41 protein-coding genes and 3 pseudogenes (1 of these 44 running past the window's edge) are annotated in these 57,671 nt (G+C 70.7%); 26 read left to right on the forward strand and 18 right to left on the reverse strand.

Annotation, left to right across the window (positions count from 1 at the left end):
• Positions 1 to 389: 389 nt before the first annotated feature.
• From CRV15_RS28140 to CRV15_RS28155, 4 genes are all read left to right on the forward strand, one after another.
• The gene (locus CRV15_RS28140; RefSeq protein ID WP_029183214.1) at positions 390 to 2,861 is read left to right on the forward strand and encodes a DEAD/DEAH box helicase; all 2,472 of its coding nucleotides are present in this window, start codon (positions 390 to 392) and stop codon (positions 2,859 to 2,861) included.
• A gap of 407 nt (positions 2,862 to 3,268) precedes the next feature.
• The gene (locus tag CRV15_RS28145; RefSeq protein ID WP_003956002.1) at positions 3,269 to 4,342 is read left to right on the forward strand and encodes a hypothetical protein; all 1,074 of its coding nucleotides are present in this window, start codon (positions 3,269 to 3,271) and stop codon (positions 4,340 to 4,342) included.
• 1,475 nt (positions 4,343 to 5,817) lie between these two features.
• Positions 5,818 to 6,708, forward strand: coding sequence for a phosphotransferase (locus tag CRV15_RS28150; protein WP_003955998.1), 891 nt, complete (start codon positions 5,818 to 5,820; stop codon positions 6,706 to 6,708).
• A 351-nt stretch (positions 6,709 to 7,059) separates the two neighbouring features.
• On the forward strand, positions 7,060 to 7,572 hold the full coding sequence (locus tag CRV15_RS28155; protein ID WP_003955997.1) for a CPCC family cysteine-rich protein: 513 nt from the start codon (positions 7,060 to 7,062) through the stop codon (positions 7,570 to 7,572).
• 338 nt (positions 7,573 to 7,910) lie between these two features.
• On the opposite strand, the gene CRV15_RS28165 is transcribed toward CRV15_RS28155, so the two are convergent.
• The 3 genes from CRV15_RS28165 to CRV15_RS28175 all read right to left on the reverse strand — a co-directional run bounded on the left by CRV15_RS28165 (position 7,911) and on the right by CRV15_RS28175 (position 11,160).
• Entirely contained in the window at positions 7,911 to 8,600 is a 690-nt protein-coding gene (locus tag CRV15_RS28165; RefSeq protein ID WP_003955994.1) for a type 1 glutamine amidotransferase domain-containing protein, read from the reverse strand.
• A 494-nt stretch (positions 8,601 to 9,094) separates the two neighbouring features.
• On the reverse strand, positions 9,095 to 9,952 hold the full coding sequence (locus CRV15_RS28170; RefSeq protein WP_003955993.1) for a class I SAM-dependent methyltransferase: 858 nt from the start codon (positions 9,950 to 9,952) through the stop codon (positions 9,095 to 9,097).
• The gene (locus tag CRV15_RS28175; protein WP_003955992.1) at positions 9,949 to 11,160 is read right to left on the reverse strand and encodes an alpha-hydroxy-acid oxidizing protein; all 1,212 of its coding nucleotides are present in this window, start codon (positions 11,158 to 11,160) and stop codon (positions 9,949 to 9,951) included. Before CRV15_RS28175 ends, CRV15_RS28170 begins: the two co-directional genes overlap by 4 nt.
• 1,010 nt (positions 11,161 to 12,170) lie before the next feature.
• Here CRV15_RS28175 and CRV15_RS28185 point away from each other — a divergent pair.
• Entirely contained in the window at positions 12,171 to 12,548 is a 378-nt protein-coding gene (locus CRV15_RS28185) for a hypothetical protein (protein WP_003955990.1), read from the forward strand.
• Positions 12,549 to 14,098: 1,550 nt separating this feature from the next.
• Complete coding sequence (locus CRV15_RS37495; protein WP_003962885.1) at positions 14,099 to 15,523, forward strand: YVTN family beta-propeller repeat protein; 1,425 nt, start codon at positions 14,099 to 14,101, stop codon at positions 15,521 to 15,523.
• Positions 15,524 to 15,786: 263 nt separating this feature from the next.
• On the opposite strand, the gene CRV15_RS36070 is transcribed toward CRV15_RS37495, so the two are convergent.
• Positions 15,787 to 16,014, reverse strand: a complete 228-nt coding sequence (locus CRV15_RS36070; protein ID WP_009998830.1) for a hypothetical protein — start codon at positions 16,012 to 16,014, stop codon at positions 15,787 to 15,789.
• A 1,115-nt stretch (positions 16,015 to 17,129) separates the two neighbouring features.
• Here CRV15_RS36070 and CRV15_RS37745 point away from each other — a divergent pair.
• Genes CRV15_RS37745 through CRV15_RS37755 form a run of 3 tightly spaced genes read left to right on the forward strand, consistent with a single transcriptional unit; the run spans position 17,130 to position 18,239 of the window.
• Positions 17,130 to 17,465 (forward strand): THUMP domain-containing protein, encoded by a 336-nt coding sequence (locus tag CRV15_RS37745; protein ID WP_029183215.1) that lies wholly within the window; start codon positions 17,130 to 17,132, stop codon positions 17,463 to 17,465.
• A gap of 41 nt (positions 17,466 to 17,506) precedes the next feature.
• A complete protein-coding gene (locus tag CRV15_RS37750; RefSeq protein ID WP_307827997.1) occupies positions 17,507 to 17,800 on the forward strand; it encodes a hypothetical protein in 294 nt (97 codons plus the stop codon).
• Positions 17,736 to 18,239: a hypothetical protein gene (locus CRV15_RS37755; RefSeq protein WP_003962888.1), complete on the forward strand. Its 504-nt coding sequence runs from the start codon at positions 17,736 to 17,738 to the stop codon at positions 18,237 to 18,239. Before CRV15_RS37750 ends, CRV15_RS37755 begins: the two co-directional genes overlap by 65 nt.
• Here the strand turns inward: CRV15_RS37755 and CRV15_RS28210 are convergent.
• The 3 genes from CRV15_RS28210 to CRV15_RS28220 are packed head-to-tail and all read right to left on the reverse strand — an operon-like array spanning position 18,142 to position 21,720.
• A complete protein-coding gene (locus CRV15_RS28210) occupies positions 18,142 to 19,287 on the reverse strand; it encodes a bifunctional 2-methylcitrate synthase/citrate synthase (protein WP_003955980.1) in 1,146 nt (381 codons plus the stop codon). The two genes, CRV15_RS37755 and CRV15_RS28210, sit on opposite strands and share 98 nt — an antisense overlap.
• A 19-nt stretch (positions 19,288 to 19,306) precedes the next feature.
• Positions 19,307 to 20,212 carry a methylisocitrate lyase gene (gene prpB, locus CRV15_RS28215; protein ID WP_003962889.1) on the reverse strand — a complete coding sequence of 302 codons (906 nt, stop codon included), beginning with the start codon at positions 20,210 to 20,212 and terminating at the stop codon, positions 19,307 to 19,309.
• Entirely contained in the window at positions 20,212 to 21,720 is a 1,509-nt protein-coding gene (locus CRV15_RS28220) for an MmgE/PrpD family protein (protein WP_003955978.1), read from the reverse strand. The genes prpB and CRV15_RS28220 overlap by 1 nt, the downstream gene beginning before the upstream one ends.
• Positions 21,721 to 21,922: 202 nt before the next feature.
• Between CRV15_RS28220 and CRV15_RS28225 the strand changes: the two genes are divergently transcribed.
• The 6 genes from CRV15_RS28225 to CRV15_RS28250 all read left to right on the forward strand — a co-directional run bounded on the left by CRV15_RS28225 (position 21,923) and on the right by CRV15_RS28250 (position 29,191).
• Positions 21,923 to 23,365 carry a short-chain fatty acyl-CoA regulator family protein gene (locus tag CRV15_RS28225; protein WP_003955976.1) on the forward strand — a complete coding sequence of 481 codons (1,443 nt, stop codon included), beginning with the start codon at positions 21,923 to 21,925 and terminating at the stop codon, positions 23,363 to 23,365.
• Positions 23,366 to 24,035: 670 nt separating this feature from the next.
• On the forward strand, positions 24,036 to 24,554 hold the full coding sequence (locus CRV15_RS28230) for a helix-turn-helix domain-containing protein (protein WP_003962890.1): 519 nt from the start codon (positions 24,036 to 24,038) through the stop codon (positions 24,552 to 24,554).
• Between the two features lie 325 nt (positions 24,555 to 24,879).
• Positions 24,880 to 25,086 carry an RICIN domain-containing protein gene (locus CRV15_RS36960; protein ID WP_078504804.1) on the forward strand — a complete coding sequence of 69 codons (207 nt, stop codon included), beginning with the start codon at positions 24,880 to 24,882 and terminating at the stop codon, positions 25,084 to 25,086.
• A gap of 475 nt (positions 25,087 to 25,561) precedes the next feature.
• Entirely contained in the window at positions 25,562 to 26,944 is a 1,383-nt protein-coding gene (locus CRV15_RS28240) for a family 2B encapsulin nanocompartment shell protein (RefSeq protein ID WP_009998833.1), read from the forward strand.
• On the forward strand, positions 26,931 to 28,364 hold the full coding sequence (locus CRV15_RS28245) for a cysteine desulfurase (RefSeq protein WP_003955970.1): 1,434 nt from the start codon (positions 26,931 to 26,933) through the stop codon (positions 28,362 to 28,364). The genes CRV15_RS28240 and CRV15_RS28245 overlap by 14 nt, the downstream gene beginning before the upstream one ends.
• Positions 28,361 to 29,191 carry a class I SAM-dependent methyltransferase gene (locus CRV15_RS28250; protein ID WP_003955969.1) on the forward strand — a complete coding sequence of 277 codons (831 nt, stop codon included), beginning with the start codon at positions 28,361 to 28,363 and terminating at the stop codon, positions 29,189 to 29,191. Before CRV15_RS28245 ends, CRV15_RS28250 begins: the two co-directional genes overlap by 4 nt.
• A gap of 629 nt (positions 29,192 to 29,820) precedes the next feature.
• Here the strand turns inward: CRV15_RS28250 and CRV15_RS28255 are convergent.
• Positions 29,821 to 30,438 carry a GNAT family N-acetyltransferase gene (locus CRV15_RS28255; RefSeq protein ID WP_003955966.1) on the reverse strand — a complete coding sequence of 206 codons (618 nt, stop codon included), beginning with the start codon at positions 30,436 to 30,438 and terminating at the stop codon, positions 29,821 to 29,823.
• A gap of 94 nt (positions 30,439 to 30,532) precedes the next feature.
• Between CRV15_RS28255 and CRV15_RS28260 the strand changes: the two genes are divergently transcribed.
• On the forward strand, positions 30,533 to 30,724 hold the full coding sequence (locus tag CRV15_RS28260) for a hypothetical protein (RefSeq protein WP_009998835.1): 192 nt from the start codon (positions 30,533 to 30,535) through the stop codon (positions 30,722 to 30,724).
• A 495-nt stretch (positions 30,725 to 31,219) separates the two neighbouring features.
• On the opposite strand, the gene CRV15_RS28265 is transcribed toward CRV15_RS28260, so the two are convergent.
• The 3 genes from CRV15_RS28265 to CRV15_RS28275 form a co-directional block, all read right to left on the reverse strand.
• Positions 31,220 to 34,648, reverse strand: a complete 3,429-nt coding sequence (locus CRV15_RS28265) for a S8 family peptidase (RefSeq protein ID WP_009998838.1) — start codon at positions 34,646 to 34,648, stop codon at positions 31,220 to 31,222.
• A gap of 573 nt (positions 34,649 to 35,221) precedes the next feature.
• Positions 35,222 to 36,364: a serine hydrolase domain-containing protein gene (locus tag CRV15_RS28270; protein ID WP_003962898.1), complete on the reverse strand. Its 1,143-nt coding sequence runs from the start codon at positions 36,362 to 36,364 to the stop codon at positions 35,222 to 35,224.
• A 65-nt stretch (positions 36,365 to 36,429) separates the two neighbouring features.
• Positions 36,430 to 38,685 (reverse strand): MMPL family transporter, encoded by a 2,256-nt coding sequence (locus tag CRV15_RS28275; RefSeq protein ID WP_003955963.1) that lies wholly within the window; start codon positions 38,683 to 38,685, stop codon positions 36,430 to 36,432.
• Positions 38,686 to 38,926: 241 nt separating this feature from the next.
• On the opposite strand from CRV15_RS28275, the gene CRV15_RS28280 reads away from it, so the two are divergent.
• Both CRV15_RS28280 and CRV15_RS28285 read left to right on the forward strand, forming a co-directional pair.
• Positions 38,927 to 40,117, forward strand: a complete 1,191-nt coding sequence (locus CRV15_RS28280) for a sensor histidine kinase (RefSeq protein WP_003962899.1) — start codon at positions 38,927 to 38,929, stop codon at positions 40,115 to 40,117.
• A 98-nt stretch (positions 40,118 to 40,215) separates the two neighbouring features.
• Positions 40,216 to 40,950, forward strand: a complete 735-nt coding sequence (locus tag CRV15_RS28285; RefSeq protein ID WP_009998840.1) for a response regulator — start codon at positions 40,216 to 40,218, stop codon at positions 40,948 to 40,950.
• Positions 40,951 to 40,980: 30 nt separating this feature from the next.
• On the opposite strand, the gene CRV15_RS28290 is transcribed toward CRV15_RS28285, so the two are convergent.
• Positions 40,981 to 41,253 (reverse strand): amidase family protein, encoded by a 273-nt coding sequence (locus CRV15_RS28290; protein ID WP_003955959.1) that lies wholly within the window; start codon positions 41,251 to 41,253, stop codon positions 40,981 to 40,983.
• Between the two features lie 203 nt (positions 41,254 to 41,456).
• Between CRV15_RS28290 and CRV15_RS28295 the strand changes: the two genes are divergently transcribed.
• The 4 genes and pseudogenes from CRV15_RS28295 to CRV15_RS36965 all read left to right on the forward strand — a co-directional run bounded on the left by CRV15_RS28295 (position 41,457) and on the right by CRV15_RS36965 (position 43,391).
• Positions 41,457 to 41,879, forward strand: coding sequence for a peptidase inhibitor family I36 protein (locus CRV15_RS28295; RefSeq protein ID WP_009998841.1), 423 nt, complete (start codon positions 41,457 to 41,459; stop codon positions 41,877 to 41,879).
• 33 nt (positions 41,880 to 41,912) lie between these two features.
• Positions 41,913 to 42,221, forward strand: a complete 309-nt coding sequence (locus tag CRV15_RS28300) for a trypsin-like serine protease (RefSeq protein ID WP_003955957.1) — start codon at positions 41,913 to 41,915, stop codon at positions 42,219 to 42,221.
• A gap of 380 nt (positions 42,222 to 42,601) precedes the next feature.
• A pseudogene (locus CRV15_RS37940) lies at positions 42,602 to 42,766 on the forward strand (hypothetical protein); the annotation flags it as partial.
• A gap of 223 nt (positions 42,767 to 42,989) precedes the next feature.
• Positions 42,990 to 43,391 (forward strand): EF-Tu C-terminal domain-related protein, encoded by a 402-nt coding sequence (locus CRV15_RS36965; RefSeq protein ID WP_230864355.1) that lies wholly within the window; start codon positions 42,990 to 42,992, stop codon positions 43,389 to 43,391.
• A 210-nt stretch (positions 43,392 to 43,601) separates the two neighbouring features.
• Here CRV15_RS36965 and CRV15_RS28315 read toward each other — a convergent pair whose 3' ends face one another.
• The gene (locus tag CRV15_RS28315; RefSeq protein ID WP_009998843.1) at positions 43,602 to 44,138 is read right to left on the reverse strand and encodes a hypothetical protein; all 537 of its coding nucleotides are present in this window, start codon (positions 44,136 to 44,138) and stop codon (positions 43,602 to 43,604) included.
• Positions 44,139 to 44,328: 190 nt separating this feature from the next.
• Here CRV15_RS28315 and CRV15_RS28320 point away from each other — a divergent pair.
• Positions 44,329 to 44,761, forward strand: a pseudogene (locus tag CRV15_RS28320) (ArsR/SmtB family transcription factor).
• A gap of 896 nt (positions 44,762 to 45,657) precedes the next feature.
• Here CRV15_RS28320 and CRV15_RS28330 read toward each other — a convergent pair.
• The 4 genes and pseudogenes from CRV15_RS28330 to CRV15_RS37950 form a co-directional block, all read right to left on the reverse strand.
• Entirely contained in the window at positions 45,658 to 46,641 is a 984-nt protein-coding gene (locus CRV15_RS28330; protein ID WP_003955948.1) for a DUF1214 domain-containing protein, read from the reverse strand.
• 58 nt (positions 46,642 to 46,699) lie between these two features.
• Positions 46,700 to 47,449 (reverse strand): annotated as a pseudogene (locus CRV15_RS37945) (DUF1254 domain-containing protein); the annotation flags it as partial.
• Between the two features lie 798 nt (positions 47,450 to 48,247).
• Positions 48,248 to 48,952 (reverse strand): methyltransferase, encoded by a 705-nt coding sequence (locus CRV15_RS28345; RefSeq protein ID WP_003962905.1) that lies wholly within the window; start codon positions 48,950 to 48,952, stop codon positions 48,248 to 48,250.
• Positions 48,953 to 49,626: 674 nt separating this feature from the next.
• Positions 49,627 to 50,094 (reverse strand): bacteriocin fulvocin C-related protein, encoded by a 468-nt coding sequence (locus CRV15_RS37950; protein ID WP_003955944.1) that lies wholly within the window; start codon positions 50,092 to 50,094, stop codon positions 49,627 to 49,629.
• Between the two features lie 719 nt (positions 50,095 to 50,813).
• On the opposite strand from CRV15_RS37950, the gene CRV15_RS28355 reads away from it, so the two are divergent.
• The 3 genes from CRV15_RS28355 to CRV15_RS28365 all read left to right on the forward strand — a co-directional run bounded on the left by CRV15_RS28355 (position 50,814) and on the right by CRV15_RS28365 (position 52,729).
• Positions 50,814 to 51,728 (forward strand): phosphatidylinositol-specific phospholipase C, encoded by a 915-nt coding sequence (locus tag CRV15_RS28355; protein ID WP_009998847.1) that lies wholly within the window; start codon positions 50,814 to 50,816, stop codon positions 51,726 to 51,728.
• 402 nt (positions 51,729 to 52,130) lie between these two features.
• Complete coding sequence (locus CRV15_RS28360) at positions 52,131 to 52,478, forward strand: hypothetical protein (RefSeq protein ID WP_003955940.1); 348 nt, start codon at positions 52,131 to 52,133, stop codon at positions 52,476 to 52,478.
• Complete coding sequence (locus tag CRV15_RS28365) at positions 52,475 to 52,729, forward strand: type II toxin-antitoxin system RelE family toxin (protein WP_003955939.1); 255 nt, start codon at positions 52,475 to 52,477, stop codon at positions 52,727 to 52,729. Before CRV15_RS28360 ends, CRV15_RS28365 begins: the two co-directional genes overlap by 4 nt.
• A 252-nt stretch (positions 52,730 to 52,981) precedes the next feature.
• On the opposite strand, the gene CRV15_RS28370 is transcribed toward CRV15_RS28365, so the two are convergent.
• Positions 52,982 to 57,671: the 3' portion of a WXG100-like domain-containing protein gene (locus CRV15_RS28370; protein WP_003955938.1), read on the reverse strand. It continues 2,300 nt past the right edge of the window; the window shows 4,690 of its 6,990 coding nt (coding positions 2,301-6,990); its start codon lies beyond the right edge, outside the window; its stop codon occupies positions 52,982 to 52,984.

Genomic DNA, 57,671 nt, shown 5'->3' on the forward strand with positions numbered 1-57,671 from the left:
CCTCGCACTCTGTACGGCGCCTAGGTATTCCCGCAAGCGGGAATACTGTGCGCTCCGCGCACGCAGTAACAAGTTTGACGTGGGTGGGGAAGCGAGGGTCATGGCTCGGTCAACCCAGGGTGATGCAGTGTGCAAGATCAGCCTCCGGCGGCCTTCTGTACATCGGATGTGTCACGAACCTCGGCCCCGGCCATCGGTGACAGGCACTCGGTGCGGCCCTACTGACAGGCTGTCATCCATTACGTACGGCCCTCTTCTGGCCTGCATCACCCGGGTGATGCAGGGTGTAAAGTCAGTATCCTGTCCCGCACCCCCAGTTTCCGGGTAAATCCTGTCGGAGCCTTTTTCTGAGTGCGCCTCATATTGCCGTCTCAAGGAGTACGGAAAGAATGGGTATTGATCTGCGTGACCATCAGGTTGAAGCCGTGGATGCGATTATCCGCGGTCTTGATATTCCGCCGGGGAAGAGGGTTCCCCGTACTGGCATTCGCGGTCAGGTGCGCTCGGCCTGTGGTACGGGTAAGACGGTGATGGCGGCGGCCGCTGCTCGGCGGATGCTGCCGCACGGGCGGGTGCTGGTGGTGGTGCCGACGCTGGAGTTGCTCACCCAGACGGTCCGGGAGTGGCGGAAGGTGGGCCATGAAGGGCCGGCGGTCGCGGTGTGCTCGCTCCAGGACGATGCGGAGCTGTGGTCGATGGAGGTGCGCTGTACCACCAGCCCGGTCCGTCTCGCGCTGTGGCACGGCACCGGGCCGGTGACCGTCTACGCCACCTACGCCAGCCTCGGAGTCCTCGTGGAAGCCTTCGAGGGGGTATACGGACAGCAGCTGGCCCCGATGGACCTGGTGGTGGTCGACGAGGCGCACCGCACAAGTGGTTCACTGGGGAAGGCGTGGGCGGACGTCCACGACCATACGGTCATCCCGTCGGCGCGGCGGCTCTACATGACCGCGACGCCGCGGATCTGGCAGGAACGCCCGCCGCACCAGGAGGTGCGGGAAGGCCGGCGGGACGCCCTGCCGGAGGAGATGGCCGCCTCCATGGACGACACCGGCATCTTCGGGCCGGTGCTGTACGAGCTCACGTTGGCTCAGGCGGTGACACGGGGTCTCTTGGCCCGGTATCAGATCATCGTCGTCGAACTCGCCGACCCCGTCGTCACCCCGGAACGGCTGGGGAGCGAGGAGCGGCACGAGGAGGAGATCCGCGGGGAACGGCTCGCAGCCCTCCAGGCCGCGATGCTCCGTACCGCCGTCGACCATGACCTGAAAACCATGATCACCTTCCACCACCGCACCATCGAGGCGGAGGCATACGCCACCGGGCTGCCCGCCGTGGCGAAGCGGCTGCATACTGCCGACCCCGGCCGGTACCCGAAGACCGTGTGGGCAGGCTGGCTCCAGGGCGAACACCCCGCCGAGCACCGCCGCCAGATCCTCGAAGAGTTCGCCGCCCGGACCGGACTCGCCATGCTGTCCAACTGCAAGGTGCTCGGGGAGGGTGTCGATATCAGGGCCGTGGACTCCGTGGCCCTCCTCGACCCGAAAGACGCCCCGCACGACATCGTCCAAGCCATCGGCCGCGCCCTGCGACAGAAACCCGACGAAGGGAAACTCGCATCGCTGGTCGTACCGGTCTTCCTCGGGCCGGAAGAACAGCCCGAGGACATGTTCACAAGCGGGTCGTACAAGCCTTTGGTGAATGTGTTGCAGGGTTTGCGGGCGCATGACGAGTCGGCGGTGGAGCTTTTGGCGATTCCGCAGGAACCGCAGAAGCAGTCGGTCGAACCCTCCCTGCATATCGGCCCCGCACCCGGCGAGGGCGAGGCCGAGTCGCGGCTCCTGCTCCGGTTCTCGGTGCCCCGCGACCCCGTCATGATCGCGGAGTGGGTGTCGTTCAACGTGATCGACACCGAACGCCAGGACTGGGCCCGCGGCTACGCCGCCCTCAAGCGCTACGTGCTGCGCGAGGGGCATGCCCTGGTCCCGTACGGGCACCGCGAGCAGCCCGGCCCGTACCCGCTCGGGTACTGGGTCAGCCAGCAGCGCAAGACATACCGGGCCGGAACCCTGACCGGGAAGCGCGCGGAACGGCTGAAGCAGTTGGGGATGGTGTGGGAGGCCGAAGACGCCGCGTTCCAGGAGAACCTCGCCGCCGCACGCGCCTGGGCCGAACAGCACTGGGGCCTGTGCGCACCGCGGGCGGCCGTCGCGCTGGGGAAGCCAGTGGGCCAGTGGCTGTCGAATTTGCGTCGTCCTGGTGTTCTTGACGGGTATCCGGAACGGGCCGCCGCGCTCGCCGCCATCGACCCCGACTGGAACCCCGACTGGCCGGTGGAGTGGCAGCGGACCTACGCGTATGTCCGCGAGCTGCTCGCCGACGAGGGAACCAGCACCACGACCGGGAGCGGGACCGGAATCGCTGTCCTGCAACCCGGCGTCACCGTCCACGGCACCGACGTCGGACGCTGGCTCCACCGGCAACGCCAGCACACGGTATGGCGGGGGCTGATGGACGGGCAGCGCGAACGCCTGGCCCGCCTCGGCATCACACCCCTGCCCGCCCCTGCGAAGACGCGGGGGAAGGCCGGGAAGGGCGTGGGGGCCTTCGAGAGAGGCGTTGCGGCACTTGCCCAGTACAAGACCCGCACCGGGACGGTGGTGGTCCCCCGCGGGCACACAGAGGTACTGGAGGACGGCTGGGGCCCCGACGGAGACGGCGAGAAGACCGAAGTCCGCCTCGGCGTATGGATGTCCAACACCAAAACCCGCCGCACCGGACTCACCGACGACAAACTCGCGATCCTCGCCGCACTCGGACTCCACTGGACAGGGACGGAGGCGGGGGCGGGGGCGGCATGAAGGGACCGGTGGGAGGTCGAGAACGAGGCCGATGCCCAGGCACGGGCCGGGGTACGGCGCCGTGCGGCGGAGAAGAGTCTGACCGAGCGGAGGCGTAGCTCGCTGAGACGGTCCGAGGACAGCACAGTGACCGTGAAACCCTGCACACCCGCTCCGGGCTGACCGCCCCGCCGGATCCCCGGGCCGACGTGCCCGCCCGGTCCCGGGGCGGCTCACCCTTTGGGGTGCACTTCCCGGGTTCCGCCCCCGTACCGACCCGTACCCGTGTGAAGTGCCGTGGGACAGACCACCGCTCCGGTGGTCCCGTCGATCCATCCACTCACCCCCCACCGGGCCCTTCCCCCTGCCCAGGGACTCCTGGCGGCTCGGGCCCGGGAAACCCCAGGAACCCAGGAACGGAGTGACTCATGCGCATCCGCAGGACGTTACTGATTCCCGTCATCACGACCGCCACCGCCGGTCTCCTCGGCCTCGCCCCGGCGGGCACCGCCGTTCCTCCCCCGGCGGCGGAGGCCGCCGAGCCGCCCAGGGCCGTCGCCTCGGACTGGTCGGCCGGGGGCGAGGTGGCCACCGCGACCTGCCCGGCGGGCACCGGGCTGGTGGGCGGCGGCGCCGGGGCGCGCTACGCCCTGAACGGGGCGCACCAGGTGATCGACGACATCGAGGCGAACGCCCCCGATCCCGTCATGGCGAACAGCTGGAAGGTCCAGGTGAAGTTCGGCCAGGGGCGGGCCGTCGCCCTGTGCGACCCGGACGCGCCGACGCCGACGGTGGTCGCCTCGGAGTGGTCGGCGGACAAGGAGGTGGCCACCGCCACGTGTCCGGCGGGCACCAACCTCGTCGGCGGCGGACAGGACGCCCGGCTGCGGGTCAACGGCTACGACAACGTCATCGACGGCGTCGAGGCGAACGCGCCGTCTCCTGACACCCCGAACAGCTGGAAGGTACAGCTGCATCTGGGGCAGGCGCGGGCCTTCGCGATGTGCACGGCCGAAGCGCCCATGCCGACGGTGGTCGCCTCGGAGTGGTCGGCGGACAAGGAGGTGGCCACCGCGACCTGCCCGGCGGGCACCAACCTCGTCGGCGGCGGACAGGACGCCCGGCTGACCCAGAACCACTACGGCCAGGTCCTGGACGGCGTCGAGGCGAACGCGCCCTCCCCCGACCTGGCGAACAGCTGGAAGGTGCAGCTCAACGACGGCAAAGCGCGGGCCTTCGCGATGTGTACCGCCGAGGCGCCCCTCCCCGTGGTCGTCGCCTCTGAGTGGTCGGCCGACGGACAGCCCGCCGTCGCGACCTGCCCGGCGGGGACCCGGCTGACGGGCGGCGGGCAGGACGCCCGGCTGCGCCTCAACAACGCCGGGGATCCGATCGACGGTGTGACGGCCGATCTGCCCGACCCGGACCAGCCGAACAGCTGGAGGGTCCAGCTCCACTTCGGGCAGGCGCGGGCCTTCGCGATGTGCGCTCCCACTGCCTGACTCCGCCCCGGCGGGCCCGCGCCCGGACAGGGCCGGTGGACACGGCCCTTCAGACGCGGTCCCCCCTGGACGCGGTCTCCCCCGGTGGGAGGCCGCGTCCGACCTCGTACCCGCTTCCGTGCCTGTGCCTGTGCCGTTCGTGGCGAGACGGGTACGCGGCACGGCGGTGGGCGGACCGGGTCAGGTCCGGGGGCGGGCGCCGCTGCGCGCGTACTGCCCGGGGGCGACCCCCATCAGCCGCTTCAACGGGGCTCTGACGGACCACGGACAGGCGCTTCCCGCGCACACGGCCGTTTGCCAGGAACCTCACCTGATCGCTGAGACTGCGGGCAGCGGGCCAACTGCGGTCGCCTCGGAGAGAATGACGCCTCTGACCGGCCCTTGTCTCACACGGGTGAGAGCGTTTCCAGGCATTTTGTCCACAGCACCGGGCAGCAGGACGGGAAGACAGGTGTTCAGCGCCCGGCTGCACGTGAAGCCAGGCGGGCACACCAAGGGCCTGCAACCGAGCTTGCTGTCGCAGCGCTGGCAGGTGGGGCAACTGTCTCTTGTACACCGCGGGCGGTCTGCGGCGCGGCCGACGGGGGTGGTGCAGTCGGCAGGTACCACCGCCCGGGTTCTGTCCGGGCTGCCGGGCTGCGGCGGTGTGCCGGCCTGGACCGGGTGCGCACCGCTCAGCAGTGCGGCGAGCATGAGCATCACGGCACCGGCCACCAGGCGGCTCCGCGGTGTTCCGCAGGTCATCCTCATGAGCCTTTCATCCCTTCGCCCGGAGGCCGCGGACCGGGTGCCCGCACCCACCCAGGCTCAGTGCAGCACGCACCATCTCCGACAGCAACACACAAAGCAATAGTGCGACTACCTTCCGTAAGGATAGGCTGTTTGGGGGACTGCCCGGACATGAACAGGCACGCTCATAACAGCCACCCATCCTGGGTGGTTGGCCCCGGACAGCACAGCTTGGTCATTCCATGACAGCCGTGATCAACGCCGCCCTGCACGCAAGCAGGCGGAACCTCCATCCTGGCCTGGCTGACGCCCACCCGGTGCTACCGCCGCACACATTCACAGCTGGGGCTCGACTGGGCAGGGGTGGGGCAGCGTGAGGAGCTGGTGGGAGGTCGAGGACGAGGCCGCCGAGGAGGTCCGTACTCCCCCGGTCGCCCCGAGGTCGCCGTATCTCCGTGCCCGATCCTGAGACCGAGCTGGACCGCTGTGAAGTCTGGGTCTTCGAATGGCGCCGTGTACGGGCGATCCGCGCCCGTTACGGACCACCCCCGAACAGCTCCTCGTCCAGCTCGCCCGGCACGTGCAGGCCGGGGAGAACCGTACAGTGACAGCAAAACCCTTCACACCGGGCTGACCGTCCCCCAGGCCGGCCATGTCCCCAGCACGGGGATGCCCTGGGCGGGCTGTGCCGAGCCACGGTAATGGGCAGCGTCCTCACTCGTCAGTGCCAGGATTCGGGGATGTAGATGACCGATATCACGCGTGCGATCGCGGCTGCGACGTCGGTCGCCGTGTCGCTCGGTCTGTCGGCCGACGACGCCATCGTTCTCCACACCTCGAACAGGCTGGCACTGCGGCTGACGCCGTGTAACGTCCTTGCCCGGGTCGGCCCTGCGGGGCATGAGGCAGCACCGTTCGAAGTCGAGCTCGCTCAGCGGCTCGCGCGGGCCGGATGCCCGACGGGCCTCCTGGAACCCCGGGTGGACCCACGTGTGTACACGCGCGACGGGTTCACCGTGACGCTGTGGACCTACTACGCACCCGTGACACCGCACGTCTCACCGGACGGCTACGCCAAGGCGCTGGAACGTCTGCATGCCGGCATGCGCAAGGTCGGCGGGCCGAGCCCGCGGTTCACGGATCGCATCGCGGAGGCGGAAGGCATCGTTGCCTGCCCGGATCTCTCACCCGCTCTCGCCGACGCGGACCGCGCGTTCCTCGGCGGCAGGCTGGGAAGCCTGCGACGGGCGGTCGAGAGCCGCGGTGCCGTGGAGCAGTTGCTCCACGGTGAGCCGCATCCGGGCAATGTGCTGAGCACGGAGGGTGGTTTGTTGTTCATCGATCTTGAGACGTGCTGCCGCGGACCCGTCGAGTTCGATCTTGCCCATGTTCCCGAGGCGGTCTGCGAGCACTATCCGAACGTCGACCAAGGGCTGCTGGACGAGTGCCGGCAGCTCGTTCTCGCGATGGTCGCGGCCTGGCGCTGGGAACGCGGCGACCAGCTCCCGAACGGGAGGCGCTTCGGAGAGGAATTCCTGCGCCTGCTGCGCGCTGGCCCTCCGTGGCCGACACTCGACACGGTCATCAGGCGACCGGACGGTCCGGAGAAAACGCCGAAGGTCACGCGGAGGCGGTAGGAAGCGACGCGAGGGGGGCTGCGGCCGTATCGGCCCGCCGCCCGCAGTCCACCGGACGACCTGTAACCGTCCGGCCGATCACACCCGTCCCGCCGAGGACCACCGCACGACGCGCCCTACCCGGCTCTCCCACCCCCACCGGCCCGCAGAGCCTCACCTCGATGAATCCCCTCCGCCGCCCTCAGCGCCGGTCCATGCGTAGCCTCCGCCCTCGCTCTCTCGCCGTCGTCCTGCGTGAGGCGTTCGGTAAGCCCTGGCCCCGGGGCGCGTTCCGCGGCCGTTCCTCGGGATGAGGAATGCGCCCGGGAAAACCGGATGACCATGTCCGGCGTCCGGACGTAGCCTCGGAGCGTGGACGAGATCGACAGACAGATCCAGGCCGAACTGGCCGAACTCGACGCGCTGGAAGCGGCGGAGGCGCGCGGTGAGTACCTGCCCCTTCCCGTGAGCACCGAACCGCCGCCGCCCGAGGGCTGGTTCCCCTGCCCCTGTTGTGGGCACCAGATGTTCAGCGGGGTCGGGGACTACGAGATCTGCGCGGTGTGCTCCTGGGAGGACGACCTCGTCCAGCTGCGGGTTCCGTGGTCCTTCGGCGCCAACGCGGTGTGCCTGATGGAGGCACAGGCCAACTACCGCCGGTACGGGGCCATGGAGGAGCGCTTCGTCACCAAGGTGCGCCCGGCCGCGCCCAATGAGCCGCTGGACCCGGGATTCCGGCCGGTCGACCTGGCGCGGGATTCCTTCGAGAGGCTGGGCGATACGGGGCCCCTGCCCTCGGATCTGTCCGTGCTCTACTGGTGGCGCCCGTCGTACTGGCGCCGGAGCGAGCCGCCCACCGGGCAGTTCTTCACCCCGGACCGGTGAGAACCAACCGCCCGGGCCTTGTCCGCAGGGCCAGCTGCACGCGGGCGTACCTGCGCCGGAGTGTCCGACCGCACCTTATTTCCGCGGCACACCGCCGGGTACCCGTCGCCGTCCCGGCCGTGCAGGGCAATCGTCACACCTTCCAGGAACGGTCTCGGTGAAGGTGCGGTCACGGGCTGGACCACCTGGACGACTGGTCGGCGGGGCTCCCGGCCGGGAGCGGCCGGGCTTCCCGGGCGAGCGCGGCAGACGAGCCGACAAGCGGACCGACAAGCGGGCGGGTGCGGCAGGCGTCCGCGTCGCCCCGCCGCGCAAGCACCCGGGTCAGCGCGTGGACCTCACACCCCGCCCTCGTTGAGCAGCGCGACCAGGGCATCGGCCGCGGGGGCCGAGGACGCCGGGTTCTGTCCGGTGATCAGCAAGCCGTCCCGCTGGACGTACGGCTCCCAGTCACCCGCCCTGGAGTACGCCCCGCCGAGCTTGACCAGTTCGTCCTCGACCAGGAACGGGACGACGTCGGTGAGTTGGACGGCCTCCTCCTCGGAGTTGGTGAACCCGGTGACCCGCTTGCCCGAGACCAGCGGGCTGCCGTCCTCGTTGACGACATGCCGCAGGACGCCCGGGGCGTGGCACACCAGAGCCACCGGCCTGCCCGAGCGCAGGGTGGTCTCGATCAGCCGCGCCGAGACCGGGTCCTCTGCCAGGTCCCAGAGCGGACCGTGGCCGCCGGAGTAGAAGACCGCGTCGAAGCCGTGGGCCGGGACCGCGTCGAGGCGCACGGTGTGCGCCAGCGCCCCGGTCGCCTCCGGGTCGGCCTCGAAGCGTCGGGTCAGGTCGGTCTGGAACTGGGGCTCGTTGCTCTTGGGGTCCAACGGCGGCTGCCCGCCTTGGGGAGAGGCGAGCACGATCTGCGCACCGGACTCCTTGAACCGGTAGTACGGCGCCGCCAGCTCCTCCAGCCAGAACCCGGTCCTGCGGCCGGTGTCCCCCAGCTCGTCGTGCGAGGTGAGGACGATCAGAATCTTCATGACGCGCTCCTGTTCGAGTGGACCGACGTGGCCCGACGCCACCCGTGCCGTCGGTTCGGCCGGGGTGCACGGGTACCAACCACTCATAGGTTCCTCTGCCGGGACCGTCCATGGGAGCAACCGGACCAGAGCAATCGCGTGACAGTCGATCGCTGCGTACCGCCCGCACAGTGACGGCCGCGTGCGCGTCACCATCCCTGACCGCTGCCGCGAACCCGGTGGCTGTGCCGCCCTGGCCACCCCTGTACCCGGGCAAGTACCCGGGCAGGTCCGCGACCCGGGCCGACCGGTGTGGGAGCGACACCTGGTGAACGACGGACAACCAGCCACCCGCCCTTTCCCCTGAACCGAGAGGGAGCCCAATGCCCCCACCCGCACACTGCTGCTGCCCATGACGGTGCTCCGGCCGAACATCCCGAGTCCACACCGTCACCGCGCCGCGCACCCAGCCAGCCTGCCCATGAGCCAGTCCGACGGGGTTCGTGCGGGTCGGGTCAGGCGGGCGGGGCTGTGGGGCGGTGGGCGGTCACCGTGATCGTGGCCATGCCCAGCTCTTGGAGGCCGGGCCGGGAGAGCGCTGCCAGGACGGTCGGCACGTCGTCGGGGAGAACATCCGGGAGCTCGGCGATCTCGGTGGCGAGCCGGTCGACGGTGAGCCGCCAGAACGTGCCCATCGGGGTGTCGTGCGCCACCGTGGGGACGTGCGTGCGCATGTCGACGTCGACGAGGCCGTGGGCAGTGGCGGTTCGGGCCAGGTCCCGGCCCCAGTCCGTGCAGTCTGTACCCAGGCGCTCGGCGAGCACCCGCAGGGCTCCGAGCGACACCCGGCGGTAGCGGGGGTCCCGGGATGCCTCAAGGGAGAAAAGCGCCGGTTCCTCGATGACCAGGCGTCCACCGGGCGCCAGCCATCGCAGGATCCGGGCGAACACGGCCTCCCGGTCGGGCAGGTGGTGAAGCAGGTAGCGGACGTGGATCAGGTCGAACCCCGCTTCGGGGAGTTCGTCGCGGGTCACGTCGTGGCGCAGCACGGTGAGCCGGTCGTGCCGGAGGTCGGCGAGGAACCGGGGGTCGAGGTCGGTGGTGGTGACGTGGGCACTGGGCAGGCGGTCGAGGACGAGCCGGGTGAGGGTGCCGGCGCCGGCCGCGAGTTCGAGGACCCGGCGGACCGGGCGGGCCGGTCCGGCTGCGGGGGTGAGCAGGGCCAGCGTCGACTCCTCGTCGAGGACGGCGGCCAGGGCGAGAAGGCGGGCGTGCTCTTGCGCGTCGGCGCCGCTGAAGATCCGCTCCCCGTACCGTTCGGCGGGATGTTCGGCAGGGGGCTCGGCCGGACGTTCGGCTCGGGTGGTGGTCATCGGGGTCTCCGGGAGGCCGGGATGGCGGGCAGGAGGGTGAGGTCCGCTGGCGAGAGGCTGTCGGGGCGTTGGTGTCCGGTGAGAGTGAGTGCCCCGGTGAACTCGGTCTCCAGGCAGCGCAGGACGTGCTCGACGCCGGCCCGCCCCCCGGTGGCCAGGCCGTAGAGCCACGGCCGGCCGATCATGACCGCGCTCGCCCCGAGGGCCAGCGCGATCAGCACGTCGGTGCCGGTGCGGACTCCGGAGTCGAAGAGGACGGGGATCTGATCGCCGACGGCTTCGGCCACGAGGGGCAGGCAGTCCAGGGCGGCTGGGCCGCTGTCGAGTTGGCGACCGCCGTGATTGGAGACGATCAGGGCGTCGGCGCCCGCGTCGCGGAGCCGGACCGCCTCGTCCGCCCGGCACACTCCCTTGACGGCGAGGGGAAGGTCTGTCCAGGAGCGGAGGAGTTCGAGGTCCCCGGGGGCCAGGGCGGGGCGGGTGTAGTAGCGGTTCCAGGCCACGGCGGCGGCTCGTACCTCGGCCGGGCCGAGGGCCCGGGCGGGTTCCGGGGACGGTTCCTGGGAGAGTCCGGCGAGTTCGCGGAAGCGCGGGTCGGAGAGGTAGTTGCCCAGCCCGTGACCCCGGCCGAACGGGAAGAAGCCGGTGTCCAGTTCGCGGGTCCGCCAGCCGGCCACGTGGCAGTCGCCCTGGAGCACGACGGCCGTGTAGCCGGCCTTCTCGGCGCGTTCGAGGAGCGAGCGGGCCAGTGATCCGTCGTCGGGCCAGGCGAACTGGAACCAGCGCCTGCCCTCGGGGGCGGCCCGCGCGACCTCTTCCAGCGGGGTGGAGGAGGCCGAGGACAGCACCTGCACGACGCCGACTGCGGCGGCGGCCTCGGCCGCCGCCTTCTCGGCCTCTGGGTGGGCAAGCTCGGCGACCCCGGCCGGGGCGAGCATCACCGGGAGGCTCATGGGCGTGTCCAGGATCGTGCACGAGGTATCGGCAGGGCGACCGTCCCGCAGGATGCGGTAGGTCAGGCCCCAGCGGGCGAACGCCTCCTCGTTCGCGGCCACCGTCCGCTCGCGGCCCGCCCCGCCCGCGATGTACGCGAAGGTCCGGCTCGGCAGCGCCTCCCGCGCGGCCTCGACGAGCCCCTCCACCGTGAACGGGAACGGGCTTCCGCCGGCGGCGAAGACCGCGCTCTGATAACCACCCGTGTATCCCATGGCGTACTCCTCCACATCGTCGGCATGAGGATGCCCGTGATGATCACGGGCCGATATGGGGGAAGGGGGGAACGGCCGGTTCCCCACGCATGGTCGTCCATTCTCGATCGGCTCCGACGAGCGGGGCCTCCTGGGGCGGACGGGCGCCCGAGGGCGGTCACGAGGGCATGGGACCACGGGGCGGCGGGGCGGATGCGGGCCTGTTCGCACAGGCTCCGATCCGGGTGGCGGGCTCAAGGATCACCAGTACCCGCAGAGCGGCCTTCGGGCTGCCGCGCGGTCACCACGTCCCCGGCCGCGAGACCGACCGCGGCCCGACCCCCGCCCCTTCCACGCCCCGGACGGCACCCCGGCCCCGTCCTGGGCAGCGCGCAGCGGCGTACCCGCCGTGCGGTGGCCGTCATCGTCGGCCGTCACCCCGCGGAAGGGGCAGCGCCACCCGGACCGCGGGCGAACAGGCGGCATGCCGATCACCGGCCCATGGGACCTCGGTGTTGACCTGTGTGAAAGCGCGATCCGGTGCCTTCCCGCCAGGCGGGAGGCCTTCATCGACTCTTCACCGCCCCGCCCGCCGCCGGGGAGCCCGTCGTATGGGGACCGGACACCTCCGTGTCGTCCTTCCATCCGGAAGAGGCCCGGCCCCCTGTGCCGAAACGAGCAAGGGGGGACTGCCTGCCCGTCCCGCTCAGAGCATCCGGGCCGCGCGCTGTGCGCGAGCGGGCCGGGTCCACTGTGCGAAGCCGCCCCTTGACCGCGGTCTGCTCGCCGCTCGCCACCGATGCCCGTTGCGCCCCTTGGCTGCCCCTCATCCTCCCGGTTTGTCCATGAGAGGCATCGAGGTCGGCCTGCGCCGCGAGCGGGCGGGCGGGTGCTGTGGGACTCGTTCGGGGGTGTCTCGGATGCGGGTCCGGTCGGGAGGGGGTGATCTGGGGGTGACCTTCCGGCCGCGGCGGTGGGCTGTGCGGCCCGGAGCGCGGCCGGTCCGCCCCGGCCGAGAAGGAATACCGCCCGTGAAGAACGTCGCGAGAGTCGGCGCCGCCGTCGTGGCCCTGGTCTGTAGCACCGCGCTCCAGGCAGGCACCACAGCCGGCGCGACGGACCTGGCGCCCCCGCCCATCACGACCACTGTCCCCGACGCCCTCGAAGCTCCCGACACCCCCGGCGCCGCCTGCTCCCAGGGACGCGCCCCGGCATCCGGGCGGCTTCCTCAGGTCGACTGCGCCCGCTGCCAGGCGTTTTGGGGCAAGATCGGCTGCTGCTATCTCATCAACAAGAGGTGCTGCAACTACACGCCGCCACCGCCCGCCGCGTCCCGAGTGACGGGGAAACCCGAGTCCGTGGCGGTACCGCTGTGGTCGGAGCCGCCTCGGCTCCCCCTCCGCTCCTGACGACGCCGGGTGGCGTTCCCGGCCCGGGCCGTGAGGGTGATGCGCCGGGCGGTCCGGCGGATGCGCGGGAAGGCTGCTTCCGGGCGGCCGGACGGGCCGCATGGTGAACGGTTTCGGGAGCGTGGGTGGGGTGCGCGTCAGGTACGCAGGCCGGGTGGCCTGCACGGGTGCGGCAGTCCTGGGGGCAGTGGCGGTGACGCTGCCCGCCGCGGCGGCGCAGCCACGTGCTGTGGAGCACGGGTACGTGGTGTTCACCCGGTCGCAGGCCGCGTGGACTTTGCCCGAGGGAGTGGACTCGGTCACGGTCTTCATGATCGGCGGGGGCGGTGGTGGTGCCGGTGGAGGTGGGGGCGGCGGAGGAGGGGGCGGTGAGGCGTGGAACGTCGTCGGCTCGACCCAGGGCCGGTCCGGAGGTTCCGGAGGAGGGGGCGGCGGGGGCCGGGCCCTGTGCTACACGGCCACGGTGACGCCGTATCCCTTTGGGCCGGATCCGCGGACCTAGCGAATCGTCGTGGGTACGGGCGGCTCGTACGGGAGCGGCGGCGCGGGTGCTGAGGGCGGTGCGGGCCAGGAAGGCTCCCGGCGTCAAGCCACCCACCGGCCGATGTCCGCGAACGGCCCGGCCCGGCCCGTTCCTTGAGTATCACGAGGACCTGGGTGTGGACCCGGTCCACCGCCTGGTGCTCGATGTCGGTCGCGATGCCGATGCCCAGGCGCCGGACGTAGGTGTACTCGTCTTCGTCCTTCCACTGCCAGGCAGTGAGGTCGGGGTCGATGACGAGGTCGACGGTCAGGTCGAGGGTGTGGGCTTGTCGGTGTGGCGGTAGCTCAGGTGCGGGGCCGTGGTCTGCTGGATCTGTTCGACCGTGCGACCTTCGGCACCCCCGAGGACACGCAGCACGCCACAGCCGCGAGGCTGGGTGCGTCCACGTCTTCACCCGAAGGGGTGAAACAGTGGCATCGGTCCGGGCTGGAACGCGCGGTCGCCGCCTGCCGTCGACGCCGTCCGGCAGGGCTGCCGTACAGGGACCGCGGGCGGGAAGGGACAGTCTGCGGGGGCGTGTTCCGGCGGCCGGTCCGGGGCCTACCGCGCCCGGAGCGTACGTCGGCACCGGTCTCCGTCCGGCGAGCCGCGGCGCCTCCGCCCCAGGTCACGCCGCCTCACCCGGCTGAGGAAGCGTGGCCGCCCCGGCGCCGCTGCGCCGGGCCCGGGCCTCGCCAGTGCGACGCGCACCCAACCGCCGCACCGGCCAGGGGCGGGGTCTCCCCTCCCTCCGCACCCGCCCTCCTCACCGCTTCCCCTCGCCCCGCAGTGGCTTGATCACAGCTCTTGCCGCGTGCGAGAACGCCCTCGCATCCTGTCCGGGCGTGCCAGGCGCCTGTTTGCGGGATGTCCTCGGGGGTGTCCCGGTTGTGTCCGGCGGTCGTCCCCTTGCCATTCCCGGCCTGGGACGACGACTCCCCGACCGCCCTCCGCCGGCTTTGGGGAGCCGACCGACCGTTCACCCCCGCGCCCCCGCGCCGGGCCCCAGGAAAAAGGAACTCCCCGTATGCGTCCGCCCACCACATCCGTCCGATCCCGGAAGCAGCCGGGGCGCATCCTGCTCGCGATGGCCGGTTCCTGCGGCCTGGCCGTGGCCTCGCTGACCGCCGTGACCCCGGCCGCTCACTCCGCCCCCGCCCCCGCGGCGTGGGCCGCGGCCGAGGCGCCGCTCGCCTATGTCGCGAACTACAGCGACGACACCGTCTCCGTGATCGATACCGCCACCGAGACCGTCACTTCCACCTTCCCGGTCGGCGACGGCCCCAAGGGCCTGGCCGCCTCCCCGGACGGCGGCCGTCTCTATGTGAGCAACGGGAACGCCGGAACCGTCTCCGTGGTCGACACCGCCACGGGCACGGTCATCGCGACCGTCCCCGTAACGGGCAGCCCCAACGGCATCGCTGTCACACCCGACGGGTCCCGTGCCTATGTCGTCACCAGCGGCAACAGCCGGCTGACGGTGATCGACACCGCGGCGAACACGGTGACCACCACCATCGCTGTCGGCAGCGCCCCCCAGCAGGTCGCCGTCTCCCCCGACGGCGCCCGCGCCTATGTCACCAACTACAACGACCGCTCGGTGTCGGTGGTCGACACCGCCACGAACACCGTCACCGGCACCATCGACGTCCGCGGATTCCCCCAGGGCGTCGCCTTCACCCCCGACAGCGGCCGGGCCTATGTCACCCGCCCCTACTCCAACTCCGTAGTGGCGATCAACACAGCCACCAACGCCGTGTCCGCCAACATCCCCCTCACCGACCGCCCGTACGGCGTCACCGCCTCCCCGGACGGCACGCGGGTCTACGTCTCCCGGCACTGGGGCGCCACCGTCGCCACCATCGCCACCGCGACCAACACCGTCAGCGCGACCGCCCTCGCCGGGAACACCCCCGGCGAGGTGGCCGTGACCCCGGACGGCGGCCATGTCTACGCCACCAACGGCAACTCGGCCACCGTCTCCGTGATCGACACCGCCACCGGCACCACCAACGCCATCCCCGTGGGAGTGACCCCCGCCGATGTCGTGATCGCCGAACGCCCCACCGCCGACCTCGGCGTGGCACTGACCGCCACCCCCCGCCCCGGCCTGCTCAACGGCCGTATCGACTACACCGTGACCCTCACCAACCACGGACCCCGCACCCTCGCCTCCGCCGCCGTCACCGTGGGTCTGCCCAGCCCCACCGGCTCGACCAGCCCCGACTGCGCCCTCACCACCGGCACCGCCACCTGCACCGCCACCGGCCTCGCGCCCGGCGCGAGCACCACCCGTCAGATCACCGTGCCCGTCGGCATCCTCAGCCTCGGCACCCCGTACACCGTCACCGCCACCCGCACCACCAGCGCGCCCACCGACCCCAACCCCGCCAACGACCGCGCGTCCCGCACCTGCACCGCCACCACCGGGCTGATCATCAGCTGCTCCTGATACTCCCGTAGCGGTGGAGGCCGGCCCGGCAGCCCGCCTCCACCGGCCCCTACCGGCCCCACCGCTCAGCGGCGCGAAGCCCGACCACGCCCCGGCCGGGAAGGCACGTGCTCCGCTGCGGCCAGCCTTGTCAGGCATGCGTGGTGGGCTGTCAGGTGCTGTGCGCAGGCGGATGGTGATCAGGCGATAGGGCCGGGTGCAGCCGGGGGCTGGAGCTCGCGGCTGGCCGGCCCCGGGACGGTGCCGTCCCGGGGCCGGCCGGGCTACAGGCGGCGTCCGAACAGGCCGCGGCCCTTCTTCGTCGTGGCGGCGGGCGCGGCGCGGGCGGAGACTTCCTCCGCCTGGCGGCGGGCGCGGCGTTCGGCTTCGGACCGGGCGAGGTGCTCCTGCTCGAACGGTCCGCACAGGTGGTCCCGCTGCCCGGGCCGCCCACGGGTCCGGACCTGCTGCCAGCGGTCGTCGCTGAACCGTCTCCCGCAGCCGACGCACACGGGCCGCCGCGCTTCCCGCTCGGCGGCCTCGCACTCTGTACGGCGCCTACGGACCGTTGAGCTTGATGGCGTAGAGCCGGTCGCCGTCGGGGTTGTCCAGGGTCTCGGGCAGCGTCCGCCAGCCGTCGCGGCCGAGCCTGCGCCACACCGCGCCCACGGCACCGGCCGGATCGGCGGTGATCCGCTCCCAGCTCGGTGACGACCACCGGCAGCGCCTGGTCGTTTAGTCGACCACCGCGACGCCCTCTCCCCACCCAGATACGGGACACCGGCGAACCAGGGGCGGGCGGCCTGCTCCAGGCTCCGCATCCGGCCCCTCCCGCTGCGCGACCATCCATCCGACTGCCCAGTGGACAACGAACACCACCGGCACATAGCCCTCACGACCTGTCGCCGGGTAGAGGCACCACCACAGCCGGAACCCGTGCACCTCCGCGCCCTCGCGGCGGGCCGCCCGCTCCCGGTGCGGACCGGCCTTCGGCGCCGGCAATTCGAACACTCGGCGTAGCGGCGCACCTTGGCGGCCAAGTCGTCGACGGGCTCGGTGACGCGGTCGACCTCCAGCAGTATCGCGGGCACTCCGGCGTCCGGCTCACCCCGGTCGTCGGGCTTCGGCTTCCGCAGCGCGGAGATCCTGATGTTCTTCGGCAGCAGCAGCCGGGCTTCCTTGTGCCCCTGCTCGGTGAGGACCCACAGCTGGTGTCCGGACTCCAGGCGGGTCTCCACCCGGACCCTCTCGACGCGCGAACGATCCCCGCGGGGCGGGGCAGACTGTGATGAGGAGTCGATGCATGAGTACATCGCCGGGCGACCCCCGCGCGGGCGGGGCAGACACTTCGTGACCTTGGACGTTGTCACGTGATCATGCTGTTTTCATTTACCTGCATTCGAGGCCGTTGCTCCGTTGTCCGCAGGTGAGCTGGGCTGGGTGTTCAACGGTATCGGGCGGTGCGGTCGTTGTGGGGGTGTCCGGTCGACTTCCGTATTACGGAGCGTGCCACATCCCCGGTGTGGGGTTCGGTGGAGTCGGTCGGGTCCGGTGCCGGTTCAGCGGAACTGTGCCTGGCCGGGGAGGCCCGCCCGGTGGTCTTCGAGGATGGCGTCGAGGACATTGATTGCGGTGGTTCCGTCAGGGCCGCAACCGTCATCGGTTCACCGAACGGCTCCACGACAACCTCCGGGTGGCCAGCACCCTGGACAACATCTCCGCCGCTGTCGAAGCGCTGCGCCCGCTGGCGACCAAGGGCGGGCAGCGCGGATTCGCGGTCCGGGTGCGGCGGCGCGACAAACGGTTCCCGCTGGCCTCGTCCCGGATGGAGGCGTACCTCGGCGGCCGGATTCTCGCGGAGCTGGACGGTCTCCGGGTCGACCTCGGCGCACCCGATGTCACCCTGACCGTGGGGATCGACCGCAAGGGGACCTATGTGTCCGAAGTCGGTACCCGGGGCTGAGCGGGCTGCCCGGCGGGGCCGGCGGCCGGGCCCCGCTGCTCCTGTCCGGCGGCCATGACTCGCCCGTCGCCGGGCACCGCGCCATGCGGCCTGGCCTGGCCTGCGACTTCGTCCACTTCAGCGGAGCCCCGTACACCAACGCGTCCTCGGTCTACAAGGCGTACGCCCTCGCCCGGGAGCTGAACCGCTACCAGCCGCCCGGGCGGCTCCATGTCATCGCCCTGGGCAAGGCACAGAAGCCGGGGCCGGACGGCTCCAGGCCGTCGCCCAGTGCCCGCTGGCGGCCCGCACCGCCTCGGCACTGGCCGCGCGGACCGGTGCCGAAGCCCTGGTGACAGGCGACAGCCGAAGATCATCGACGAGGCCCGCAGGGTCGGCACCGCCGACATCTCGACCCTGCCCGACGAGGACTGCTGCTCGCTGCTCGCACCGCCCCGGGCCGGCACCCGGGCCGAACTGCCGCGGTTGCGGTCCGTGGAGCGGCGGATCGATCTGGACGAGGTGGTCGAGGCGCTGCTCGACAGCCTCCAGACCATGGCGCCCGGCACCGGGGAAACAGCCCACCACCGTGCCAGCTCCGGCCCGCGCCACCCCGGCAGCCACCGCCGGTTGACCACCTGCCGTCGTCCGGGGGCCGTCTCCCGGGCTCGCCTCGTTGCCGGGCAGCGGGCCCGGCTCAGGCCGGCCGGAGGGCCGTCGGCACCGGCCGCTGGTGAGGTCCGTCGTAGGAGGCGAGGGGGCGGATCAGTGTGTTGTGGGCGAGCTGTTCGGTGATGTGGGCGGTCCAGCCGGTGATCCGGCTCATCACGAAGATCGGGGTGAAGGTCGAGGTGTCGAACCCCATCAGGTGGTAGGCGAGACCTGCCGGGTAGTCCAGGTTGGGGTGGATGCCCTTGCGCTGGAGCATGGCGTGCCGCAGAGCCGTGTGCAGGGTGGCCAGTCGGGTCGCCTCGGGGTCGGCGGCGCGGGCCACCAGACGGTCCAGGGCGGTCTGCATGATCGGGACGCGGGAGTCGCCGTGCTTGTAGACGCGGTGGCCGAAGCCCATGATCTTCCGCTTGGCGGCGAGGGCCCCGTCCAGCCACTCCTGGGCCCGGTCCGGGTCGCCGATCTCCTCCAGCATGTGCATCACGGCCTCGTTGGCGCCGCCGTGCAGCGGTCCCTTGAGGGCGCCGACGGCGGCGGTGACCGCGCTGTAGAGGTCGGAGAGGGTGGAGGTGACGACCCGGGCGGTGAAGGTGGAGGCGTTGAAGCTGTGCTCGGCGTAGAGGACGAGGGAGATCTCGAAGCAGCGGACCGTGTCCGGGTCGGGGACCTCGCCGAAGCACATGTGGAAGAAGTTCTCCGCGTACCCGAGATCCGGGTCGGGGGAGATCGGGTCGAGACCCCGGCGGCGGCGGTGGTCGGCCGCGACCACGGTGGGCAGCTTCGCCAGCAGGGTGAGGGACTTGGTCCGGTTGGCGGCCGGGCTGCCGTCGTCCTCCGTCGGGTCCTCGGCGCCCAGGAAGCTGACGGCGGTGCGCAGCACATCCATGGGGTGGCAGGTGCGCGGCAGACCGGTCAGGAGTTCGGCGGTGGTGCGGTCCAGGGGCCGCAGCGCCCGTTCGCGCGCCTGGAAGTCGCGGAGTTCGGCCTCGTCGGGGAGTTCGCCGTGCCAGAGCAGGTGGGCGACTTCCTCGAAGGAGCGGCGGGCGGCCAGTTCCTGGACGGGATAGCCGCGATAGGTGAGGGAGTTGGTCTCCTGGATGACGGTGGAGATCTCGGTGGTATCGACGACGACACCGGCGAGACCCCGGTGGATCTCGGGCGCGGTGGCGGACATGGCGGGCCTCCGGTGCGGGTCAGTTTCCGGGCGGAAGGGTGAAGTCGTACACGGCTCCGTCGAAGGCCGTGTACTCCTCGTAGCCGAGGAGTTCATAGAGGCGGGAGCGGGTCTGCATACGGGGCAGCAGGGACTCCTGGGTGCCCTCGGCGGCGAGGGTGCGCAGCCCGTCCTCGACCGCGCCCATCGCGAGGCGCAGCAGGGTGACGGGGTAGAGCGCGATGTCGTAGCCGAGGTCCTGGAGGGTACGGGCGTCGAGCGGCCGGGACTTGCCGAACTCGGTCATGTTGGCGAGCAGGGGGACGGGCACCGCCGTGCGGAACGCTTCGAACTCGCGCTCGTCGGCCAGGGCCTCGGGGAAGATGGCGTCGGCACCCGCGTCGATGTACGCCTTCGCCCGGTCGATCGCCGCGTCGAGTCCTTCGACTGCGCGGGCGTCGGTGCGGGCCATGAGGAGGAAGTCCGGGTCGCGGCGGGCGTCGACGGCGGCGCGGATGCGGTGGGTCATCTCCGCGCGGGGGACGACGGTCTTGCCGTCGAGGTGGCCGCAGCGCTTGGGGTTGACCTGGTCCTCCAGGTGGAGTCCGGCGAGTCCGGCGTCCTCCATGAGCTGGACGGTGCGGGCGGCGTTCAGGGGTTCGCCGAAGCCGGTGTCGGCGTCGATGAGGACGGGCAGGTCGGTGACGCGGGTGGTCTGCTGGGCGCGGGCGGCGGCCTCGGTGGCGGTGGTGAGGCCGATGTCGGGCAGGCCGAGATCGGCGGCGAGCACCGCCCCGGAGAGATAGGCGGCCTCGAAGCCGGTGTCCTGGGCGATCCGGGCGGAGAGCGGGTTGAGGACGCCGGGCATGAGCAGCAGCCGTCCGGTGGTGAGCCGTTCGCGCAGGGCGCGGCGGCGTTCGGCGGGGGTGGTGCGGGTGTGGAGCATCAGAAGAGGCCCTTCGGCAGGGTCGCGTCGAATGCGGCGACGGCCTCGGTGTCGACGGCCGGGAAGAGTCTGTCGAGGTCGGTGGCGGCCAGTTCCGGCAGGTGTGCGGCGGTGTCGAGGAAGCGGCCCTGGTCGGCGGGGGTGACGGCGGTCCCGGCGAGGGTGTGGAACTTGGCGGTGTAGGCGGGGCGGTCGAAGGGCCGGGCCCCGGCCGGGTGGGCGTCGGCCACCGCCCGTTCGTCCTCGATCACCGTGCCGTCGTCCAGGGTGATCACCGCGCGTCCGCCGAAGGCCCGGCGCTGCGGGTCGGGGTCGTGGTACCGGCTGGTCCAGGCCGGGTCCTCCACGGTGGTGATCTTCCGCCACAGGGCGACGGTGCCGGGCCGCTGGGCGCGTTCGGGGGCGTAGGAGCGTTCGTGGTGCCAGACGCCGTCCTCCAGGGCGACGGCGAAGATGTAGGGCAGCGAGTGGTCGAGGGTCTCGCGGCTGGCGGCGGGGTCGTACTTCTGCGGGTCGTTCGCGCCGGAGCCGATGACATGGTGGGTGTGGTGGCTGGTGTGCAGGACGATCGAGCGGATCCTCTCCACCGGGCCGGTCTTCTCGCGGAGCCGCCGGGCCAGGTCGATGATGGCCTGGGCCTGGTACTCGGCGGAGTGCTCCTTGGTGTACGTGTCGAGGATGGCGCGCCTCGGCTCGCCGAGGGCGGGCAGTGACACGGTGTAGTCGGCGGTGGGCCCGTCGAGCATCCAGGCGAGGAAGCCGTCCTCGCCCTCGTAGATCGGGGACGGGGAGGTCTCGCCGCGCATCGCCCGGTCGACGGCCTCGATGGCGGCCTTCCCGGCGAAGGCGGGGGCGTACGCCTTCCAACTGGAGATCTCGCCCTTGCGGGACTGGCGGGTCGCGGTCGTGGTGTGCACGGTCTGCTGGACCGCCTGGTACACGGCCGGTGTCGGCAGCCGCAGCAGCGCGCCGATGCCGCAGGCGGTGGCCGCGCCGAGGTGGGCGACGTGGTCGATGCGGTGCTCGTGCAGGCAGATTCCCTTGACCAGGGCGACATGGATCTCGTACGCGGCGACGATGCCGCGCAGCAGATCGGCCCCGGTCCGGCCGGTGTGCTGGGCGACGGCGAGCAGCGGGGGGATGTTGTCGCCGGGGTGGGAGTAGTCGGCGGCGAGATAGGTGTCGTGGAAGTCCAGTTCACGGACGGCGGTGCCGTTCGCCCAGGCGGCCCACTCCGGGGAGACCCGGGCGCGGCTGCCGAAGACGGAGGCTCCGGGCGCCGTGGCCCGGTGGGCGGTGGCCTGGGCGCGGGCGACGGCGACCGGGCGGCGGGACAGGGAGGCGACCGCGACGGCGGCGTTGTCGATCACCCGGTTGACGGCCATGGCGACGCTGTCGGTCTCCAGTTCCTCCGTCGCGGTGGCGACGGCCGCCAGTTTCCAGGCGAGCTGCTCCTCGCGCGGGAGCCGGTCGGCGCTGGGGTGGACACGGACGTGGTGCTCGATCACGGGACTCCTCCGGGGGTGCCGGTCGGGGCTGCTGTGATCGAGCGTGCCTCGCGGCGGGTGCCCGGTGCCACTGCTCCACGCTGTGGAATCCGTACAGCGGCCATCCGTGATTCTGCGGAACCTGCGAATTCTGCGGATGCTACCTTCGCAGCTGTGGCGCGGTCGCGGCCCCGGTGCGGCGGCGGCCGGAGAGGAGGCGGTCATGGGACGACGGCCGACCGGACGCAGGATCTACGCCCATGCGAAGCTGCGGCGGCTCCGGCGCGAGCACGGGATGAACCAGGTGGAGATGGCCCGTGCCCTGGCCATCTCCACCAGCTATGCCAACCAGCTCGAACAGAGCCAGCGCCCGCTGACCGCCCCGGTGCTGCTGCGGATCGCGGAGGTCTTCGGCGTCGACCCCGAGTACTTCTCCGAGGCGGACGAGGACCGGCTCGCCACCGATCTGCGGGCCGCGCTCGCGGACGAGGCGTGCGGGGCGGAGCTCCCGGGGGCGGAGGAGATCAATGAGGCGGCCCGGGACCACCCCGAGGTGGCGCGCGCCCTGGTGGCCCTGCACCGCCGCTACCGTGACACCGTGGAGCGGGCCACCGCGCTGGCGCCGGCCCGGTCCGGTGAGGCCGGGCTGGCTCCGGGTGAGCCGCACGACGAGGTACGGGACTTCTTCTACGCCCACCACAACCACTTCGGGCCGCTCGACACCGAGGCCGAGCGGACGGCGGAGGCGCTGGAGCTGCGGCCGGGCCGCACCGCCGATCCGATCGCCGAACGGCTCACCGGGCGGCACGGTGTCAGGATCGTCCGCACGGCTCCGGGGCGGTCGTCCGACACCCGGCGCTACGACCCGGGGTCCGGGGTCCTGTTCCTGTCGCCCTGGCTGAGCGACGGGCAGCGCGCCTTCCAGCTCGCGACCCAGCTCGCGCTGCTGGAGCACGGCCCGCTGCTCGGCCGGCTCGCCGGTGACGGGCCTGAGCTGACCTCCCCGGAGTCCACGGCGCTGGCCCGGATCGGTCTGGCGAACTACTTCGCGGGGGCGCTGCTGATGCCGTACACCGCGTTCCACGAGGCCGCCGAGGAGGCCGGATACGACATCGAGCTGCTCTCCGCCCGCTTCGGTGTCGGCTTCGAGGCGGTCTGCCACCGGCTGAGCACGCTCCAGCGCACCGGGTGCCGGGGAGTGCCCTTCTCCTTCCTGCGGGTGGACCGTGCCGGGAACATCTCCAAGCGCCAGTCCGCGACCGACTTCCACTTCTCCCGGCTCGGCGGGACCTGCCCGCTGTGGACGGTGTACGAGGCGTTCTCCGCGCCCGGCCGGATACTGACCCAGGTCGCGGAGATGCCTGACGGCAAGCGGTACTTCTGGATCGCCCGGACCGTCACCCGGGGCGGTTTCGGGCACCACGCGCCGCGCGCCGAGTTCGCCGTCGCGCTCGGCTGCGAGCTGCAGCACGCGCACCGGCTCGTCTACGCCGAGGGCGTCGCGCTGGACGCGCCCCGGGCCGCGACACCCATCGGTCTGGGCTGCCGGATCTGTGAGCGGCGGGACTGCGCGCAACGGGCCCGTCCGCCTGCCGGGGGACGGCTGGCCATCGACCCGGACCGGCGGACCTATGTGCCGTACCCGGTGGAGCGTGTCCGTCCATGACGGCGCGGACGCTCGGATCGTTCCCTCGCGGTGATGGCGTACCGGGGATGCCGGTGCCCCGCGCAGGCAGTCCACCACCGGGCGCTCGCCCTCGGGTAGCGCGTCGGTGTCGACGAGGTCGAGGCGGGGCGGGCCCATGGCCTGCGCGGCCGGTGAGTCCGAGTGGCTGAGCCGGTCGTGGACCGCCCGCACCGCCCCGAGCGGATGCAGGAAAACTACATCTACTGGCGTACTGAATCGGACGTAGATCGTCTGGTCCTATCACGGCCGGAACACGCCTCATGTCCCATTGCGAACGGGCTCCCATGGGACCGTCCAAACGATCGGCGGCCCGCGCCGAGCCCGGATGTCCAGCGGCAGTTCCGCGATACCCGGATGGCCTCTACACCGAGTCCGCCTGCGGATTCACGAGTCTCACGGCGCCTCCGGTCGGGCAGGAAAAATCGCCGGAGCCCCGCCCCACAACTATCTTCAGCTATCTTCCGCCCGGCCAGAAGGGCCCATTGAGCCATTGTCCCGGCGCGAGAAATCGTCTGTCGGACCCTCCGCCCGCCCTGTTTGCCTGGGACACCACAGGTCAGAGCGGTCCACCGTCCTCCGGAACCGTTCTCACGCATGGCCTGATCCATTTGTGTACCCCGAACAACGCGAGAGGAGTACCCGTTCAGTCATGAAGATCACGATTGATACCCGGATCGAGAGCTACGCCGATGCCGCGGGACGGCTCCACGCCGCCTACACGGAACCGGCCCCCTCTCTCCCAGCGGCCCCGGGCGCGATTCCGGAGCCGTCCCCGCAGTCGGCGCTGCTCGACCGCATCGACGCGTTCATCGATCAGCACCTCAGAGATCCCCTGCTGACTCCCCGGCGCATCGCGGTCCATCACCACATCTCCGTGCGCTGGCTCTATTCGCTGTTCGACGGCCGGGGTCTGAGCGTCACGGCGTCCATACGCCACCGCCGTCTCGAACGCTGCCGGGACGATCTCGTCCACACCTCACTGCCCATCCATCTGGTCGCGGCGCGCTGGTGCTTCTCCAGCCCCAGCACCTTCAGCAAGGCGTTCCGCGAGAAGTACGGTGTCTCCCCGCGCGCGTACCGGCAGCGGCGCGGGCGGGGCGCGGACGGTGCCGTACCCGGTACGGCGGTCGCCGCCGCGGCGTTCCGCGTCTCCGCGCCCATCGTCTGACGGTCCTGCGGGAAGCTGGAACTCCGCGGGACACGGTGCGCACTTCCGTCACAGAGCCCACTACAGAGATCGCCAAGAACTCTGCACACGGGGAACACTCTCGCCCCTTTCGCCTTCCTAGACTGCCGACTTGAAAGATTCCGGAAGGGGACCGGCACGCCGCCGGACCCCATGGACATATCACCGAATGGGATTGGGTGGTTCATTCATGTTCAAGAATCTGGGTCGCACCGCGGGTATCACTCTGGCGACGACGGCGGCCGCTCTCTGAATAGGTTCTGTCCTGGCCGCTCCGGCTCAGGCGGCGCCGACCGCGTCCGCCTTTATCCACCAGCAGTCGGGCAGGTGTCTCGACGGCAGTGTCTCGCAGGGCATACGCCTCAACACCTGTAACACCGGCGCCTACCAGAGCTGGACCCAGGTGGGGAATGCCCTGCGGCACAGCCAGTCGGGCATGTGCCTGGACGGCAGCATTTCCGCCGGAGTGCGTCTCAACACCTGCAACCAGTCCGTCCACCAGAACTGGCTGTGACCATCCGCGGGCCGGTCCTCTCCGCGCCCGCGCCCGATTTCCGCTGATCGCCGCGCCGCCTCCGCACCACGCGGGGGCGGCGCGGCTCACTCCGCCGCGAGGGCGTCACCGTGCTGGACGACCTCGCCGAAGGCCGACCGGCCCGGTCCTGGGTTTGCCAGGCCGTCGAAGGCCAAGTGCAGGGTCGATGACCTGCTCCCGGCTCGGCTCCTCCAGCGCCAGCGGCTGCTCCTGGCCTTGCTCCTCCTCGGCCGCCGACTCCGGCACGGCCCGGAGTAGTGGCGAACAGCCGGAAGTATCCGGAGAAACCAGGTTTTTGGTCCTTCAAACAATGATGAACGCAGAAGCATCCGATCAGATGACAAGAGGGTCATTTTCTTCCGGCTGGCGGATCAGTCCTGGCTAGCGTCCTGGAGGTAGACGGGCACCGGGCCGGTGAGGCCCTGTGTTCCCCGTCCCGTTGAAGGGTGCTGTCATGACCGAGACGATCCAGCAGAGCCTGAGCGTCAAAGCCGCCAGGACACTGACCACCACGACCAAGACCATTCCGCAGCTCGCGTCGATCACGCCACGCTGGCTGCTGCGCCTGCTGCCCTGGACCGATCTGGAGTCCGGATTCCTGCGGGTGAACCGATGTCTGAGCTTTGTGCTCGGCGACGGCCGCATCGACACCTACTTCACCGGCGAACAGGCCCGTGTCATCCCCGAGGAACTGAGGGAACTGCCCTTCCTGCGCGGGGTGGAGGAAGAACGGCTGGCCGGAATCGCGGACCTGTTCGTCCAGGAGACCGCCGAGCCGGGCCAGGTCCTGCTGTCCCCCGGCACCCGGCCCGACCGGCTCTGGATCATCGCCCACGGCAAGGCCGAGAAGCGGGCCAGCGGCCCTTACGGCCAGGACGCCGTTCTCGCACTGCTCACCGCCGGGGACCACTTCGACGCCGGCGCGTGGCTGCGCGGCACCGAAGTCCCCTACGGCGTCACCGCCCTGACCTCCTGCGTCCTGCTCGGCATCGAGCGGGACCGCCTTCTCGACCTCGCCGGACAGGATGCGGAGCTGTTACGGGCGGTCGAGGAGTTCCGGGCCGCGCCGAGCACCGACGGCGGCGGGGCGCCGAGCGAGGTCGCCGCCGGGCACCAGGGGGAACCCCCGCTGCCACAGACCTTTGTCGACTACGAGGAGAACCCCCGGGAGTACGAGATCCAGATCGCCCAGACGATCCTGCGGGTCCACTCCCGGGTCAGCGATGTCTTCAACTCCCCCATGGACCAGTTGGAGCAGCAGCTCCGGCTGACGGCGGAGTCCGTCCGGGAGCGGCAGGAGTACGAGATCCTCAACAACCCCGGCTTCGGGCTGCTCCACAACGTGCCGCCGGGGCAGCGGGTCACCACCCGCTCCGGGCCGCCAGGACCGGACGATCTGGACGAACTGCTCACCCGGGTGTGGAAGAAGCCCGCCTTCTTCCTCGCCCATCCCCGGGCGATCGCTGCCTTCGGCCGTGAGTGCACCCGCCGGGGTGTGCCGCCGGTCATCCTGGAGGCGTTCGGCAGTTCCTTCCTCACCTGGCGCGGGGTGCCGCTCTTCCCCACGGACAAGATCCCGCTGGAGGGCGAGCACGGCGAGCGGACCCGCATCCTGCTGCTGCGCGTCGGCGAGGAGGAACAGGGGGTCATCGGGCTGCGGCCGGCGAAGCTGCCCCATCAGAAGGAGCCGGGGCTGTCCGTCACTCCGATGGGCACCGACGGCAAGGGCATCGCCTCCCACTTGGTCACCGCCTACTTCTCCACGGCGGTCCTGGTCGACGATGCCCTCGCCGTTCTGGATGATGTCGAGGTCGGCGTCTACCATGATCTTCGCTGACTCCGCCCCCGCCCCGGTGCCGGTGGCGGGCACCGGGCGGTACTGGCTCCGCCCGGCGGATGCCCGTTCTCGCTGGTCACCGCCCCGGCGACCGCCGGTCACGGCGGAGCGGTCCGCACCGGGGTTCTCTCCCGAGGCCGTCCGGGCGGACTTCCCGATCCTGGCGCACCAGGCCGGCGGGGAGCGGCTGATCTGGCTGGACAACGCGGCCACCACACAGAAGTCACGTCAGGTCATCGACGCGATCAGCGGCTTCTACACGAGCCGCAACTCCAATGTGCACCGGGGCGCGCACCCCCTGGCGATCGCCGCGACCGAGGAGTACGAGGAGGCCAGGGCGGCCGTCGCCCGCTTCCTGGGCACTGCGGACCCCGCCGGGATCGTCTTCGTCCGGGGGGCGACGGAGGCCATCAACCTGGTCGCCCACAGCTGGGGCCGAAGCGCCCTGGGCCCGGGGGACGAGATCGTGCTGACCGCCCTGGAACACCATTCGAACATCGTCCCCTGGCAGGTGCTCGCCCAAGAGCGCGGCGCCGTCCTGCGGGTGGTGCCGCTCGACGCCCGGGGCGATCTCGACCAGGCCGCCTACCGGCGGCTGCTGGGGCCGCGGACCCGGCTCGTCGCCCTCACCCAGGTCTCCAATGTCCTCGGCACGGTGGTGCCGGTCGCCGGGATGGCCGACGAGGCACACCGGCACGGGGCGCTGACCCTGGTCGACGGCGCGCAGGCGGTCGGCCGGTTTCCTGTCGACGTCCAGCGTCTCGGCGCCGACTTCTACGTCCTGTCCGGGCACAAGATGTTCGGGCCCACCGGCATCGGCGCGCTGTACGCCAGGCCCGGGCTGCTCGACACCATGGCGCCCTGGCAGACCGGCGGCGGAATGATCGAGACCGTCTCCTTCGAGAACAGCACCTACGCCCCCGTTCCCCAGAGGTTCGAAGCGGGCACCGGACCCATCGCGGAAGCTGTCGGGCTGCGGGCGGCCATCGGCCATCTGCACTCCCTGGACCGCCACGCCGCAGCGGTCCACGAGGAGGAACTCACCCGGCACCTCGCCGAACGACTGGCCGCGCTCCCCGGCGTCCGTGTCGTGGGAAATCCTCGGCGCCGGGTGGGCGCCGTCCCGTTCCTCCTCGACGGAGTCCCGCCCGACGCCGTCGCCACCGCGCTCGGCCGGCGGGGGATCGCCGTCCGCTCCGGCCATCACTGCGCCCAGCCCGCACTGCGCCACTTCGGACTGGACAGCGTGGTCCGGCCCTCGCTCGCGCTCTACAACACCCACGCCGACATCGACTCCCTCGCCCTGGCGGTCGGCGCGCTCGGCCGGTCCGGGGCGCCGCCTCTGGCCCCGCCGGTCACGGCTGACAGCCCCGCGCCCGGCCGCTCCACCCCGCATCCCCTCCCGGAGGAGTTCGTATGACCATCACGACCACCTGGTACGAGCGTTCCACCGCCGCTCACCCCGACCCCGGTGCCGCGTACGACCGTCTCGCGGTACCGGCGATCTTCCATCCCTGGGCCGCCTTCCTCGTCGGCGCCATCGGCCCCCGCCCCGGTGGACGGGCCCTCGATGTCGCCTGCGGCCCGGGTACGCTGGTGCGCGTCCTCGCCGGTCAGCTCGGCGAGTCCGGCGCTGTCACCGGCACTGACATCAACCCGTCCATGCTGGACGCGGCGAACGCCAGGGCCGCCGTGGCCGGGGCCCCGCAGGACTACCACCTCAGCGGCGCTGCCCCGCTGGAGGGCATCGACGACGGCGCCTTCGACCTGATCACCTGCCAGCAGGGGTTCCAGTTCTTCCCCGACCGGCCCGCCGCCGCGGCGGAGTGGTACCGGGTCGGCAGGCCCGGCGCCACCCTCGCCGTCGCCTTCTGGTCCGCCATCGACCACAACCCCCTCTTCGACGCGCTCCACCACGCCGTGGCCACCGTCCTCGGGCCCGACCGGACCGGATGCTTCACCGAACCGTGCAGCCTCTCCCCCGAGGAGGCCGTACGGGCCGTCGAAGACGCTGGATTCACCGGAGTACGGCAGTATCGCGCCACCTTGTCCGTCACCTTCCCCGGCGGCACCGACGACCTGATGTGCCTCTACCGCATCTCCAGCCTCGCCGAGACGGTCGCCGCCCTGGACCCCGACGAGCACCTCGCCCTGGAGGCCACCATCCACGAGCGGCTCGCCCCGTATCAGGAGGGAACCGCCGTCACCCTCCCCACCAGCACCGAAATCCTCCTCGCCACCCGCTGATCCCGTCGGTCGACAGCCGCTGATCCGCCGACGGCTCTCCGAGGAGCCGACGACTCTCCGAGGATCAGCAGGCAGGTTCGCCGTCGGCACCCGGCCGGGTCGGCGGCGGCGAGCCGATGCCCTGCTGGGGGGAGGGCGGGCGGCAGCGGCGACGATGCGGGCGTGTGCGGAGGTGTGCTCAAGCAGGGAGGTCAGCCGGGCGACGGTGACGGGCGCTGTACGTGGGCGCCGATCGCGTCCTCGATGGACGATGACCGAGACGGGAGCCCCGCTGACCTGAGCCTCGCGACAGGGGCTCAGGTCAGCCTTTGAGCCACCTCGCCGAGACGCTGCGCCGAAACCTCCGGAGCGAGCACCGCCAACTACCGGCGCGCGGTGTCCCAGTCGTGCCACGCGCCGAGCACCCGAGGGGTCATCACGACTGCTGATCCGCAGCTTCCCATTGCCTCTTGCATTCCTGCCACCGAGGCAGGGGCGACGGCAACTCGCCCGCCTTCGCCCTCCGGGTCTCGACCTCCCCGGCGATGCGCCGACGCTGGAGTTCGGTGAGGGCTTCGTTCGTGATCGACTTCATTTCCGCCGGAGATTCACCCTCCCTCTCAACGGGCGGCCTCGCGCCAGCAGCACGGTCAGCCCGCCGTGTGGCCGGTTGCTGCCGGGCGTCCACCGTGCTGGAACCACTCCGGCGCCAGAATCGACATCACTGTCGCGTCCACCCGTTCGCCCTCCCAGAGCAGTGCGTCACGCAGTACGCCCTCGGCGACGAACCCCGCCTTCTCGTAGGCGCGGCGGGCTCGCGGGTTGAACGCGTAGACCTCCAGCGAGATGCGGTGCAGCCCCAGCTTCTCGAAGCCGTAGCCGACGGTCAGACGGGTCGCCTCCGTCCCCAGACCGGATCCATAAGTCCCGGGCACCAGACAGATGCGGAAGCTGCAGCTCTCGTTGCCCGGGTCCCACCCGTTGAGGACCGCCTCGCCGACGACGCTCCCCGTCGCCAGATCGACCACCGCCAGGTCCAGCCGGTCGTCCTGCTGCCGGCGGCTGTCGTACCAGGCGTGTATGCGCCCCTCATCGAGTGCCCCGTCGTCATGACTGCCGGTCAGCCGTGACGTCTCGGCGTCCATGAGCATGGGCATCAGCGCAGGCACGTCATCGGCCGTGACCGGCCGGAGCAGTACCTGCTCCCCGCCCAGCGACGGCTTGCTGAGGAAATCCGGGCGCGAAGCATCTCGAACATGATCAACCATGACCGCATTGTGCCCGACCGACCCACCCGACAGCCCCCCGATAAATGCCACAGACCCCTTGCGACCAGGGACACAGGGCCTCAAGGAGGAGCGGGTGTGGCTCGAACCCCACGACGAACCCGCCCAGCAGCTCCGCCGTCTCGTCCTGCACCTCGCCGAGGACGGTGGCCGACGCGCGGCGACGGCTGGACGGAAGGCGCGGCGGACGCCGGCGGAGATGGCTCCCGGCGACGTCCGCCAGCCCCTGTCCACGCTCACCTCCACCGGTCGTGGGGGTACCCGATGACCGCGACCGCGACCCGGATGACCGACGAGCAGCGCCGGAAGTTGCCGGAGCGGGTCCGTGAGGTCGGCAAGCGGTCCGTGAGCAGGCCGCGGTAAGCGCCCTGGCCCTGGCCAGGGCGCTCCGCGGGCCACACCACGTGCCGACTGCCTCCCTCGCGCCCGCACCCGCCTCAGGCACATATGCCTCGGGGCGGGCGCGGGGGTGCGGGGAGCCGGACAGACCGGAATCCACCCTCACCGGACGGGAGATCTGATGACGCTTGCTTTCACCCCCGCCAAGGCCCAGCTGCTCGCCGAGCAGACGCACGCCTACCACCACGAACACTCCCAGGGGGTGGCGGCGGACGGCCCGAACCGTGTCCGGTTCGTGTTCGGGCCGTTCACCGGGCAGGCAGCGGGGCCGTCCCGGCCCCGGGTCCGGCCCGCGAACGGTCTGCCGGACCCGGGTGGAGAGAGGTACGGACCGGCAGACGGGCTACCGGCTACCGGCTACCGGCTACCGGGCGAAGTACGCGTCGATCACCTTCACCGAGCCCTTGTTGCCCGCGGTGTCCTGGAAGGACGCCCGCAGCGAGACGCTCGCGCCCTTCGCGGGGGTCTTCACCGTGATCCGGCCGTCGGTGACCGTGGCCTTCCGCCAGCTCCTGCCACGGTCGGTGGAGAACTCGACGGTCAGCTTCCGGAGCTTCTGCCCGGCGGCTGCGCCGTCGACGGTGACCGGGAAGGTCAGGGACCTGCCCGCCGGGACGGTGCTGTCGAGCGCGGTGTCCGCGCCGAAACGGACGGTCGACAGGGGCAGCCGGTTCCAGGTGTCGCCCGTCGTCCGCGCGGAGCGGAAGGTGTAGCTCGCCTCGACGGAGCTGCTGGCACGGGCCACGTCCGGGGTGCGGGTGTCGAAGGTCTTCAGTGTGTATTCGGCCTTGGCGGCCGGGACCGTGAGGTTCTCGACGCTCCCCAGTGACTCGTTGTGCGAGGCGACCTTGGTCGAGCCGCGGTACAGCTCGATACGGCTGTCGGCCGCGAAGCGGCCGTCGTGGTTGTCGCCGTCGGCGAAGCTGGGGATGTCACCGGCGATCTCGTTGCCCCTGCGGTGGAGTCCCGGGCCGCCGCTGAGGGACGGGGAGGCGACGGCGGAACCGAAGTCCATCCGGTAGGTCCTGCCGGGACGGAAGTCCTTCCCCGCGCGGTCGGGCGTCCAGTGGCCGACATCGGAGCCGTAGAAGCCGCCCTCGTCCATCCAGGTGACCTGGTCGTACGCCAGGAACCAGTCGATCCTGCCCTGGGCGGCCAGGTGCACGGTGTGCCGGTACGGCAGCTTCTTCAGGTCCAGCGGGGTGAAGAAGCCCGCGAACCTCCCGCCGTCGAGGGAGTAGTAGGAACTCAGCTTGCCGAGGCGGTTCTTCGCCGAGCCGCCCATCCCCGCCCGGACCGTGGCGAAGTCACCCGCCTTGTACTGCTTGGTGTAGCCGGTGGAGAGCTTGCCGACCTTGCCGCCGGACGCGGTGCGGAACTCCTCGGTGTCGCCCTTCGCCGCGGTCGGCTTGGCCCAGGTGGTGTACCACTCCTCGCTCAGGGGGAGATCGGTGACCTTCGGGCCGATCTGTGCGGTGCGCAGGCCCTCCATGGTGCGGGCCAGATAGTTCCGCCGGGTGTGGAAGCCGCTGTCCGGCCGCCCGATCTCGGCGGTGGTGCCGATAAAGGTCGGCTTGGCCTTCGCGTCGCCGACACTGAACGTGACCGGCTTGGCGGCGCGCGCGTCCACGGTCAGCTCCATGGCACGGTCGACCGTCAGCCGGGGCTGCGTGAGGAGGTCGACGCCCTTGGCGGCGTCCCGGGGGTCGAGGGTGTTGGTGGCCTGGAGAGTGTAGGTGCCCTTGGGCGCGCGGATCACGGCGATGCCCGCGTCCCGGTCCTTCCAGGTCATCCCGTACCAGCCACGGCTGTACAGCTCGGTGGCGAAGTCGCGGCCCGGGGCACCGTCACGCCCGATATGACGGACGGTCACCTCATAGGACTCCACCTCCAGATCGACCGAGGCGGTGGTCCGTACGGTCTGCCCGCCGCCGGTCGCGGCGACGGAGGCGGTGTGGAGGCCGCTGCCGCCCTGGCGGGTGTCGGCGGTGAGGCCGACGGACGCGGTGCCGCCCGCCGGGACGATCACCTTCTCCGCGCCGAGGGTGAAGAGGCCGTCCGGGGCGGGACTGCCGTCGGAGCGGTGGGTACGGAGGGCCAGATCGAGGGTGATGTCCCCGGTACCGAGATTGCGGTACGTGATCTGCCGGGTCTCCACCTTGTTGTCGGAGTGCGGGTAGAGCTGGCGCTCGAAGGTGGTGGTGGGCCGGTCGGCGATCACGCTCTGCTCCAGCGCCGCGCCGACCGCGATCCGTCCGCTGCCCTGGAGGTGCGGAAGGGCGCCGACGTCCTGCGCCGAACCGCTCAGCACGGCCTTCAGCTCCTTCGCGCCCCACCCCGGGTTCTTCTGCTTGAGCAGGGCCGCGGCGCCCGCGGCGTGCGGGGCGGCCATCGAGGTGCCTTCGATGGTCAGATAGCCCTCGGGGCTCTCTCCCACCTGCTGCTCGATCACACTGCCCTTCACGGAGGCGGCGGTGATGCCCACTCCGGGGGCGGCGACATCGGGCTTGAGGGCGCCCGAGTCCCGTACCGGTCCGACGCCGGAGAAGTCCGCGGGCCGGTCCTGGTCGTCGGTGGCGCCGACGGTGAGGGCGTGCTCGGCGGAGCCCGGGGAGCCGATGCCCGCGGTGGCGCCGTTACCCGCGGCGATGGCGAAGAGGACGTTCCGTTCCTGGGACAGCCGGTTGACGACCTCTTCCAGGGGATCGATCCCGGGCTGGTCCTCCTTGCCGAGGCTGAGGTTGAGGATGTCCGCGTTCTGCGCCACGGCCCACTCCACCCCCGCGACGATCTCCGAGTCCAGTCCTTCGCCCTTGTCGTTGAGGACCTTGGCGCTGATCACCCGGGCGCCCGGGGCGACGCCCCGGTGCGCGGCGGACTTGACACCGCCGCCCGCCGCGATCGAGGCCACATGGGTGCCGTGGCCGTAGCGGTCCTTGGTGTCGGACGAGTCACTGAAGTTGCGGGCGGCGCTCACCCGGCCCCGGAGATCGGGGTGGGTGTCGTCCACCCCGGTGTCCAGTACGGCGATGGTGACGCCCGCACCGTCGAACCCGGCCTGCCACGCCTTCGGCGCGCCGATCTTGGCGGTGCTGGTGGAGAGCGTGGCGCGGTTGACGCCGTCGAGCCAGATCCGGCTGATGCCGGGGGCGGTGGTACGGGCGCCGTCCGCCCGCCCGGCGGTGAGCGACTCCCACAGGTCGTCGGCCCGGCCGCCGGGGACGGTGACGGCCTCCGCGTTCAGGGCCGTCAGCGTCCGCCGGACCTCGGTGCCGTCGGCGCGCACCCCGGCGCGGGCGCCCGCCGCGGCCCGGCCCTTGTCGTAGCCGACGATCAGGCGCAGCCCGGCGCGGTGGGCGGCGCGGTTGCGGGGCTCGGCGAGTTCGGTGACGTCGAACAGCCGCCGGTCGAGCCGGCCGCTGTCGAGGAGGGCGCGGACATCGGCCGGGACCACGATGGAGTGGCCCCGCTCGGTACGGATCTGGACGGGAATCCGCTCCCGGCCCTCGGCGGGCCGGAAACCGGTCACCTGGCCCCGCTGCTCACCTTCGGTGGCGACGCTGACCCGGTCGCCGGTGATGAGGGTCAGGGTGACGGACCGGGCCGGTTTCCGGGTCTTCCTCTTGTCCGGATTCTGCTGTGTGTGCTGGGTCTGCTGCGTCTGCTGGGTGGGGCCGTCGGCGGCGGACGGCTGGGCGGCGCTCGGCGTCGCGGAGGTCATTCCGGCGAGCAGAGCGACCGATATCGCCGCGGTGAGCGCGGCGATACCCAGGCCATGGGGTTTCGCAAGCAACTTTCCCCCTGGAAGGTCGTGGTCGGGGACGGCTGGTACCGCCGTCCTGCCCGCTGGAACCGGCTGGAGGGCCGCGCTGGTTGGCGCACTGTCCGTGAATGGCCGGAAACCGTTGCTGCGGCAGGGCCCGGCCGACGAAGGGGCGCAGGTCGGCCGCCGATGCCCGGGTCCGCACCCGGCTGATGGGATCACGCCAACCCGGTCGGGAGCGGCCCAGCGGAAGTACGGGCGCACGTGTCCTGATTCGTCCAGGGGACCGGCGCCGTGGACGGCACCAGGCCGCTTATCCGTCCGCCAGCTGCCCGTGGCGCTGGTAGGGCTTCTCGTCGGGGGTGGAGGTTGGTCCGGGCGCGCCACCGGGGGACGCCGAGGGTGAGGTTGTCACGCCCGGCTCGGACCGGGCGTCAGGGGTGTCCCGTCACCTGATACCCCGGCTGGCCGCCGCGGCCACGGTCCCGTGCGAGTGGGCGTGAACGACGGAAGCGGCGGCCCGACAGCATCGGCGCACCTGCCCCGCCACACCTCGGGCCGAGGTGTGGCGGGGCAGGTGTTTGCCAAGAACGTCCGCGTCCGTCAGCGGCACAGTGCCTTGTCCACGACCGCCACCGCCCGCGCGGTCGTCGCGCCGTCCGGGATGGTGGTGACCGTGACGTTCACCGCGCGGCCGTCCGCGGTGACACCGCCGAGCGTGCTGAAGCCGGGGATGCCGCCGCCGTGGCCCCAGTAGTGGCCGCCGCAGCTCAGCGGGGTGCTCTGGACGCCCAGGCCGTAGCGGGCGCCGGTCGGGGCCTCGGGGTCGACCGGGACCGTGTCACGCATCTCGGCGAGCTGGGCCGGAGCGAGGAGGCGGCCGGAGAAGAGCGCACTGTAGAAACGGTTGAGGTCACTGTTGGTGGAGACCATGGCGCCCGCCGCCCAGCCCCAGGAGGGGTCCATCTTGGTGAAGTCACGCCAGGGGCCGTCGGTGGCGAGCTTCTGATAGCCGTGCGGGTGCTTGCCCCGGATCGACATGTCGCCGGGCGCCGGGAGATAGGTGTGGCGCAGCCCGACGCGGTCGGCGATCCGCTTCTCGATCTCCTCGCCCAGCGGGCGGCCCGTCACCTTCTGCACGAGCAGTCCGGCGACGACGTAGTTGGTGTTGCTGTACGACCACTTCGCCCCGGGAGCGAAGTCGGCCGGGCGGTCGAGGGCGCGGTCGAGCAGTTCGCGGGGCTCGTAGTAGCGGTGCGGATCGGCGAGCGCCGCCTGCTTGTCCAGGTACTCGGGGAGTCCGCTGGTGTGCTGGAGGAGCTGGCGGACCGTGATCTTCCGGCCGTCGATGCCCTCACCGCGCAGCAGCCCGGGAAGGTAGGTGTCCACCGGCTCGTCAAGGGCGACCTTGCCCTCGCCGACCAGTTGCAGCACGACCGTCGCCGTGAACGCCTTGGTGTTGCTGCCGATCCGGATCGAGCCGTCGCGGGGCACCTTGGCACCGGTCGCCAGGTTGCCGACGCCTGAGGTGTAGTGCCGTACCTTGCCGTCGGCCTGTACGACCCCGGCCAGGGCGCCGGGCGCACCGCCGGCGCGGACCAGGGTGTCCAGCTCCCGCTGTACGGGGTCGGGGGTGCGGGCGGTGGTCCCCGCGGAGGCCGCGGGGGCGGTGGCGAGGCCCGCGGTGAGGGCGGCGAGCGCGGTCAGCGTGGCCGCTCGGAAGGCGGCGCGGGGGGATACGGACATGAGTTGCTCCCTTGTGTCGGGTCGGCCCCGGCCCTTTCGTCGGTCGGGCCTGGGCCAGGGGTGGATCAGCCGGTGGTCGTAGGGGACTCCGGATGGTGGTCGGCGGTGGTGCGTACGGGTGCGGCCGGCTCCGCGTGCCCGCTGTGGCCGTGGCGCCTGCGGGGGCGTACCGGCCACCAGATGCGGCGGCCGAGCAGCGCTGCCGCCGCCGGGACGAGCACGATCGAGAGGACGAAAGCGGACAGCAGTATCCCGAGCCCTGTCGCGAAGCCGATCTGCTGTGTGGAGGCGTTCGAGCCGATGGCGAGGCTGCCGAAGGACGCGGCGAGGACGATGCCCGCGGTGGCGATGGCCGGTGCGGTGTGGCGTACGGCACGGGCGACGGCGGCGCGGGCCGTGCGCGGGCCCTCCATCTCCTCGCGGATGCGGTCGCTGATCAGGATGTTGTAGTCGGTGCCGATCGCGACGACGAAGAGGAACAGCACGAGCGGCAGGACGAAGTTGACGCCGGGCTTGTCGAGCGCGTGCTGGAAGACGAGCGTCGCGGAGCCGAGCGTGGCGGCGAAGCACAGGCCCACGGAGAGCAGCAGCACGACCGGGGCGAGCACACTGCGCAGCAGTACCAGCAGGATCAGCGCGATCAGGCCGGCCGCCACGGGGAAGACGGTCTTCAGGTCCTTGTCGACGGCGCTGGAGATGTCCGCGAAGATCGCCGCCGTGCCGCCGACATGGGCCTCCATGCCCTTCGGGGTGTGGGCGGCGACGGTGTCTCGCACCGGCCCCGAGACCAGGTCGCGGGCCGCTTGCGTCTGGGAGTCGGCCGTCAGGTAGAGGTCGATGCGGGCGGCGTCGCGCTGCTCGTTGAGGACAGGTGCGCCCACCTTGCCGACGCCTTCGACGCGGGTCAGCTCTCCGGAGAGTTCGCCGAGGGACGCGGTGGAGACCCGGTCGCCCTCGGGGGCCGTGAGGTAGACGGTGGCCGGGTCGGACACACCGGCCGGAAGTGCGCGGGCGATCTCGGCGGCGGTGGTCGCGGCCTCGGTCTCGTGGTGGGTGCCGCCCTGGCCGAAGTCCATGCGGGTGCCGGTCATGCCCACAGCGAGCGCACCGAGCAGGGCGACGGAGCAGAGGATCGAGGTCAGCGGCGCGCGGGCCACGAAGTCGCCGGTCCGCCCGGCGAGCCCGGGGCGCGATGCGCGCTTCAGGGCGTGGGAGGGCCAGAACATGCGGCGGCCGGTGATCGCGAGCAGGGCGGGCATCAGTGTGAGGCTGGCCAGGAGCATCACGAGCACGGACACGGCCACGGCGGGCCCGAGCACCCGGAACCCTTCGTAGGTCGCGATACCCAGGGTGGCGAAGGCGGCCACGATGGTGAGGGCGGCGGAGGTGATGGCGGTGCCGACGCGGGAGCCGACCTCGGCGGCGATGGCGCGCGGGGCCACGTCGGGGCGTTCCCGCAGCAGCTCACGGAAGCGGAAGAGCAGGAACAGGAAGTAGTCGACACCGATGCCGATGAGGACGACGCCGATCATGCTGGGCGTCGAGGTGTCCAGCTTGATGCCGGTGAGCAGGGCGCCGACGACGATGACGCCGGTCGCCGCACCACCCACGATCACGACCGCGAGCAGCGGGATGAACGCGGCGCACAGGCTGCGGAACACCAGCACGTTCACCAGCACGATCAGGCCCAGCATCAGCAGGCCGACGACGCGCTGGACGGACTCCTCGGCGTCGCGGGTGTCGACGTGGTCGGCGAGGCCGCCGGTGAACCCGGTCCGCAGATCCACTTCGGCGAAGGCGTCCTCGGCCTGCTCGCGGAAGGCCCGGAACAGATTGTGCATGCCGGTGTCGGCGGTGTTGCCCTCAAGCCGTACCGACAGCAGTGCGAAGGTGCGGTCCGGGGCGGTCATGCCCACGCTGACCTTGGGTTTCTGCGAGTGGTCCGTGGCCAGGAACGGGATCTGGTCGTCGGACTTCGTCGGGGTGTCCTGCGAGTCCGGCATGGTCACGCGGCGGCTGCCGAGCTCCTTCGCGACGGACGCCAGGTGCTTCTGGTCGGGTCCGGTCAGCGGTTCGCCGTCGGGCCTGCCGACCAGGACGGTGAGCGTGCTGGTGTCGGACGTCACGCCGAACTTCTCCTCGGCGACCTGGAGGGCGGCGGCCGAGTCGTAGCTCTTCGGCAGGAAGTCGCCGCCGGCGGCCTGCGTCACGCGGGGCGTCAGCACTCCGGCGACCAGGGCGAGGAAGATGCCGATCACCGACCACAGGGCGACGATCTTCCAGGGATGGCGGGTGGAGAACCCGGTCAGGGCGCGGATCACAGCTGGCCTCCGGCAGGGGGTGGCGAAGAGGTGGGGTCGCCGGGGCTTTCCGGCCTGCCTTCAGCACATCAGCGGGAACGCGCCGGATCGTCCGATCCGGGAATGAGATGGAGATTGGGAGTACGGTGCCGCGAGGCCCCCGCCCAGGAGCCTGCTCCCAGGTCGGGATCGCCCTCGGGCTCCACAGTCTGGGCCGGCGACCAGGGAGAATGGGTGTCGAGATGGCCGAGGAAGGAACACGATGCCCACGTCCCACACCACGCCCGCCGCGCGGCGCGACCGACCGCCCGTCGGCGACGCCCTGCCCTGGACCCGCAACGACGCCCTCGTCGCGGTCGGCGCGGCGGCCCTCGACCTGATCGGCTTCACCCTCACCAGTCAGAGCGTCCAGGGCTTCGTCCCCGTGGCCGGCTGTCTGCTGATGACGGTGTCCGCCCTGACGCTCCTCGCCCGGCGGCGGGCCCCGCTGCTCACCCTGGCCGCCGTCCTGACCATCGGGCTCGCCGTCCATCTGAGCTGGCCGGTGGGTCAGGGCTTCAACGCCGCCATGATCGTCGCCCTCTACTCCCTCGTACGCGCCCGGGGGCCCGCCCACTACGTACCGGCGGCCCTGGTGTGCGTGGCGCTGCCGCTGGTCGTGCGGGAGCCCTGGTCCCAGAGCTCCCTCATGAAGCTGGCGGGGAACTGCGCGGCCGTGCTGTTCGTGGTCGTCGCCGGGCTCGTGATGAACCGCTGGCAGCGGGAGGCCGAGGCGTACCGTGGGTTGCTTGCTGAGCGCGCGTTGGCTGATGAGCGGCGTCGTATTGCCCGTGAGATGCATGACATCGTGAGTCACCATGTGACGACGATGCAGTTGATGGCGGGGGGCGCTCGTGCGAATCTCGACCGGAATCCGGAGGTTGCGCGGGATGCGCTGGTCACTCTGGAGGGTCTGGGGCGTACGGCGTTGCATGAGTTGCGGCAGCTTCTCGGTGTGCTGCGGGCGGGTGACGGGGCGGGGGAGGAGACGATTGCGCCGCAGCCCGGTGTCGCCGATCTGGAGCGGGTGGTCGCCGAGTCGTGTGCGGCGGGGCTGCCGGTGGAGTTCGTGGTGCGGGGGGATGCGCGGCCGCTGCCGGCGGGTGTGGAGCTGACGGTGTTCCGTGTCGTGCAGGAAGCGCTGACCAATGCCCGCAGGTATGCGGGCAGGGGCGCCCGCGCGCGTGTGTGTCTGACGTACGGGGATCGCGGCGTGACGGTGGAGGTACTGGACGACGGGGAGGGGCCGGCCGGCGGTCCCGGTCCCGCGCCCGGTTCCGGTTACGGTCTGATCGGTATGCGTGAACGTGTCGGGCTGCACGGCGGGTCCCTGGAGACCGGCCGGCGCGAGGGACGGGGCTACCGGGTCACGGCCCGCCTGCCGCTGCCGGACGAAGAGGGAGCACTGCGGTGAGCGGGACGACACACGGTACCGGCGGGACGACAGACGGTACGGGCGGGGCGACAGAGGGTGCGGCTGCGGTGAGCGGGACGGCAGAGGGCAGGGGCGGGATGACGGAGGGTGCGGGCGGGGCGGACACGGCAGGTGCGGGTGCGGCGGGGTCCGTCATCCGTGTGCTGATCGCGGACGATCAGCTCCTGGTCCGCCGCGGCCTGGTGCTCATGCTCGGTCCCGAACCCTCCGTCGAGGTCGTCGGCGAGGCCGCCGACGGCGCACAGGCCGTGGAACTCGCACAGCGGCTGCGGCCCGACGTCATCATCATGGACATCCGCATGCCCGTCCTGGACGGCATCGCCGCAACAGAACAGCTCACCCGGCAGGTGCCGGACTGCCGGGTACTGGCACTGAGCACCTTCGACATGGACGAACACGTGGTCGCCGCACTGCGCGCGGGCGCCTGCGGCTTCCTGCCCAAGGACATCTCACCCGAAGAACTCGTCACCGCACTGCACGTGGTCCACACCGGCGAAGCGGTGGTCGCCCCACGCCTGCTGACCCGCCTCATCTCCTCCTACGTCACAGTCCCCCAACGCCCCGCGACGCCCGCCGCCGGGACCGGACCCACGGGCGTCCCGGACGGGCTGACGCCCCGCGAGCGGGAGGTGTGGCGGCTGATCGCCGCCGGCCTGGACAACACCGGGATCGCCGCGGAGATGTTCGTCAGCCCGTCGACGGTGAAGAACCACATCACCGCGCTCTTCGCCAAACTCCAGGTCCGCGACCGGGCACAGGCAGTGATCGCCGCATACGAAGCAGGCCTGGTCAGAGCAGGCGAACGCGAATAACGAGAACCACCCCCGGCACGGACGACACACTCACCCGACGCTGGGCAGGTGACGCGGCGCCTCGCCGATGTCGGCGGGCAGGGCTCCGGCGGCGGCAGCGGTGTCCGGGTCGGCCGGATCGGTGCCGGCGATCGCCGCGAGGGTGAGCGCGGCGTCGGTGACATTGCGGGCCACGGGCCCCGGGGTGTCGTGACGGGAGGAGATCGGCACAATGCCGGTACGGCTCGCCACACCCAACGTGGGCCGCACGCCGACAGTGGACGTCAGACCCGCCGGGTCGACGATGATCCCGTTCCACAGCAAAGACCGGCCCGGCCGTCGCCGACGGCTTGGCCCTGCCTCCTCCGGTGCCCCGGCCCGGGGGCACGCCCACCGCCGCGCCGCGCGCCCTGATCGCCCAGGCCGACCCACCGTGCTCGAACCCGCAGCCGTCCGCCGCCGTGCAGGTTGGGGTACGGACGACACACGGCGACGCGGGCTCGCCCCGCCCCCGGAGAGGAATTCCCGTGGAAAACCCCACGAAGACCTTCGTGAAGAAGCGGAAAGCCCCTGTTCGTTTACGACTGGCGGCCCTGACCGGCGCGTTCGTCGCCGCTTTCGCCCTCGGAACCGTCCAGGCACCGGCGGCGTCAGCGAGCCCCAGCGACTGCCGTGCCTCCTGGTTCTGCGCCTGGGAGCACATGAACTACGAGGGCTCCTTCGTCTCGACGAACCAGAGCCTGCCCTACGTCAGCAACGCCTTCAACGACAAGGCCACCTCGTACTGGAACCGTACGAGTTGGTACGTCACCCTCTACCCCGACGCCGACTACCGCAGCGGCTGCATGATGAACTCGATTCCGCCCGGCGGGTCATCCCCACTGCTCCCTGGGCACCTCAACGACAAGGTCTCCTCGTACACCATCACACCCCATCCCGTCTGCCACTGATCTTTTCGTCAGCTCGGTGGGTGTGGTGGCCGTGTGGGCGGGAGGCTGTCGGACAGGAAGCGCTACAGCTCCTCTCACTACTACGGCGACCGCCAGTTCCGCGCCGGGGGACCGTGGAAGGGCACCTGCCAGGGAGACAGCGGCGGCCCGCTCGTCCAGCCCGCCTACGAATCGTCCCCGGGAAACGAACGCATCCACAACCAACTCCTCGACCACACCCTCGTCGGCATCGTCAGCTACGGAGACGGCTGGGACCGCACCCCACCGGACTCCCCCGGCGTCTGCACGGAAGTCAGCACCTGCACTCCCTGGATCAGGCGCATCGCCGGATACAGCCTGTAGCGGGCCGCCGGGCCGGCCGGGTACGGCCCGGGAGGCGCGGGGGTGCCGCCGGGCAGACGTGTCGGAACTGATGCCGCAGGCCAGCCGGGTGGCGCCGCGGGACGGTTTGCCACAACGTCCTGAACGCGGCTGATCAGGCGCGTCACTCCTCCGGGGGCCGGACTCCCGGTTCCGGCCAGGCAGGTCCCGGCAGGAGAAGGGATGCGTTCCCGGCACCGGCCGGGAGTGTGCGACCCCCGGCACCGGGTGCCCGGTACCCGTCATGGTGGAGCCTCCCGGCGGCCGGACCGGCCCGGGGCGAATTCCACGACGACATCCCGAACCGAAGGGCCGATGCTTTCGCCACCAGCGGCCGCACAGGGGCCCTGGCCGTCCTGGCGATGGCCCTGAACCTGGTGACCACGACACCTGCCTGCGCACCCGCCATCGTCAGCGGCCAGGAGACCGCAGTCCACGAGTCCCCTGGATACTCGGGATCGTCGACACCGGGGACGCGCGTCTTCTGCGGGGCATCCGTCGTCTCCGCCCGGTACGCCCTGACCGCCGTCCACTGCGTCGCGAACGCCGAGCTCAGGCGGACGGCGGTGGTGGCGGGTGAGCACGGCACCGCCCCCGACACCCTGGGCGGCATCATCGGCTTCAAGGACGGCAGGTCCTTCACCGCGGTCACCGGGATCGAGGTGGGCGGCACGGCCGCCGAGGGGCCCGGCCCGGCGACAGCGTCCGCCTGCTGCGGGACACCGGGCCCGGGGACGTCGAACGAGGCCAGTGCCCCACCGGCGGGCCCGGCACCGGCACCACCCACCGCAGGTTCGACGCCGTGGTCTGCTTCCTCACCGAGGAGGAAGGCGGACGCCACACCCCCGTCCAGTCGGCTACCGGCCCCAGTGGTACTTCCGCACCACCGACATCACCGGCGTGGCCGGCAACCTGACCGATCCGTACGGCGGCGGGCCGACCGAGTCGGTGACGCCCGGCGACACCGTCCAGCTCACCGTCGAGCTGGTGCAGGACACGGTGATGGAGACGGGAACGCGGTTCGCCGTCCGGGAGGGCGGACCCACCGTGGGCGGGGGCGAAGGTGGTGAGCTTCGCGGCCTGACCCCGGACACCACTCCACCGCGGCCACCCCGCATGGCCCCTCCCCCGTCAGTCCGGACCAGCCGGTGAGAGAGCCGCCACCGGCCACCGTCCGCCCAGTCGCGTCCGACCCGCCCTGCCGCCCGTACGCGGGCCCTCCCCTTCCGCGCCTGTCAGGGACACGGACCGACAGGGCCCGGAACCACCGGACTACCGCCCTGGCAGGTAATTCCACCCGAAGAATTCGACCCGAAACTTCGACTTCGGGCACCTCTGCCGGAGGCCGTCCGGCAGCCGGTCTCAGCAGTGGGGCACGTCGATGGTGCGGGTCTGGTCGGTCTTGGCCGTGTGGATCTCGTTCTGGCCCCAGAAGGTGGTGTTCTCCACGTCGTGCTTGGAGCCGGGCAGGCTGACGGTCCAGTTGCCGGTCTCGCAGGTGGCCAGGTCGGTCCCGATGGAGGTGAAGTGGTAGCCGCGCATCTTCGGCAGCGTTCCCTCGTACACCTTTCCGCTCGGGGAGGTCATCTTGTAGGCGAGGTCGTAGGCGGTGCAGTAGTTCAGGATCCAGTTGGTGCCCACGGCGCTCTTGTCCCACTTGCACCGGCTGCCCAGCTCGGGCCAGACCTTGCCGTTCTCGTACCCGATACAGGCCCAGGTCTCGACCTCGGCCTGTTTGTGCGGGTAGGCCCAGACGGAGTCGCCGCAGGTCCATTCCTTGGCGGCCGCCGCCTTCGGCGCGGGAGCCGCCGCGGTCGCGGGGGCGGTGGGGGTGGCGAGCGGCAGGATTACGGCGGCGGTGAGGACACCGAGCGCCCTGACGGTACGGGAACGGGACATGGAGGAACCTCTGCCTTCAGCGGTGAGTCGGCCCGCACCCGTCGGCCGGGGCGGTGCCATACCCACTCCTGCCGCCCGGGGCGCACGCCCAACCGGCCGCGATGGAGTATCCGTCCGATGGCGTGAAGAGAGGGATATGTCTTGACGGGCCGGAGAATATTTCACTACAGGACGTTTGCCGGTGTTCTGCGTGCGAGCTTGCCCCTTGGAGAGCTGCCGTCCGGGGCTGCTGTCAGCGCCGCTGGACGAGGAACAGGCCGTCGTCCTGGCAAAAGGTGTTCAAGGCGCTGGCGGACCCGGTGCGGCTGCTGCGGCTGCGGCTGCTGTCGATGATCGCCTCCCGCGCGGGCGGGGAGGGCTGCGTGGGTGATCCGACCCCGGCGTTCGGCCTGTCCCAGCCGACGATCTCCCACTGTCCGAAGCTGCTGCGGGAGGCGGGGCTGATCGCCTCCGAGCGGCGCGGGACGTGGGTGTACTACCGGCTGCTGCCGGAGACGGCCGACCGTCTCGCGGGCATCCTCACCCGCTCCGGCGGCACCCCCATCCTTCCGACCATCGGAGCGGGGTGCGGGCCCGCCGACACAGCCGGCGCGGTGGAGACCCCGGCCGGGGGCCGGGCGTGAGCGCCCTCCGCTCCTGCTGCTGGGGAATGGCGGGGCGGCTGTCGTTCCTCAACGGCTACCTCGCGCTGTGGATTCTCACGGCGATGGCCGCCGGGCTCGGCCTCGGACGGCTCGTCCCGACACCTGCCCCGCCTTCCCCGGCAGGACCTACCTCGACTGAACCCTCGACGTCCCCGCAGGACAGGACACCGACACGGTCCGCCCGATCCGGGACGAGATCGAGCACCGTGTCCGCGTCCTCGTCGAAGACCCCGGCATCACCACGGCCTGACCCACCGCCGACCCGGGTACGGCACCGTGAACGATCGACCCCGTGCGACATCCGCCGAGCGGGGCACTCAGACCTGTTCGTCCTCGGCGTCCGGGTCCCGAAGGGGCCTCAGACCCTGGCCCGGGCCGCTGGCCTTGATGTTGAACAGATAGCGGCGCAGGAAGTTGATGTGCCGGTCGAGCACGCGTGCGTCCGATGCGCGATGCTCCGCGTCGATGAACGCCGCCGCGACGGGCCGTCTGTACTGGCACGGCGGGCAGGTCCGTCCGGCGACGCGGAACGGGGAGTGGACCGGTGAACGGCGGGTCGGCCACGAGCGGCCGCAGGCCCTGTACGCCGCCCGGTTCCTGGCCACCGCCGCCCGTGCGAGCGGCGGTGGCACCCGCGTGCTCGCCCCGGCCCGATGGGCCGCACAGCTCTCGGACTCACCCGGCTGTACCGGGCCGGGCTGCGCGACAGCGGCCAGGGCTCCTGCGTGGCGTGGCTCGCCCGGGTCCGGAGCCGGTGGATTGGTCGATTCCTGCGGAGGTTCCGGTCGGAAGCCACCGGCCGGTCGCGCCTGGAACCGGTCCATGTACGCCGGGTCCGGACAGCGACGGCCGTTGGCCGGGGCGCGGCGTGGCCGTTACGCGGGGACGGCCGCCGGCGGGGTCCAGGTACCGTCGAGGATGGCGTCCTCGGGCCAGTAGGCGCGCAGGTAGAGGGAGAACGGCTCGCCCGCGGGGGCGGGCAGCCAGTTGGCGTCGGCGTTGTCGGGCCGGGTGGCCTGGACGGTCAGGGTGAGGGAGCCGTCGGGGTTGGACTTCAGGTCCTTGTTCTTCGTCCCCAGCGAGTAGCGGTTGAGGTCGTTGGGGGCGAAGAAGTGGTGCTGGTTGTAGAGGGTCAGGGACCAGAAGCCCCGGGCGGGCGGGAGCTGCCCGGCGGGGAAGGTGACGGTGTAGGTCCGGTCGCCGTCCAGGCGCTCTCCCGCCTCGTCGAGGTCGAGGTAGAAGTAGGCGGTCTCGTTGGGCGAGTTGACGAAGATGTTGGCCTTCGCCATGGCGGTGCGGGAGAGGTAGTCGGTGCCGAACTGGGCGCCGTTGTGCTGGGTGGTCCAGTGGTTTCCGGCCGGTACGCCGATGTTGCGGAACTGGAAGAGCGGGTCGATCAGGTCCTTGTCGGCGGCGACTGCGGTGGCGCGCAGCAGGTCGGCGTGGGCCGCGGTGACGGTGGGGTCGGTGAGTGAGCCGATCCAGTCGTACAGGGCCTGTTCGCCCGGCTTGGCGGGTACCTCGGTGAGCAGGGCGGGCAGGTCGTCGAAGAAGATGGTGGGGTCGACCCAGTGGGTCTCGCTGTCGCCGCCGTCGCCGCCGAAGGGGGGCAGGGTGGGGGCCTGGGACCAGTCGGTGGTCTGGAGTTTCCCGGTGTACTCCGCCAGCGGGTACATCATGATCTGGTTGATGACCGGCTGGATCGCCGCGCGGTCGGCGTCGGTGTCGTCCATGAACGCGCGCGGGATGACCGCCGAGACGGCCGTGTCGAACCGGTACACCTTGGTGATGCCCTCGGGTACCTCGCCTTCCCAGGAGGCGGGAGCCAGCAGGTACAGACCGGGCGCGGTGCCGTACATCTTGCCCAGGGGGGGCGTAGGACTCGGTGCGCTGGTCGACGATCTGGTAGACCCAGAACCGGTCCCCGAAGTCCGGGACCTGGAGGACGGCCGGTCCGCTGCCGACGGTGACCAGGCCCATGCCGTAGACGACGTCCTGGTTGGGGCAGGCGACCTGCCGCTCCTCGGGGGAGATGTAGTCGTGCAGCATCGCGAGGCGCCCCGGCGGCGCCACCGGCATCACCCCGCCCGCCAGCCCCGGCTCCGTGACCTGCTCGAAGACGACATTGCGGTTGTGCACGTTCTCCAGCGCCCAGCCCCACAGATACGCCTGCCGTGCCAGCGACGCCACATACGTGGGCGTCATCAGCTCACCCGGCATCGGCTTCCCAGAACCCGTCATGACCGTCCATCCCTTCCTCGGCGGAGATCTCCAGGTCTCCAACCTCGCCCGGCACGGAGCGGCGTCACAAGGTGAATCCGGCGGCGCACGGGTGCACTCCCCGGGCACGGCCGCCGCCCCCTCGCGCCCCACTCCCATGTTCGTCCGCGTCGGCCGGCAGCAGGCCAGCCCTTGTCGTCCGAGGACACCAGGGTGGGCGAACCAGATCTCCCCGGCGCCCCGCACCGGGGTAGCCGTCCTGCCCCGCCTCCCTCCACTGCCGCCGAACGCACCGCCCCGGGGCGCGGGCAGCGCCCGCAGCGGGCTGGCGATCCGGACGAGAGTTCCTGGCCGGGGACGACCGTCACCGGGCAGCGGACAAGCCCGCCCGCACTGCCCCCGCCACCGCTGGCGCCCCCTGGCCCCCGGGCCGCCCGCACCCCACATGCACAGGGTCACCGAGGTCACCCCTTGCGGCACCGTGAACGTCCCCGGCCCGGTGAACTCCCCCGAACCCGCGGCCCGTACCTCACGACAGCGACACCCTCCCCCGCCGCCGGTGAACCCACGGCCGGCACCACGCCTGCCAGGACGGCCCGCCCCGCACCCCACGCCCTCATCCCGTACATCCCTTCGTCTCCTCCACCCACCCCCGAACCCGGTCCAGGAGCAGAAGGCGGTCAACCGCGCCCCGTGCGAAGGACACCCGGCGCCCGGGCACCCCGGCCCGTACCCGCCCCTGTTCGCCCGAACGAGTCACCACCCGCGCCGCCGCGGTGGAGCGGACGCGGCGGTGCTGACGTCCGCGTGCGCACGGCGCCGTACGGCCGGGCCCGGGGCGGGGGGCCTGGGCGAGCTCGCGCGGCCTCATGGGCTGCGGCTCCTCGCGAACAGGGGCAAGGAGATCACTCGCGCCCTCGCGACACAGCCCGGCTGTCCCGACGGACCCTGCGGCGCACCGGCTCCCGGCGGGACTGACCCGTGCACCCGGGCCAGCCGCGGTCCCGCGAGCCTGCTGCCGAGCTGGAGATGCTGTGCTTCCTCCGCCGGGTACAGGTCCGTGAGCTGCGGCGGACGGACCGGTGGGTCGCTGAGGCCCAGGCCCGCTCTCCCTCGCCCGGCCGCGGAACACCGCGCCACCCGGGGCCGGGCGGCATGCCGCGTCACCACGGGTCGCTCCTCCCCCGTCGCCGGACTGCGTCCTCGGCCTTCCCCGGTCTGGCCTGATCCGGCGAAGGGTCCTGTTCACCCCTCACCACGGGGGACGAACTCCAGGAGCCGGAATTCCACCGGAGTGCCACCGGAGTGACGGGCGGCGGAGGCCAGGCAGTTCATGCGGAGCCCCTGCCCGGAGGCGAGGTCGGTCAGACGAGGAGTGTCGCCCAGGCTGTTGAAGCCCAGCAGCAACCGTCCGCCCTGGGCCAGATGATCCGGCCCCTCACGCAGATAGCGCCCGTGCAGCACGTACCCCGGATCGAAGACGGCACCGTGCAGATCGCCCGGGCCCGAACCGGCGAAGCCCGCCGGGGTATAGATGACATTGGAGTTCCAGAAGATCGCATCGAACCGCTCGTCCGGTGCCAGAGCACCGAACAGGTCACTCTCCAGGACCCGGACCCGGTCGGACACACGGTGGCATTCCGCGTTCAGCAGGGAGTTGCACACGGCGGCAGGACTGATGTCGACGGCCACCACCCGGGCGCATCCCGAGAGCGCGGCGGTCACCGCCGTCACACCGGTACCACTGCCCACTTCCAGCAGGCTGCCACCGACGGGATACGGCAGATGCGTGGAGAAGAACTCCGTGGAGCCCGTCAGGTGTGGTGCAAAGACCTCGGGCAACTGTGTCCAGTCCCGTCCGAGCAGCGAGAACTCATCCAGGGAAGCCGCACCGACGGCGTGGGCCTGAACCAGTCGGAGGCCGAGAGCGATGAGCTCGTTCTGTTCCATAGGAGATATATATCCCGCAGGGGCTGCTCATCCCGGGGGCACGGTGATCGGACCCTCGGCCGAGCGCGTTGGGCCCTCGGAGCCGCGGGTCCGTACCGCCGAGGGCCGGCCGCAATACGTCCAGAGCGACCAGCACGACGCCCTGGCCGAACTGCGGGCGGGGGCACTTCCGGAACTCGTCCGCCACCCCTCGCTCCAGCCAGCACATGCGAGAGGCTGTGGACGAACTGCACCGGGAACGGGCGGAAAGCGACGGGCCCGCCGGGCGCAGCACGCACGGTGCGAGGACGAGGGGCGAGGGGCGACAGGGCAGAGCCAGATCGCTGCGGCGGACGGCCGGTCCAGCCGCGCTCACTGGGTCGACCGGGCCTATGACGGCCCGCGGATCGGGCGGCCGCAGAGCCACCCTCCCTGCCTGCTGCCTGCTGCCTGCTCTTGACCATCACCGCCTTCGATCAACCCGCCCGAGGGACCACTCCGCCCCGCCGGGGGACGCGCAAGGGCGCAGCCTGCAGCCCCGGAGCGCCAGCGGAGGTGTCGCCAGTAGGAGGCCGTGCCGGCGGCCCGGCCCTCGCCGGGCGGGGCCCGGCCTCCGGAGGCGGCGCACCAGCACTCGACGGCAAAGCAACTGATGCGCGGCGAAGTGGCGGATGAGAAACCTGCTTCGGCATGTGCTACCACTTTTTGCAGATTCCGTTACATCGCTGCAGCCAAAGGTAGCCACAGCCGGTGGATGAAGGGCTGCAGGAAGATCCGCTATAGCAGAACCAGCTGAAATCCGCGGAACAGCCGGATACGGCACTTCCGACATTGCAGTGGCAATCTGCTGCTGCCTTCTCGTTTCGCGCCACAGTGTTGTGAGCCGGTCCGAGAGTTCCGATCAACAGGTAGGCCTCTTCCACGCCAAAGGATGCAGAGACCATCTTGCCGAGAGCATCAAGCTCCTTCTGTGCCGACGGCCGGGCTGCCCTCTCAAGATCAAACCGGTTGGTGTCGGAGGTATACTGCTCTATTCGGTCCAGTGCGGCGCGCTGCTGCAAGGTTAGGCCCGGACTCTCAGCACGGTAGAGGGTGATCTTCTCTCGCCAGATGGCTGCCCGGGTAACCGGTGTTAGAGCCAGGTAAATGCGGATACGGTGCACGTATCAGCGGCGGATCAGCGTCTCCCGGTCGACCGGCACGCCACCCCCAGCACGGGCGCTGGTGGAGGGTGAGCTGGGTACGGCAGGCGTCGGAGCAGGGGCGCAGGTGCAGGGTGCGGGTGTCCTGCTCGAACCGTACGGCGGCGCCCCTCCCGGCCAAGTCGGGGCCGCTGACCGCCCAGCGCGCCGCCGGCGGCCGGGAACTCCCAGGTCCACTCGGCGATCAGCGCACCGATCGCCGCGCCAAGGCTCATCAGCTCGTGCCCGTCGCGGCGTACGGTCCGCGACGGGCGCGGCAACCGGGCGCGCGGTGCGGGCTGCGCCGCCGAAGGTGCCGGCGCAGCCGGGGCGTCGGTGACCGGCCGTGTGGCGGCAGCCTCGGCACGGGCCTGGGCCTCGGTGGACTGCCGGGCGCGGGTCTGCTCCCCCTTGGCCTCCCGGGCCCACGATCTGGCTGTCGCCTCCCGGTGAAGGGGTGGTGGGCTCGCGTGATCAACGGTCGCCGGTTCCCCGGGTGCTCAGCCGACTGATGACCGTCTGTGGTCTCTGACGGTGTATCGGCCCAGGTCCCGCCGGTCTCCTTGAGCGGGTGGGCTGGATGGTGTTGGTGGTGGTGAGGCAACCTCCGGGGCTGGTGGTCCCTCTCTCTCACCGGAAGAGCGGACAACAGTTCGCTCCCGGTGTATGCGGTAATTCTCTTGTCGAACTGGAGTGTGCAGATGTGTGCTACCCGTCGTGACGTTCTGAAGTGGGGAGCCGGTGCCGGCGGCCTCGCCACCGCCGCAGCGTTCGGCATCCCCAGCACAGCCACTGCCGCGAGCTGGGCCTACCGGTCCTGGATGGGCTCTCTCTCCAGCAGCCTGCCCATCACCAGCCTGACGATCCCCGGTACTCACAACACCTGCTCCACCAGGGGTGGATTCGTCGCGAAATGCCAGGACTGGGACCTGCCGACGCAGCTCGGCAATGGCATCCGGTTCCTCGATATCCGTCTGAACGGCCTGGCGGGGACCGCGAACGAGATGGGCCTCTACCACAGCGATATCTACATGAACAAGCGCTACCAGGACGTTCTCAGCGACTGTAGAAACTTCCTCAGCAGCAACCCGGGTGAAGTAATCATCATGCGGATCAAGAACGAGTACAGCGGCGGCAACAAACTCAACACGGAGGAGTTCAAGCGCCGCTTCAACTGGCACTTGGACGACCCGTCCATGGGCTTCCGCTCGCTCTTCCGGACCAACCCGTCGTGGCTCACCCTGGGACAAGCCCGCGGGAAGGTCGTGCTCCTCACCGACTTCACCCACGACTGGGACACCCTCAGGTGGAGCAACCACTGCGACATCCAGGACCAGTACAACGTCCCGGACGATACAAAGAGGAACGCGATCGTCGCGCATTTCGACAAAGCCTTCTATGACCAGAGCACGTCCAAGATGTTCATCAACTTCACCAGCACCGCCAAGGGCCCCATTCCCAACCCCTCCGTCGGGGCCGGGAAGATCTTCCCGAGCGTCTACGCGTACCTGGACCCCAGAAGGCATCAGCGAGCCCGCTTCGGCATCGTGCCGATGGACTTCCCCAACTACCGCACCGACATCCTGGACCTCCTGATCAACAAGAACTTCATCTAGGCGACCACACGGACCAGGGCGCAGGCGCCAACGCCACAGTGGCGCCTGCCGAACGAGGCCGGGCTCCCTCAGGGCCCGGCCTCTCCCGCGGAACCCCACACGACCTCAGCGGCTTCAAGGTCTCCACCGGGACGCCGGCCCGCGACCGTGCACGCGCTGCGCGGCGTCTGCTACGGCCTGGGCACCACCGCGGTCACCCTGGCCGCCGCACCTTGGGCACAGCGACAGACCTGATCGCAGCGGCTGTGCGGAATCCGGCGTCGTACGCACCGGTTCACTGGCACGGCTCGGTGATCCCGCCGCTGCCGAACGTGACGGGGCACAGTGATTCGACGGGTGTGTGAGCTCGCCTCCCGGATCGGCCCGGCGGTAGCGTGAGCCTGGAGGAGAAGGGACACCGGCATGGAAGACGCGAACTGGGCGGGCGCGGTCGGCACGGCCCGGGAGGCCAGCGGCTTCGGCGGCGAGGCCGTCGTCCGCACCGTCGCCGCCGTGCGCGCAGCGGTGCGCCCCGAGCGGCGCGCCGAGTTCGACCGGGAGCTCGGCGCCGTCGGTGGTGGCGGTGCTTTCGACGTTTTCCTCGACCACTGGTGGATCCAGGCCCTCGTGGACGCAGCGCCCGATGAGGGGGCGCGGGAGGCTGCGGTCGAGTTCGCGGACCTGGCCGTCGCCCTGCGCGCCCGGGGTGAGGGCGGCCCGACCCGTAGCGCGGCCGAGATCGAGCAGATGCTCGCGGAGATGGTGTCGTGAGCCACACGGTGGTCTGGGAGTACGCGGCCACCGAGGGCCTCAAGAGGCTGAGGGCGAAGTACGGCGACGCGGTCAGGCCGTTCGTCCGCGCGGTGAACGCCCTCGGCGCCGATCCCGAGCCGCCCGCCAGCAGCAAGCTGGGCGGGACGAGTCTGCGTCGGCTCCGGGTGGGGGACTTCCGCGCCACCTACGAGATCGACGGCCCCCGCATCGCCGTCAAGGTCCTCACCGTCGGCGCCGCTCCCGCCTGACCTGCGGACCCGGGGTCATTCGGGGTATCCGGGGAGGCGACGCACCGCAGTGCGCACCGGCACCCGACCGGCGTTACGCCGCGGCTCATCGTGCCACGGCCGCCGGGGTCTGTGAGGCCGCACAGGGGGAACTCATCGTTCCCCTGCGGCCGTCTCCGCCCCGGGTGCCTGCCCCCGACACCGTGCCGGAGTTCCTGGCCCTAAGGATGCCATGAGCACAACAGAAGTGCCCCTCAGTGCTCGTGCTCGCAGTCAAGGAAGCCAGAGCAGCGCCCGCTCTGCTTCATTGAAAGGCGTTCCACTGGAATTTGAATCACCATCGGGTACCGCCCGCATCCGGGCATGCCAATAATCCACCAGAGATTCCCGATCCCCAAACTGCACATTCGGATAGGCGCTACTCACCGCCTGCGCCATGTTGTTCAGGATGACCCGGATACCTGGATCGCTGTCCAGGCGCTGATTGAACGCTTCTATCCTCAGCATCGGATCAACGGCTGGTTGACCTCGGATCGGCCTGCCCGCATTTTTCATGATCTCATTGATTATGGTGGTCCGGATCGCACCGTCGTCCAGGAATCCCCTCGCCACCTCCCGGGCCTCCTCCTGTTGCATGGATCCACCATGCATCATCCGCTCGTGAGTCCGGGCTTCCCCATGCCCCACGGCCGCACCAAGGTCGCCTGCCGGCCCACCCGTGGTGGCAAGTCTGCTTGAGTTCTCCAATGTGAGACACCCATGAATCAGCATGGACAGCAGGGAGGACCAGAATTGGGGACTCGGCTCCGTTGCGAGAAGCTGCTCGGCAACGTCCAATTTCTGACGAATACCGTGCCCCAGCGCGTTCCAGTCGTCCAGCGCCGCCACAGGCCCTCCCGCCGCTTCACAGTGCTGGAGTCTTCCCCAGACCCATAGCAACGCATCGGCGACGGGCTTTTGAATCAATGCCCCACGGGTGCTGTTCATGACGAGCGACCATGCCATGACATGCGATCGCTGGGCAGAGATGTACTGGGTGGGCGGGCGCTCCCGCCGGCTCATCTCCAGGTGCGCAATCCCCAGATTGTTTTGAGCGTCTCGATCCACCTCGGCATTGACCACAAAGCCTGAATCCAATACACCATAGGGGAGACGCGCCAGCAAGGCATCGTTCCCCTGTCTGGAATCAAGGAACTCAGACTGAAAGAAACCCTGCGCCAGCGCCTGATTGATGCCCGGATAATTCTGACGCATATTATGGTACTCGGGATATTGGCTCGACAATGGATATACGAGATTAGGGAAGCGGGCTGCCACGGCATGCAGAAGATGCTCGCGCGAGTGCTCTTTATGCCTCGCAATCGGTGGGCTGTCGTACAGACTTTCAACCAAACTTGCCAGCTCTCCGGACGACATCCGCTCATTCTCGGGGAGAGTGTTCTGACGCCGGAGAATCCTCATGGAGTTTGCTTCGGCATTCCCGCCGGAGCGACCTCCGAAAGTGGCTGACGGGGAGAGCTGGTACGCTTCGACGTAGAGACTGATCAACTTGGCAAGTGCCTGCTGCCACTCACCCAGTGGAGCTTGATTGACCTTTATCTCTCTCAGCAGTTCCTCAGCCTTGCGCATCGCCTCCGAAAAACGTGCATGCGCACCACGGGTTGTGTCGATATAGGATTCCTGATTGTTCTGCCTATCGAGACTTTGCAGGCCGAGTTCAATATAACCGATAAGATCGGCGGCCGGACGATGCTCGTGATACTTCAGGGCATCACGAATCAGTGTCCAGGCCACGGTGTGATTCTGCTGCCCTCTGTCGAGGAAGGAGTACTGCGTGTCAGGGCGGTCCTGGTTACTGAGCCTGATATCCCCAATATTTACATTATGCAAAAGAACATTTGGCGCTTGATAATTACTCGAAACCTGAACATTCGCAATGAAGTCACTGGAGGTCTGCTGCACGGTGAATGTGTTTTGCCGCTGAAAACGAGGGGGTACGAACACGGGGTTCGCCCCGGAGGAGGAAGGCGCCCCGTAGGGCTGGCCGGTGCCGGGTCCCGCTCCGGCATGACCGTGCCAGGGGCTCGCGCTGACGGGATGAGCCGGATCATTGTCGGGCACAAGGCGAGAGCGACGGTGGGACGAAGTGCTCGGATCTGCCCCGCTGTTCGATGGGGAGTTTTGCGCAGGTGGCTGCGCGCCGGTGGTGTCGGAGGACTGGGGCGGCACGGTGTGTGCCGCATGTGAGGGGATGTTCGCGGTGTCGCTGATGTCCTCGATCCGCTTCAGGTGGTCGACAGCCAGTGCGTCGAGATCCGCCCGTTCCGTCCTGGACATCGGGCCGGTCTCATGAACACCCGTGAGGCGGCCGTCCCTGCGGAAGAGATGGGTGGCATCGGACTTCTTGCCGTCCACCGTGTCCAGGTACTCGTCGGGGAGCCCGAGGTAGTGCAGGACCTCGTGGACGAGTGTGCCGTCGCCGTGTTCGACGTCCCAGTGGAGCTGATCGGCGCGGCCCGGATTCCGGCTCTGGGTCAGAGTGATGGCCTCTCCGTGCCGGGAGACGGGTTCGAGCTCCAACGTGACGCGCAGTTGGTCACCGGAGCGAGGCAGCTTGTAGCCGCTGTTGAGCGTCTGGTCCAGCATCTTCTGGAGCCGCGTCTCCAGCCCTCGCACATCGGCGTCGCCGAGATTCCCGGTCGGCTTGACGGGCAGGGTGACCACGAAATGGCGGACCGTACGGCCGTCCTGCAAATGCTCGCGACGTACATGGTTGCGGATCAGGGTCTCGGACCCGTCGAGTAGACCGGGCCTGCGGTTGCTCTGGCCGAGGACCGGATCGAAGCGTTCGGTGCGGACCGCGGCCCACGACGCGTCGTCGACGCCGGCCAGCTCGTCCGCCCTGACGGGGGGCATGGTCCGTTCGGCCACCGCCCGGGGCGGGCGAGGGTCGGCCTGAGGCGGGGTCGCGGGCGCTGGGCGCGGCGGGGGCGGGGTGTCCTGACCGGGTCGGTCGGCTTTCGGGGGCGGGGGCGGTGCCTGGGGGGACGACGGACTGAGGAGCTGGTAGGCGAGTGCTCCGCGGTCGGTGGTGGTGGGTCGGGTGGTGCCTGGGGCAGGCATGGCGGCGGGCCCGCGGACGGTGCTCCCGGCATCCCCCGTGGTGGGTGGCTTGATGGCCGAGGGCATCGTCGCCGGCTGGTCCGAGCGGCCGGGCCAGGCCGGGGCCGCGCTGTCCGGCGCCGGGGCCTGAGACGCCTGGACACCGGACGCAGGGGCGGACGACGAGACCGAGGTGGTCGGAATCGGTGAGGAGGACGAAGTCATGGGCTGTTGACCCGCGTGTGGAGGGGTCTGTGTCGCGGGGCCGGCGGGGTTACGGCGGGCGTGCTCGCGGCGGGCGTACGCCGTCTCGGCCGCTTCCCGCAGCTCGGTGTAGAACGGGTTGTTCAGCGGGGTGCCCCACATGTGGAGGTAGACCAGCATCTGGTTGACGACCGTGTCGTACTCCACCAGCGTGCCGGACGCGTCCCCCGCCCACCCGTCCCAGAGCCTCAGACGGTCCCGCTCGGTGGCCGTGATCTCCCGGGCGTCGGGCACCCTGACCACCGGCTCCGTCAGTGGGACACCCGTGGCCTCGGCCTGCTTTTCAGCGGCCTCGCGGTAGTGGGCGTCCTTCTTCTCCTTCGACTTCCAGAGAGTGTCCGCATAGTCCTTGAGCTTGCCCGGCTGCCTGCCGTAGCCCAGCTTCTCCTTCAGCAGAGAGTGCATGGGTTCCCCGAACGGGCTCGCGTCGAGCACATGACTCAGACGGTCGAGCGCGGCCCCGCGCTCCCGCACCAGCGCCTTGATCTCAGGCTCGGTCGACGTCAACGGCGCCAACTCCATCGCCGGGCTGCTGTTGAACGCCCGGAACGCGGCGACATGAGTCAGCTCATGGGCGATGTGCCCCAGGAGGAAAGACGTTCCGCTTCTGATCTGGGTGTCCACATTGAAGATGAACGCGGGAGGCTCCTCCTCCTTCGACATGAGGGTGACACCCGACTTGGCCTGTGGATACTGCATCGTCACCGAGGACTCCCCAGCCATCACCTCCTGGATGACCCGGCTGGTCACCTCGGGCAGCGGGGAGCGGTCGCCCAGGCCGCCCAGAGCCCGGACGTACTCACTCATCACCTGGTGGAAGCGATCGGCCGGAAGATTCTGCGAAGCGCCCAGGGCGATCTCGGTCATCCAGGGATGCTTCAATCCCGGATGCTCACCCGCGGCCATCACCTGGTCCATCTCGGTCAGCAGCACCTGGAAGACCATCGCGCTGTCCGTCCGCGCGACCTCCGTCCTCGCCTGCTCGCGCAATCTCCGCACGCCTGGCAGGCGTTCCGAGGGCTCGCCCGACCCGATCTTGCTCTGGACGTAGTCCTCGGACGCCTTGGCGATCCCGATGGCCGCGTCCAGCCGGGCCCTCTCCCCGGCGTTCGGTGGCAGCGCGTGAAATGCCTTCAGGGCACTGTCCACCTTGGCGATCGATGAACTCTTACGAAATCCGGACGACGCGGTCGCCTTCTTGAAGTCCTCCAGACTCATCACCCCGCCGTCAAGCCCAGCGGAGGCGGAGCGCGCTCCGTGGGACGTGCCACCCGACCCCTCCGCAGGATCGCTCCTCCAAGGACTCGCGCTCGGGGGGCGGCGATACGGTCCGTCGGCCGTATCGGAGGAGGAGAGCCGAGAACTCGGGTCCGGTCCGAGCGGGCTGGGAGCGGGCACACTCACGGGGTCCCCGACAGGGGTGTTCGTGCCGCCGGAGCTCGTGGACGACGGGGTCCGCGTGTCCTCCTCCCCGGGCTGATCCGGTTCGAGGTGGTCCAGGGCGTCCTCGTAGACGGAATCACCGTCGCTGTCGGCGGATTCACCCGTGGTGTCCGACATCAGGGAGAGCGGCGGCGCCTCGGCGGTGTCGCGGCCG

The organism is Streptomyces clavuligerus, from assembly GCF_005519465.1.
Classification (GTDB): domain Bacteria; phylum Actinomycetota; class Actinomycetes; order Streptomycetales; family Streptomycetaceae; genus Streptomyces; species Streptomyces clavuligerus.

Excerpts from the sequence above, each read along its gene's own strand:
- CRV15_RS28170 (WP_003955993.1), bottom strand. The coding sequence starts at position 9,952 with ATGACCACCACCCGAGCCGAACGTCCGGCCGAGCCCCCTGCCGAACAT.
- CRV15_RS28285 (WP_009998840.1), top strand. The coding sequence starts at position 40,216 with ATGACGGAGGGTGCGGGCGGGGCGGACACGGCAGGTGCGGGTGCGGCG.
- CRV15_RS28255 (WP_003955966.1), bottom strand. The coding sequence starts at position 30,438 with ATGGTTGATCATGTTCGAGATGCTTCGCGCCCGGATTTCCTCAGCAAG.
- CRV15_RS28140 (WP_029183214.1), top strand. The coding sequence starts at position 390 with ATGGGTATTGATCTGCGTGACCATCAGGTTGAAGCCGTGGATGCGATT.
- CRV15_RS28150 (WP_003955998.1), top strand. The coding sequence starts at position 5,818 with ATGACCGATATCACGCGTGCGATCGCGGCTGCGACGTCGGTCGCCGTG.
- CRV15_RS28240 (WP_009998833.1), top strand. The coding sequence starts at position 25,562 with ATGACCGAGACGATCCAGCAGAGCCTGAGCGTCAAAGCCGCCAGGACA.
- CRV15_RS28145 (WP_003956002.1), top strand. The coding sequence starts at position 3,269 with ATGCGCATCCGCAGGACGTTACTGATTCCCGTCATCACGACCGCCACC.
- CRV15_RS28165 (WP_003955994.1), bottom strand. The coding sequence starts at position 8,600 with ATGAAGATTCTGATCGTCCTCACCTCGCACGACGAGCTGGGGGACACC.
- CRV15_RS28345 (WP_003962905.1), bottom strand. The coding sequence starts at position 48,952 with ATGGAACAGAACGAGCTCATCGCTCTCGGCCTCCGACTGGTTCAGGCC.
- CRV15_RS28225 (WP_003955976.1), top strand. The coding sequence starts at position 21,923 with ATGGGACGACGGCCGACCGGACGCAGGATCTACGCCCATGCGAAGCTG.
- CRV15_RS37495 (WP_003962885.1), top strand. The coding sequence starts at position 14,099 with ATGCGTCCGCCCACCACATCCGTCCGATCCCGGAAGCAGCCGGGGCGC.
- CRV15_RS28175 (WP_003955992.1), bottom strand. The coding sequence starts at position 11,160 with ATGGGATACACGGGTGGTTATCAGAGCGCGGTCTTCGCCGCCGGCGGA.
- CRV15_RS28355 (WP_009998847.1), top strand. The coding sequence starts at position 50,814 with ATGTGTGCTACCCGTCGTGACGTTCTGAAGTGGGGAGCCGGTGCCGGC.
- CRV15_RS28280 (WP_003962899.1), top strand. The coding sequence starts at position 38,927 with ATGCCCACGTCCCACACCACGCCCGCCGCGCGGCGCGACCGACCGCCC.
- CRV15_RS28330 (WP_003955948.1), bottom strand. The coding sequence starts at position 46,641 with ATGTACGGCACCGCGCCCGGTCTGTACCTGCTGGCTCCCGCCTCCTGG.
- CRV15_RS28270 (WP_003962898.1), bottom strand. The coding sequence starts at position 36,364 with ATGTCCGTATCCCCCCGCGCCGCCTTCCGAGCGGCCACGCTGACCGCG.
- CRV15_RS28315 (WP_009998843.1), bottom strand. The coding sequence starts at position 44,138 with ATGTCCCGTTCCCGTACCGTCAGGGCGCTCGGTGTCCTCACCGCCGCC.
- CRV15_RS28250 (WP_003955969.1), top strand. The coding sequence starts at position 28,361 with ATGACCATCACGACCACCTGGTACGAGCGTTCCACCGCCGCTCACCCC.
- CRV15_RS28230 (WP_003962890.1), top strand. The coding sequence starts at position 24,036 with ATGAAGATCACGATTGATACCCGGATCGAGAGCTACGCCGATGCCGCG.
- CRV15_RS28360 (WP_003955940.1), top strand. The coding sequence starts at position 52,131 with ATGGAAGACGCGAACTGGGCGGGCGCGGTCGGCACGGCCCGGGAGGCC.
- CRV15_RS28245 (WP_003955970.1), top strand. The coding sequence starts at position 26,931 with ATGATCTTCGCTGACTCCGCCCCCGCCCCGGTGCCGGTGGCGGGCACC.
- CRV15_RS28210 (WP_003955980.1), bottom strand. The coding sequence starts at position 19,287 with ATGTCCGCCACCGCGCCCGAGATCCACCGGGGTCTCGCCGGTGTCGTC.
- prpB (WP_003962889.1), bottom strand. The coding sequence starts at position 20,212 with ATGCTCCACACCCGCACCACCCCCGCCGAACGCCGCCGCGCCCTGCGC.